The following is a 57,169-nucleotide window of genomic DNA, read 5'->3' on the forward strand; positions in this document are numbered from 1 at the left end:
TCGCCCCGGGACCATCGGCACTCCCGCCATCAGACGGAGCCTTGCGCTCCGGTGTCGACGAAGCCTGGCGCTTCCGGTATCCAGTGAAGTCTGACGCTCCTGTTGTTCGCATATCGGTACCACGGTTGAATTCGATTTATTACGGACGCCGCCGGAGCAGGGGCCATGTCCGACCCCTTCGACCGGGCGGTTCGGGACCACCACCGCGGCGAGCGCGAGGCGCCGCTGCTCCAGCGCGACGGCGACCGCGTTCTGGAACACCCCATCGAGGAGTTCTACTTCACAGCACCCGCCGGCGAGGGGCTAGAGTGGCTGGAGGCACACCTCGACGGCCCGCTACTCGACCTCGGAGCGGGCGCCGGGCGACACGCCCTGGTCTTCCAGGAGCGCGCCGAGACGGTCGCCGTCGAGGTGAGCGACCACCTCGTCGCGACCATGCGGGACCGCGGGGTCGAGGACGCGCGCCGCGGCGACATGTTCGACCTCCGGAGCACCTTCGAGCGGGACCGATTCCGGTCCGTGCTCGCCATCGGAACCCAGACCGGGCTGGCAGGCTCGATGCGGGGGCTGCGCGAGCTGCTGGGCGACCTGGCGTTCGTCACGACACCCGACGGGACGGCCGTGCTCGACTGTTACGACCCGACAGTCGAGGCCACCGCCGACCTGCTCGGCTACCGGGCCGACCCGACACCCGGACTCGCCCACCGGGTGATGTACTTCGAGTACGAGGGAGAGACCGGCGACGTCCTCAACTTCCGGCTGTTCAGTCCCGACAGGCTGCGGGAAGCGGCTGCCGGAACCGGCTGGACGGTCACAGCGGTCCGGCGGTCGGACGACGAGAACGGCCGGTACTACCGGGCCGCGCTGGAGAAGTGGTGACCGGGGTCCCGTGGACAGGTCGGCCCGAATCGCTCAGTGACCGTCGACGTCTTCCTTCCAGACCAGCCCCTCGATGGTCGCGGTCAGCACCGTCTTGTCGTCCCTGTTCTTGCAGACCACCTCCGAGGTGACGTCGTAGCGGTCCTCGCGTTCGACGACGGCCTCGGTCCGGGACTCGCAGGTGACCGGCTCGCCGGTGTAGACCGGACGGTGGAACTCGAAGTCCATCCGCCGGGCCAGCACCTCGTTGTCACCGCCGAGTTTCGTCGGCATCGTCGCCGTCAGGAGCCCCTGGACCATCACCCGGCCATTCTCGTCGGGTTCGGTGTGCCGGGGCTGGTCGTCGCCGGTCAGCTCCCCGAACTGCCGGACCTCATCGACGGTGAAGGTTCGCTCGTAGCTGCTTGTCTCGCCTTCGACGGGTCTGTCCATGCGCGAGTGGACGGCCGAACTGGACAAAAACTGCGCGGCTGCGGTGCTCGGGCGGTAGTGGACCAGAGACAAGTACCGGACGCGAGCGCAGCGAGCGTCCGGCTTTATGTTTTTTGCGCCGAGCGAGTTGCGGGCCGCAGGCCCGCAACTACGTGCCGTGACGGCGAAGCCGCCACGCGGTGGCCGAAGGCCATCCGAGGCGGAAAAAAGTAGCTACGCGAACGTGCGGGAGACGTCCTCGTCGGTCTCCTCGTTCTGGATCTTCTCGTAGGCGTCCTCGAAGTCCTGCATCCGGACTGTGGTGCGCTCGTCGCGGATGGCGAACATCCCTGCCTCGGTGCAGATGGCCTTGATGTCCGCGCCGGAGGCGTCGTCGGCCACGTCGGCCAGGCTGGCGTAGTCTAGGTCGTCGTCGATGTTCATGTCGCGGGTGTGGATCCGGAAGATCTGCTCGCGGCCGCGCTCGTCGGGTTTGGGCACTTCGATGAGGCGGTCGAAGCGGCCGGGGCGGAGGATCGCGCGGTCGAGCATGTCGAACCGGTTCGTGGCGGCGATGATGCGGATCTCCCCGCGCTCCTCGAAGCCGTCCATCTCCGAGAGGAGTTGCATCATGGTGCGCTGGACCTCGGCGTCGCCGGAGGTCTTGGACTCGGTGCGCTTGGCGGCGATGGCGTCGATCTCGTCGATGAAGATCACGGCGGGCTCGCGCTCGCGGGCCAGGTCGAACAGGTCCCGGACGAGCTTGGCACCCTCGCCGATGAACTTGTGGACGAGCTCGGAGCCGGCCATCTTGATGAAGGTGGCGTCGGTCTGGTTGGCGACGGCCTTGGCGAGCATCGTCTTCCCGGTGCCCGGCGGGCCGTGCAGGAGCACACCCGACGGCGGCTCGATCCCGACGTCCTCGAACATGCCGGGGTTTTTGAGGGGCATCTCGACGGTCTCGCGGACCTCCTCGACCTGCTCCTCGATGCCACCGATGTCCTGGTAGGTGACTTGCGGGGACTCGTTGACCTCCATCACCCGAGCCCGGACGTCGGTTTCGTCGTCCAGCGTCTTGACCACAGAGAGGGAGTTGTTGACTGCGACCCGCGAGTCCGGCTCGAGGTCGTCGCGCATCTCCTCGGTCACCTCGGTCAGCGCCTCCTGGTTGTTGCCGTGCTGCTTGATGATGACGCCGTCGTCGTTGACCTCCTGGACGGTCGCCACGAACAGCGGGGACTGCTTGAGCTTCTTGTTCTCGTGGGTCAGCCGCTCCAGCTTCTGCTGGTACTTGTTGTTCTCTGCGTTGGCGTCGAGCAGCTTGTCCCGCATCTCCTCGTTTTGGGACTCGAGCACCTCGAGGCGCTCCTCCAGGGACTCGATTTTCTCCTGCTTTGAGGCCCCTTCGTCGTAGGGCCACTCGACGTCGTCCACGGTGTCGGTCATTCGGCGCTAGTTACGCCCCGGCGCATTAAGAGGGTTCGGGTCACCTGCCTCCCCGCGGATTCTCTCCACCCGCAAATTTTCAGTGGTAATCAACAGAATCGAAGATATTATTCGTTTGCATTGGATAGGGGGGTCACGATGAGCACGTCCGACGCTCGACACGAGGCCGAAGAGGACCGGTGGGAGGCGGTGCGGGACCTCCCGCCGAGCGCGAAGCTGGTGGCGAAGGAACTGGAGTACGGGGGGCCGTCGACACAGCAGGCGCTCGCCGGGGAGACGCTCCTTCCCGCGCGAACGGTCCGGTACGCGCTGACCCGGCTGGAAGAGGTCGGCGCCGTCGATTCGCGGTTCTCCTTCACCGACGCCCGCAAACGAGTCTACGAACTGACCGTCTGAACCCGGGGCTGTCGGCTGACCGGTCGATTCGGGGCTGGACCCGGCCCCGGCCTCCAGTTTCACCTCGGTCCGGGAACCCATTTATCCGGGGGTGTCCTAGAGCTTCCAATGACGCGGGTGATACACACCGGGGACACCCATCTCGGCTACCAGCAGTACCACCTCCCCCAGCGGCGGGAGGACTTTCTCGACGCCTTCCGGCGGGTGGCTGCCGACGCCGTCGAGGAGGAGGTCGATGCGGTCGTCCACGCCGGCGACCTCTTCCACGACCGGCGCCCGACCCTGCCCGACATCATGGGCGCGCTGTCGGTGCTCCGGGAACTGGACGGCGCCGACATTCCATTTCTCGCCGTCGTGGGCAACCACGAATCCAAGCGGGACGCCCAGTGGCTCGACCTCTTCGAGTCGCTGGGGCTGGCGACCCGGCTCGGCGACGAGCCCGTGACGGTCGGGGACGTCGCCGTCTACGGGCTGGACTTCGTGGCCCGCGCCGAGCGCGAGGACCTCGACTACGACTTTTCGTCCCACGGCTGCGACTACGCCGCCCTGGTCTCCCACGGCCTCTTCCAGCCCTTCGAGCACGGCGACTGGGACATCCGGGAGGTGCTCGCCGGCTCGCCGGTCAGGTTCGACGCCGCACTGCTCGGTGACGACCACACGCCCCAGACCAGACGCATCGAGGACCCACACGACGCGTGGCTGACCTACTGTGGGTCGACCGAGCGCGCGAGCGCGGACGAGCGGGAGAACCGCGGCTACAACCTCGTCGTCTTCGAGGACGACCCCCCGGACTCCCCTGCCGACGGGGTCGACATCCGCCGGCGGGCACTCGACACCCGCGACTTCGTCTTCGTCGACGTCGAACTCGGGCCCGGCGAGGGGGTCGAGCGGGTCCGCGAGCGGGTCACCCAGGAGGAGCTGACCGACGCGGTGGTCGTGGTCTCGATAGCGGGGGAGGGAGAGCCGGTCACGCCCGCGACTGTCGAGGAGGCCGCAGCCGAGGCCGGCGCGCTCACGACACGGGTGACCGACCACCGGGAGCTCGCCGACGAGCGCGACGTCGAGGTGAGTTTCGCCGACCCCGACGAGGCGGTCCGCGAGCGCGTCCGGGAACTCGGGCTGAGCCCGGCCGCCCGCGAGGTCGACGAGACCGTCCGGGCGAGCAAGGTCGCCGACTCCAACGTCGCAAGCGAGGTCGAGCGCCGCGTTCGCGAGCTGGTCGAGGACGACGAGACCGGCGCCTTCCGGCCCGCCGAGGGCGGGGAAGCGGAGGATGCCGAAGACGCGCAAGGGGAGAACTCGGCGGGGAGTGAGGGAGCCGAGGCCGACGCCGAGGTCGTGGATCCGGGACGCGCGGAGGCGGAGCCCGGAGAGGAAGGGACTGACAGCCAGGTCACCATGGAGGACTACCTGTGAGGTTCGACCGGGTCCGCCTGGAGGGGTTCAAGTGCTTCGAGGAGGCCGACCTCCGGCTCGAGGCGGGGGTGACGGTCATCCACGGTCTGAATGGCAGCGGCAAGTCCTCGCTGCTTGAGGCCTGTTTCTTCGCGCTCTACGGCGCGAAGGCGCTGGAGCGGACCCTCGACGAGGTCGTCACTATCGGCGCCGAGGAGACGACCGTCGAGCTGTGGTTCACCCACGCCGGCGGGAGCTACCACGTCAAGCGGCGGGTCCGGGTGCGTGACGAGCGGGCCACGACCGTCGAGTGCGTCCTGGAGGGGCCCGACGCCACCTACGAGGGTGCCCGGGACGTCCGCGCCCGGGTGACCGAACTACTCCGGATGGACCAGGACGCGTTCGTCAACTGCGCGTACGTCCGGCAGGGCGAGGTGAACAAGCTGATCAACGCCTCGCCGGGCGAGCGCCAGGACATGCTCGACGACCTGCTCCAGCTCGGCAAGCTCGAGGAGTACCGCGAGCGCGCCAGCGAGGCCCGCCTGGGGGTCAAACACGTCCGCGACGACAAGCAGGGCGCGCTCTCGCAGGTCGAGTCCCAGCTCGAGGCCAAAGACGAGGAGAAGCTCCACGCCCGCCTGAACGGGCTCAGGGAGGAGCGTTCGGAAGTCGACGAGGAGGTCGACCGCTTCGAGACCAACCGCGAGCAGGCCAAGGAGACTCTCGCCGACGCAGAGAGCGTGCTCGAGGAGTACCGCGAGCGCCAGGCGGAACTGGCCGAGGTCGAGGAGGACGTCGAGGCCCTCCAGGAGCGCATCGAGGCCACCGAGCGGGAGCGCGAAGAGCTGGCCGAGGCGATAGAGAGCACTCGCGAGCGGCTGGCCGAGGCCCGGGAGACCCGCGACGAGCTCCTCGCCGACAGCGACCTCGAGGCGGTCGAGCCCGAGCAAATCCGCGAGCGGGTCGCGGAGCTTGAGGACGAGGCCGAGGCCATTACCGAACGTATCACGGAGCTGAGCGCGGAGAAGCGCCAGCACGACACCGAGGCCGAGAGCCTCGAGGAACGGGCCGAGGAGCTGGAAGACGAGGCCGAACAGCGCCGGGAGGAGGCCGGCGACCTGGAGGCGGAGGTCGAAGAGGGCGAGGACCTCCTCGCGGAGAAGCGGTCGGAACTCGAGGATCTGGAGGCGGAGGCACAGTCCCACCGCGAGGCCTTCGAGGACGCGCCGGTCGACCCCGGCGGTGCTGCGGAGTTCCGCGAGTCCGTCGCAGAGGAGCTCTCGGACGTCCGCGAGGAGCGTGCGGCGGCAGAGGAGACGCTCGCGAACGCCGAGGAGCGGCTCGCGGAGGCCGAGCGGCTCCGCGAGGCCGGGAAGTGTCCGGAGTGTGGTCAGCCGGTCGAGGGCTCGCCCCACGTCGAGGCCATCGACGAGCGCCGCGAGCGGGTGGCGGAGCTCGAGGGGAAGGTAGAGAGCCTCCGCGAGCGGGAGTCGGAGCTGGCCGAGAAACGCGACCGCGCCGAGCGGCTCGAGGAGCGCGCGAGCGAGCTCCAGCGGCTCGAGACCGAACGCGAGAACGCCGAACAGCTCGTCAACCAGAAGGAAACACAGCTGGAGGAGAAGGCCGCCGAGGCCGAGCGCAAGCGCGAGGAGGCCGACGACCTGGAGGGGGACGCCGCGGAGAAGCGTGAGGCGGCCGCGGAGGCTCGGGAGCAGGCCACGGCGTGCCAGGAGGCGATCGCCGAGTGCAACGGGGAGAAAGCCGAGCTGACCGAGCGGGTCGACCGGCTGGACCGGCTCGCGGAGGCCGCCGAGAGGGTCGCCGACCTCGAGGAAGACGTCGAGGACTACCGCGAGCAGCGGGCGGGGAAGGCCGACCTGAACGAGGAGCGGCGGGAACGACTCGCCGAGAAGCGCGAGCGACGGGACGAACTGCGCGAGGAGTTCGACGAGGAGCGGGTCGCCGAGGCCCGCGAGGAGAAGGAACGGGCAGAGGACTACCTCGAGAAGGTCGAGCCCAAGCTGGAGGAGCTTCGCGAGCGACGGGACGAGCTGAACGAGGCGGTCGGTGGCGTCGAGGCCGAACTCGACGAGCTGGACTCGTTGCGCGACCGGCGCGAGGAGCTGGCCGCGACCGTCGAGCGGCTGGACTCGCTGTACGAGGAGGCCGAACAGCTAGAGGAGATGTACGCCGGGCTGCGCGCGCAGTTGCGGCGGCGCAACGTCGAGACCCTGGAGCGGATGCTCAACGAGACCTTCGAGCTGGTCTACGAGAACGACACCTACTCGCGGATCGAACTCGACGCCGACTACGAGCTGACGGTCTACCAGAAGGACGGCGAGACGCTCGACCCCGACCAGCTCTCCGGCGGCGAGCGCGCGCTGTTCAACCTCAGCCTCCGGTGTGCCATCTACCGGCTGCTCGCCGAGGGGATCGAGGGGGCCGCGCCGATGCCGCCGCTGGTGCTCGACGAGCCGACGGTTTTCCTGGATTCGGGGCACGTCTCACAGCTCGTCGAACTCGTGGGGGCGATGCGCGAGCACGGGGTCGAGCAGATCCTGGTCGTCAGCCACGACGAGGAGCTCGTGGCGGCTGCCGACGACCTCGTCCGCGTGCGGACGGACCCGCGGACCAACCGCTCGACGGTCGAGCGCACCTCATCGGTCGACGCCGACCTGCTCGCCGAGGCCGGCGACTGACCGGCCGCCCGCACAACAGTTCGCCTGCCCGGCCGACACACCCGGGGCGTGCCGGGTCAGCGCAGGCGGGCCAGCCCCTCGCTGGCCCGTTCGGTCGTCTCGTACCCCCGCTCGCCGGCGACCTCCGTCTCGGTCACGAGCCCGGCCGCCCGGAACTCCGCCAGCAGGCCGTGGAGGTCACTCTCGCAGAGGTCGTACTCCAGCAGCGCGCGAACGCCGAGGGGGCCACGCTCCTCGAGTTCCAGCAGGAGGCCCAGCGCCCGCTCGTCGGGGACGGCCGTCAGAAGCGTCCGGACGGACGCCGGGACCGCACCGGCGGCGGTCGACAGCGGCGACTCCCCCGCCACCGGCTCCAGGGCCTCGTTGGCGATGTGGCGACGCTCGCCCGACTCGGGGTCCCGGACGAGACTCGACTCGCCCGACTCCTTCAGAAGGATGTACCGGTCGCCGGCGTCGTCCTCGACGGTCCGCATACCCGCGGTAGCGGCCAGCCGCTGTTAGCCGTTCCGGTCGCTCCCCTCGCTCTCGCCTTGCTCCTCTTCACCCTTTTCGGCGAGGACGGCCTTGGTCTGCCGGTAGCGGTAGTAGCCGAACCCGAAGAGCGCGAGGCCGGCGAGTGTCAGCTGTCCGCCGAGCTCCCATTCGCCCTGGAAGGCGACGAACATCACGCCCACGCTCGCCGCCAGGAGGGCGACGTTGAACACCATCACGAGCGCCCAGAAGCGGTACCGGACCTCGGAGCTGGCTTCGACCTCCGTCAGGTCCGGCGCCTCGGGGATCTCCGGGCCGAGGTTGCCGGGCTCGAACTCCTCGGGGTCGGGTTCGGCGTCGTACCGCTGCTCGACCGCCTGCCAGTCGCCGGGCGAGCCCTCTTCCTCGCCGTCGGTTCCCTCGTCGTCCGGCACGGGCGCGGGTTTGCCGCGGGCGGGTATAGACCGTTCGGTCCTCGCGGAGCTGCCGAGCCCCGCGGGCTACAGGCGGCCGCCGGGAGGGGTACCGCGGGGATTTTAGTCGGGGCACGCAAAGAGGGTGTATCGATGGACCAGTCCGACCTCACCTCGTGGGAGGACGGCGAGCGGCCGGCCGCCGAGGCCGAGGCTGTCGCCGGTAACGGGGGGACCGACGCCGACCTGGTCGACACCGCCGAGCACCGCTATCCCGACGCCGACGGCACTGTGGAGTTCGCGGTCGCACAGGTCGACTACACCGTCGAGGGCCGCGGCGACGACGAGTACCCCGTGATGCACGTCTTCGGGCGGACCGCCGACCTGGACCCGGTCCACGTCCAGGTCGAGGAGTTCCGCCCCTACTTCTACGCGCCGGTCGACTCCGTCACGGAAGGCGAGCTCCGCCAGTACGACCGCATCACCGGGTGGGAGTACGAGGACGACGACGGCGACCCCTACGAATCCATTCGGGGGGAGAAACTCGTGAAGGTCTTCGGCCAGACGCCGCGGGACGTCGGCCAGATGCGCGACGACTTCGAGCACTACGAGGCGGACATCCTCTTTCCCAACCGGTTTCTGATAGACAAGGACATCACCAGCGGCGTCCGGGTCCCCCGCCGCGAGGACGGCGACCGGCTCCGGGTCCACCACGAGGAGGTCGAGCCCGTGGAGGTCGACGCCGAACCCCGGGTCAACACCTTCGACATCGAGGTCGACGACCGCTCGGGGTTCCCGGAGGACGGCGAGGAGCCGATCATCTGTCTCACCTCGCACGACTCCTACGACGACGAGTACATCGTCTGGCTCTACCAGTCGCCGGAGGGCGTCGACGGGCCGGAGGCACTCGAGGGGTACGACCCCATCGAGGGCGACTTCGAGGCCGACGTCCGCACCTTCGGGACGGAGGAGGCGATGCTCGGCTCCTTCCTGAACTACATCGAGGGGACGGACCCGGACATCCTGACGGGGTGGAACTTCACCGACTTCGACGCCCCCTACCTCATCGACCGGCTGGACGTCCTGGCCGACCGGAACGACACGGACCACGACCTCTCCTACGACCGCCTCTCCCGGGTCGACGAGGTGTGGCGGAGCGACTGGCAGGGCCCCGATGTCAAGGGTCGGGTCGTCTTCGACCTCCTCTATGCCTACCAGCGCACGAAGTTCACGGAACTGGACTCCTACCGGCTGGACGACGTCGGTGAGCGCGAACTCGGCGTCGGCAAGGAGCGGTACGCCGGCGACATCGGCGACCTCTGGGAGCAGGAGCCCGAGCGGCTGCTGGAGTACAACCTCCGCGACGTGGAGCTGTGTGTCGAACTGGACCGCGACCAGGACATCGTCGCCTTCTGGAACGAGGTCCGCCAGTTCGTCGGCTGCAAGCTCGAGGACGCCACCACCCCAGGCGACGCTGTCGACATGTACGTGCTGCACAAACTGCACGACGAGTACGCCCTCCCCTCGAAAGGGCAACAGGACAGCGAGGACTACGAGGGCGGCGCGGTCTTCGACCCGATCACCGGCGTGCGCGAGAACGTCACCGTGCTCGACCTGAAATGTTTCAGTAGCGACACTGAGGTGCTGACTCCGGAGGGTCCACGCGACATTACTGACATCCAGGTCGGAGACCCGGTCTACACGCTCAACCCGGACACCTTCGAGTGCGAGGTGAAACCCGTCGCCGAGACGCACGAGTACGAGAACGAATTCGGTGAGCTTCACCACCTCTCGGGCAACACACACGACTTGAAGATCACCGAGAATCATCGGTTCCTCGTTTCCAGCCAGCGCGGGTGGGACGAGCAGTCACCCGGCGACTTCGAGTTCGCGGAGTACCGGAACATTCCGGAGTACGAGCGCTTCGCGTTCCCACAGCACGAGCCGATGGATGGCCGTCGTCCGGAGACATTTGATTTCGTCAGCCGGGTTGAGGAGGGACAGGTCGTCGCCTATTCCGACGACGACTTGCGCCGGTTCAGAAACCGGATGCCCGAGTCAGTTACCGAGTCGCTGGACCTCGCACACGGTACGTCGGAAGCGGCCGGACTGCAGCAGAAAGTCGGAAAGTATCTCATTCCCCTGTCAGTCTACCGTTCCAACCGCGAGGTCATCGACGAACACGCCGACGACGTGTTTCTCAAATACGACAGACAGCACCGCGAGACTCCACTTGCGTTCGAGATGGAGAACTGGCTTGCGTTTCTCGGCTGGTTCGTTACGGAGGGCAGTACCGATGCCGACAACGGGCGACTGACGCTGCATCAGAGGGACCCCGATGGCCGGGAGGTGATCCGGTCGTTGCTCGACCGGATGGGCATCAACTACAGCACCGACGACCGAGGGATCAACGTCTCGAACCAGCTCCTGGTCGACTGGCTCGAAAATAACTGCGGCGACGGATACGCGGAGAAACGCCTCCCGGACTGGCTGTTCGACCTCGACGGCGAACTGCTGTCGGTCCTGCTCGAAACGGTGGTTGACGGAGACGGCAGTCGGACGGACTCCGGGCTCCGGAAATTCTGGACCAAAAGCGACGTGCTCAAGGACGATATCGTCGATATTTCCGTGCGTTGTGGGCACAAACCGACCGTCACGAAGGAGTCCGACGGCACGTGGTACGTCTCCATCGGCAAGCGCGGTTCGTTCAAAAAAGAGACGAACGCGACGGTCGAAGAACACGACGGGACGGTTCACTGCATCACCGCTGAGGACAACCACGTCGTCATGGCCGGTCGGAATGGCCACTTCCAGTGGGTCGGCCAGTCGCTGTACCCCATGTGCATGGTGACGACCAACGCCAGCCCGGAGACGAAAGTCGACCCCGACTCCTACGACGGCGAGACATACCGCGCACCCAACGGGACACACTTCCGGAAGGAACCGGACGGCGCCATCCGGGAGATGGTCGACGAACTGCTGGCCGAGCGCGACGAGAAAAAGTCCCTGCGGGACGACCACGACCCCGAGGACCCTGCCTACGAGCAGTACGACCGGCAGCAGGCGGCGGTGAAGGTCATCATGAACTGCTTCACGCCGGATACGGAAGTCCTGACGCCAGAGGGTGTCCGGAACATCCGGGCTCTCGACGTCGGGGACGAGGTGTACTCGCTTGATCCGGAGACGATGGAGATGGAGGTGAAGCCGGTCGTCGAGACCCACGCCTACCCCGACTACGACGGGGAACTGGTCGATATCGAGACCAGCAAGATCGACTTCAGCGTGACCCCGAACCACCGGATGCTCGTCCGTAAAAACGAGACGAACGGCGTCACCGAGGACAGGTACCGGTTCGTCGAAGCGGGGGAGTTGGACGACACGACGAACTACGAACTCCCACACGACTGGGACGGGCCGGACGGCGAACGCCTAGAAGCGGTCGACTTTACTGACTACGCCAGCGAGTACGAGGTCTGGGTCCGGCCGTCTGTACATGGCCATACCTTCGCTGCGGAGCTGGGGTACTACCCGGACAAAGTTCTGAAAAACGATATCGGCGAGGAGGGGTACGTGTTTGGACCCGAGGAGTTCGAGGAGCACAGACCGTACATCGAGGAGATAGCCGAGCGGACGTACGTTCACGCGGAATCGGGCCGCAAGTGGGTTCCGCGGACGTTCGATGCCGACGATTTCCTCGACCTGCTCGCGTGGTACATCACCGAAGGGAACGTCTACACGTCCGAGACGAGGGAGTTCGGCGAGAAGACGCGCGGCTCGGCGACGACGGTCAAGATTGCACAGAACACCCCCGAAACGAACATCGCTGCCGACGGAGGCAGCCACGCAGAGATCGGTGCGCTGCTCGACCGCATGGGGTTCGACTACTACGTCGACGACCGGAGCTACCAGTTCACCTCGAAACTCGTGGGTGACCTGCTCCGTGACCTGTGTGGTGACGGAAGTCACGAGAAGCGTGTTCCGGAGTTCGTGTTCGACTTGTGCCGGTCCCAGAAGCGCCGGTTTCTGGAGACGCTCATCGACGGTGACGGGGACCGCCAGCCGAACTCCTGGCGGTACACGACGGCGAGCGACCAGTTGCGCGACGACGTCCTCCGGCTCTGTGCACACCTCGGTCTGACCGCGAACTACAACCGGGACAGCGGGACGTGGCGGATCTACGTCACGGAAGACAGCAAGAACACGCTCCGGATGCACCGGAGTGCCGACCGGAGCAAGGCGGCAGACGGTGTTTACTGTGTGACCGTCGAGGACAACCACACGCTTCTGGCCGGCCGAAACGGCAAATTCCAGTTCGTCGGCCAGTCGCTCTACGGCGTTCTCGGGTGGGACCGGTTCCGGCTCTACGACAAGGAGATGGGTGCTGCTGTCACTGCTACGGGTCGTGAGGTGATCGAGTACACCGACGAAGTCGTCGCAAACGAGGGGTACGAAGTCGTCTACGGTGACACCGACAGCGTTATGTTACAGTTGGGCGACATTTCTGTCGAGGACGTTGACGGCCCGGTCGAAGTTACCGATGAGATGCGGGAGAAACATCCTGAGATGGCCGAGGAGGAACTCGAAACCATTGCCGCAACCATCCGAAAGGGGTTCGAACTCGAGGATGTGATCAACAGTTCCTACGACGAGTTCGCCCTCGAGCGGCTGAACGCCGAGAGCCACCGCTTCGAGATCGAGTTCGAGAAGCTCTACCGGCGGTTCTTCCAGGCGGGGAAGAAGAAGCGGTACGCCGGCCACATCGTCTGGAAGGAGGGCAAAGACGTCGACGACATCGACATCACGGGCTTCGAATATCAACGGTCGGACATCGCGCCCATCACCAAGGAAGTCCAGAAGGGGGTCATCGACATGATCGTGATGGGCGAGGACCCGGAGGCGGTCAAATCGTACCTCCACGACGTGATCCAGGACTTCCGGGCGGGGAACGTCGACCTCGACGACGTGGGCATCCCGGGCGGGATCGGCAAGCGGCTGGACAACTACGACACCGACACCGCGCAGGTCCGGGGCGCGAAGTACGCCAACGCCGTGCTGGGGACGAACTTCCAGCGCGGCTCCAAGCCCAAACGCCTCTACCTCGACCGTGTCCACTCCGATTTCTGGGAGCGCATCGAGCGCGAGGAGGGGCTGGACCCCTCGACGGACCCGGTGTACGGTGCCTTCCGGCGGGACCCCGACGTCATCTGTTTCGAGTACCCGGACCAGATCCCCGAGGAGTTCGAGGTCGACTGGGACAAGATGCTCGACAAGACGCTCAAGGGGCCGATCGAGCGGATCATCGAGGCTCTGGGCATCTCCTGGGAGGAGGTCAAGACCGGCCAGGAACAGACCGGGCTCGGCTCGTTCATGTAACCCTGACGGGACGGCCGGGGTGCTCGCGATTTTGGGAACCGAAAACAAAGTTTGACATCCGGAAATTTCGTCCCGGAAGTCCGAAAGCATTATGGGTGAGTCTCCCCACTTTTCGGTTGACCTAAGAAGCCATGGCAACACTCGAAATCGACAATCTGCACGCGGAAGTCGCCGAGGAGGGTGGCGAGACGATCCTCCGTGGTGTCGAGCTGGAAGTCGGGAGCAACGAGATCCACGCCCTGATGGGCCCCAACGGCAGCGGGAAGTCGACGCTGGCGAAAGTGATCGCCGGCCACCCCGCCTACGAGGTGACCGAGGGGGCGGTCCGCCTGCACCTCGACGGCGACGAGTTCGAGGAGCTGGCCGAGGCCGACGAAGACGAGCTCTCGTGGAACCTGCTCGACCTCGAACCGAACGAGCGTGCGGCGCTGGGCATCTTCCTCGGATTCCAGTACCCCGCAGAGATCGAGGGCGTGACGATGGTGAACTTCCTCCGGACGGCGCTCAACGCCAAACTCGAGGAGCGCGAGGAGCTGTTCGAGGACGAGGAGGATGAGGAGGAGGAAACCGACGCCACCAACGAGGACGCCGCCGGCTACGACACCTCCCCGATGGAGGGCCCCGCCGACGAGGGCGACGTCGGCGTCGCCGAGTTCCAGCAGATCCTCCAGGAGAAGATGGAGCAACTCGACATGGACGAGTCCTTCGCGAGCCGGTATCTGAACGCCGGCTTCTCCGGCGGCGAGAAGAAACAGAACGAGGTGCTCCAGGCTGCGGTGCTGGAGCCCGAGATCGCGGTGCTGGACGAGATCGACTCGGGGCTGGACATCGACCGGCTCCAGGACGTCTCCAACGGGATCAACGCCCTGCGCGACGAGCAGGGCGCCGGCATCCTCCAGATCACCCACTACCAGCGGATCCTCGACTACGTCGAGCCCGACCACGTCCACGTGATGCTCGACGGGCAGGTCGCAACGAGCGGCGGTCCGGAGCTGGCCGAGAAGCTCGAGGACGAGGGGTACGACTGGGTCCGCGAGGAGGCCGTCGAGGCCGCATGAGCCGGACGGACTGCGCGACAGACACATACGCACACGACCCCCACACAGACACATGAGTTCAGAGGACCTACAGGACACCAACACCGAGAAGCGGTTCGAGTTTAAGAAGGAGGAGAAGTCCGCCTTCGAAGCCGAGAAGGGGCTGACCGAGGAGACGATCCGGGTCATCTCCGAGGACAAGGACGAGCCGGAGTGGATGCTCGAGCGTCGCCTTCGCGCGCTCGAGCAGTTCAAGGAGATGCCGATGCCCGACGACTGGCCGGCCGCGCCCGACCTCTCGGAAGTCGACGTCGACCAGATCGTCCCCTACATCCGCCCGGACATCGAGACCCGCGGCGGCGTAGACGACTGGAACGACCTCCCCGAGGAGATCCAGGACACCTTCGACAAGCTGGGCATCCCCGAGGCCGAGAAGAACGCCCTCTCCGGTGTGGGTGCACAGTACGAGTCGGAGATCGTCTACCAGAACATGCAGGAGCGCTGGGAGGAGAAGGGCGTCATCTTCTGTGACATGGACAAGGCCGTCCAGGAGCACCCGGAGATCGTTCGGGAGTACTTCATGACGAAGGCCGTGCCCCCGAGCGACAACAAGTTCGCGGCGCTGCACGGCGCCATCTGGTCGGGCGGCTCCTTCGTCTACGTCCCCGAGGACACCACCGTCGACATGCCCGTCCAGGCGTACTTCCGGATGAACTCAGACGGGATGGGCCAGTTCGAGCACACGCTGATCGTCGCCGAGGAAGGCTCCGAGGTCCACTACATCGAGGGCTGTTCGGCCCCGAAGTACTCGGAGTTCAACCTCCACTCCGGCGGCGTCGAGGTGTTCGTCAAGGAGGGTGCTCACGTCCAGTACTCCACCGTGCAGAACTGGTCGAAGAACACCTACAACCTCAACACGAAGCGGGCCATCGCCGAGGCCGACGCGACGATGGAGTGGGTCTCGGGCTCGATGGGCTCGAAGGCCACGATGCTGTACCCCTCCACCGTCCTCAAGGGCCCGGGCGCGACGGACAACCACATCACCATCGCCTTCGCCGGCGAGGGCCAGGACATCGACACCGGCGCGAAGGTCTACCACAACGCGCCCGACACGAAGTCGACCATCGAGTCCAAGTCCATCTCCAAGGACGGCGGCCGGACCAACTACCGCGGGCTGGTCCACATGGCCGACGGCGCGACGGACTCCTCGACGAGTGTGGAGTGTGACGCGCTGATGTTCGACAACGACTCGACGTCGGACACGATGCCGTACATGGAGATCCAGGAGCAGAACGTCGACGTCGCTCACGAGGCAACCGTCGGCAAGATCGGCGACGAGGACGTCTTCTACCTCCAGTCACGCGGGCTGGACGACGACGACGCAAAGCAGATGATCGTCGCCGGCTTCATCGAGCCGATCACGGAGGAACTGCCCATCGAGTACGCGGTCGAACTCAACCGCCTCATCGAACTCGAGATGGAGGGCTCGCTCGGATAACTCCCCCCGGAGTGTCCACACAACCATGAGTACGCAGGTACACGCAAACCTCACAGAGGAGCAGGTAACGGAGATAAGCGACCAGCTCGGCGAGCCCGAGTGGCTGCTGGAGACGCGTCTCGAGGCCCTCGACGCTCTCGGGGACCTGGACATGCCCGAGGTCATCCGGACGCCCGGGCGCGACTGGACGAACCTCGACGCCCTGGACTACGAGTCCTTCGTCGACCCGCTGGAGTTCGCCCAGGAGAAAGACCGCGTCGACGCGGAGGGCGTCGACGTGCTGGCCTGGACGGAGGCACTGGAGGCACACGGCGACCTCATCGAGGAGCAGTTCGGCGCGGTCGTCGACCCCCAGCGGGACTACCTGACGGCGCTGTCGACGGCGCTCTTTTCGGCGGGGACCGTCGTCTACGTTCCCGAAGGCGTCGTCGCCGACGAGGTCACCATCCGCACGCGGATGAACTCCCGGGCGCTCTTTAATTACACGCTGGTCGTCGCCGAGGACAACGCCTCGGTGACGATCCTGGAGCGGCAGTCGACCGGCGACGACGTGGCGGGCGAGCGCTACTACAGCGGGGTCGTCGAGGCGACCGCCGGCGAGAACGCCAGCGTCCAGTACGGCACGCTGCAGGACCTCTCGGAGGAGACCTACAACTACCAGGTCAAGCGCGGTCACGCCGGCCGATACGGGACGGTCAACTGGATCGAGGGGAACCTCGGCTCCCGGCTGACCAAGACGGCCGTGGAGACGCGGCTGGTCGGCGAGTCCTCCGAGTCGAAGATCGTCGGCGCCTTCTTCGGGCACGGCGACCAGCACTTCGACCTGGCGAGCCGGGTCTGGCACGAGAACGAACACACGACCGCGGACCTCGTTACCCGGGGCGTGCTCGACGACAGCGCCCGCTCGGTCTACGAGGGCGTTCAGAACGTCGGCCGGGAGGCCTGGGACACCAACTCCTACCAGCGCGAGAACACCCTCATGCTGTCCGACGACAGCGAGGCAGACGCCTCCCCGAAGCTGATCATCAACAACCACGACACGGAGGCCAGCCACTCCGCCACCGTGGGCCAGGTCGACAAGGAGGACCTGTTCTACATGACCTCCCGGTCGGTCCCGCCACAGCAGGCGACGAACATGCTCGTCGAGGGCTTTTTCGTCCCCGTCCTCGAGGAGATCGAGGTCGAGGAGTTCCGCGAGGACCTGGAGGGCCGGGTCGCAGAGCGGCTCCGGCAGTAGAGCCCGTTTCTGCTCGATTCGATTTCTCCGAGCCTGCCGCACAGGGAACCGCTTAAGTTCGCGTACCACCGACGCTTGCGCATGAGACTGCTGGAACCGGCCACACACGGGAGCGGGGGGTGTCCATGAGCGTCCAGGCGGTGGACTCCGACCACCAGCTCGCCCGGTTGCTCCAGATCGGCGTCGTGCTGGAGGAGGTCGTGGAGGCCCGCGCCGCGAAGCACGCCGACACGGCCGACCTGGACGACGAGGTCCGGGCCTTCCTCCGGGAGGCGGCCGCGGAGTCGGCGACCCACCGCGACCGGCTCGACGAGCTGGTCGCCGAACTCGAGGCCGACACCGTCGCCTTCGACGAGGTCAAACAGCTTGTGGAGGCCCGCTACGAGTCGGGCGAGGACTTCGACGGCGTGCTCTACGACCAGCTCTGTAACGAGGAGACCGCCTACAAGTTCTACGCGGACCTGATCGAGGCCATCGAACAGTCCGAGGCGACCTTCACCATCGACCGCGAGCGGTTGCTCTCGGAGCTGCGGGCCATCCAGCGCGAGGAGGAGGACGGCGTCGAGGAAGTGACCCGGCTCATGGAGGGCCGATCCCCATGAACAGCGCCGACCAGTATCTCAAGGCGATCTACCTGGTCCAGGAGATGGAGGACGGGCCGGCTTCGACCGGCGCCGTCGCGGACATGCTGGACGTGAGCCCGGCCAGCGCCAACGAGATGATCGGCAAACTCGAGGAACAGGAGCTCTGTGCCCACGAGAAGTACAAGGGGGTTGACCTGACCGAGGCGGGGATCAGGCGAGCCCGCGACGCCCTCCAGAACTACTGCATCATCGAGCGGTTCCTGCTCGAGGTGCTGGAGGTCGAGGACTTCCGGGCGGAGGCCCGCCAGCTCGAGCCAGTGATCGACGAGACCGTCGCCGAGCGCCTCGACACCATCATCGACCGACAGCCCCAGTGTCCGGACTGCTTCGACGCCGAGGCCGACGTCTGTAGCCTGCTGGCCCACGCGGAAGGCGTCGACATCGAGGAGGTCGACGCGGCCGACTGATGGGGGACCGGGACGACTGATGGTCGCCGGTCAGGTCGTCGAGACGTTCGGCCCGTTTCTGATCCCGGTCGTCGTGTTCGTGCTCGGCGTCGCCGGCTACGGGCTGCTCTGGCTACTCTCGCGGTGGGGCGTCCTCCGCGGAGACACGGACTGACGGCGACGTATCGTCCGTCGCCGTTCCGGCCCGCCTGTCCGGGGGTTTTTATCCCGGGTCCGTCTACGTGCGGGTATGCTGAGCCCCGAGATGGAGGACTACCTGAAGGTCATCTACGACCTCCAGCGCGGCGGGGCTGAGCCGGTCTCGACCTCGGAGATCGCCGACACCCTCGAGGTCACGCCGCCGACCGCCACCAGCATGATGGAGAAGCTGGCCGAGCGGGGCCTGGTCGAGCGCGAGAAGTACAAGGGCGTGACACTTACCACCGAAGGGGAGACGGTCGCGCTCGAGGTCGTCCGCCACCACCGCCTCATCGAGACCTACCTCGCAGAGCGGCTGGGCTACGACTGGACGGAGGTCCACGACGAGGCCGACCGGCTGGAACACCACATCAGCGAGGAGTTCGAGCGCCGGGTGGCCGAGGTCCTCGACGACCCCGAGGTCGACCCCCACGGCGACCCGATCCCGAACGACGCCCTGGACCCGATGGACGACACCACGGGAGCCACCCTCGCGGAGTTCGAGGAGGGCGACCGGGTCGTCGTCAAACGGGTCCGGGACCGCGACCCCGAGGGCCTCGCCTACCTCCAGAACGAGGGGGTCACCCCCGGGACGACCCTGTCCGTCGAGGAGGTCGCACCCATCGGGATGGTGACCGTCAGCTTCCCGGACGGCGAGACCACCTCGTTGCCGGAGGACGTCGCCGAGACCATCCGGGTCGAGGCCGCCGACGCGACCGAGGACGCCGCTGCACCGTAATCGAACGGGAGCCCCGAACCCGTTTTCACTCCCCCGGCCCTGAGACCCGGCATGCGCGGGCTCGACGACACTGACCGCGAGATCCTCCGGCTGCTGCTCGCGGACGCACGCCGGCCCTACAGCGAGATCGCCGGGAAGGTGGACCTGTCTGCGCCGGCGGTCTCCGACCGGGTCGACCGGCTCCGGGAGACCGGGCTGGTCCGACAGTTCACGCTCGATATCGACCGGGAGCTGCTGGAGGGTGGGACCCGGGTGCTCGTCACCATCGAGGCAGCCCCGGGTCAGGGACCGGCGCTCCAGCGGACACTCGCGGGCGTGGAGGCGGTCGAACACGTCTTCCGGACGGCCGACGACCGGCTGGTCTGTACCGCCACCGTGACCGACAGCGACGGCGCCGTGGCGGGGTGGGTCGACCTCGCGGACGTGCGCGAGTACGACCTGCGCCCGCTGGCCGACGAGTCCTGGACTCCGCAGCTGGGCGGGTCCGAGCTCGCGCCGGCCTGCGAGGAGTGTGGCAACACCGTCACCCGTGAGGGCGAGTCGGTCACTCTCGACGACGAAGTCCATCACTTCTGCTGTGAGAACTGCCGGGATACCTTCGTCGACCGGTACGAGCGGCTGCGGGAAGGAGCGTGAAACCAAACCTGAATCCGGATACAGTTTCGAATCGAAAGTGAAGGCAGCCCCAAACTCCGGTTTTTGAGTGACAAACCGGATGAACGAGGGGGGCGTAGGATAGGGTGATGACTACGAGGACGGCACATCTGGAACTCCGGGGGATGAGCTGTGCCAACTGTGCGTCGACCATCGAGGAGACGGTCGGCGGGCTGGCGGGCGTCGAGGCGGTGACAGCCAACTACGCCACCGACGAGGGGACTGTCGAGTACGACCCCGGCGAGGTCTCGCTGGCCGCGATTTACGACGCGGTCGAGGAGTCGGGCTACGAGGCCGCCGCAGAGACCGTTACCGTCGGCGTCACCGACATGTCGTGCGCGAACTGCGCGGAGACGATCGACGACCGTCTGCGTGAGACGCCCGGCGTCGTCTGGGTCGACGTCAACTTCGCCACCGACGAGGCCCGCGTCCGGTACAACCCCGCGGACGCCAGCCTCGCGGACGTCTACTCGGCCATCGAGGCCGCCGGCTACTCGCCCGTCCGCGAGGACGGGAGCGATGGCGGCGACGGCGCCGACGGCGAGACGAGCGGCGAAGACCGCCGGCAGGCGGCCCGCGAGGCGGAGACCGGCCGCCAGCGCCGGCTCACCCTCTTCGGCGCGGCCCTCTCGACGCCGCTTCTGGCGATGCTGGCGGCTCACCTGTTCGCGCCGGGCCTCCTGCCGGAGACTATCCCGGGGCTCGGGGTCGACTTCGGCTGGGTCGCCTTCCTGCTCGCGACGCCGGTCCAGGTCGTCCTCGGCCGGGAGTTCTACGAGAACTCCTGGAAAGCGGTGGTCCGCAACCGGACCGCGAACATGGACGTGCTCATCGCGCTGGGTGCCACGACGGCCTACCTCTACAGCGTCGCCCGCCTGCTCGGGCTCCCCGGTGAGGGGCTGTACTTCGACACCGCTGCGCTCATCCTCACGTTCATCACCCTCGGAAACTATCTGGAGGCGCGCTCGAAGGGCCAGGCCGCAGACGCGGTCCGGGAACTCTTGCAACTGGAGGCCGACACCGCCACCCGGGTCCGCGAGGACGGCACCGAGGAGGAGGTCCCGCTCTCGGAGGTGGAGGTCGGCGACCGGCTGAAGGTCCGGCCCGGCGAGAAGGTGCCCACCGACGGCGTGGTCGTCGAGGGCTCCTCGGCGGTCGACGAGTCGATGGTCACCGGCGAGTCCGTCCCCGTCGAGAAGGGGGAGGGCGACGAGGTGATCGGCTCGACGGTCAACGAGAACGGCGTCCTCGAACTCGAGGCGACGAAGGTCGGCGAGGAGACGGCCATCCAGCAGATCGTCGCCCGCGTGCGGGAGGCCCAGTCCCGCCAGCCCGAGATCCAGACCGTCGCCGACCGGATCTCCGCGTACTTCGTCCCCGCAGTGATCCTCAACGCGGCGGTCTGGGGGCTGGTCTGGTATCTGTTCCCCGAGGCGCTCGCGGGCGTTGTCGGCGCGCTCCCGCTGTGGGGGCTGGCGGCCGGCGGGCCCGCGGCGGTCGGCGTCTTCGAGTTCGCGGTCGTCGTCTTCGCCAGCGCCGTCCTGATCGCCTGTCCCTGCGCGCTGGGGCTTGCGACGCCGGCGGCGACGATGGTCGGGACCGCCATCGGCGCGCGCAACGGCGTGCTCTTCCGGGGTGGTGACATCCTGGAACGGGTCCGGGACGTCGACACCGTCGTCTTCGACAAGACCGGGACGCTCACCGAGGGGGAGATGGAGCTGACCGACGTGGTCGCTATCCAGAGCCCCGCGGCCGACGGCGGCCGTGAGGTCCGCGACGACGCGGACGCGGCTGCGAGCGCGACCGCCGGCGCGGCCGACGACCCGGCGCCCGACGGCGGCCTCCTGGAACGGGAGATAACCGAGGACTTCGTCCTCGAGCTGGCCGCGAGCGCGGAGCTGAACAGCGAGCACCCTCTCGCCGAGGCGGTCGTTGAGGGCGCCCGCGAGCGCGGCGTCGAACCGGAGGCGCCCACCGAGTTCGAGAACGTCCCCGGCCACGGCGTCCGGGCAGAGACGAGCCACGGCGAGGTGCTCGTGGGCAACCGCAAGCTCCTCGCTGACGAGGGGGTCGACACCGCGCCCGCCGAGGAGGCGATGGACCGCCTCGAGCGCGAGGGCAAGACCGCGATGCTGGTCGCGCTGGAGGGGCGGGTCGTGGGCGTGGTCGCCGACGCCGACACTGTCAAGGAGAGCGCCGCGGACGCGGTCGCGAGCCTCCGGGAGCGGGGCCGGGAGGTGTGGATGATCACCGGCGACAACGAGCGCACCGCCCGCGCTGTCGCCGAGCGGGTCGGGATCGACCCCGAGAAGGTCAAGGCGGAAGTGCTGCCCGAGGAGAAGGCAGACGCCGTCGAGGAGATCGAGGCCGACGGCAGCGAGGCGATGATGGTCGGCGACGGCGTCAACGACGCGCCGGCGCTCGCGGCCGCCTACGTCGGTGCGGCCATCGGCAGCGGTACCGACGTCGCCATCGAGGCCGCCGACGTGACACTGATGCGCGACGACCCCGCGGACGTGTTGAAGGCCATCCGCGTCTCCGAGGGGACGCTCTCGAAGATCAAGCAGAACCTCTTCTGGGCGCTTGGCTACAACACGGCGATGATCCCGCTGGCCTCGCTTGGCCTGCTCCAGCCGGTGCTCGCGGCGGTGGCGATGGCCGCCTCCAGCGTCTCCGTGCTGGCCAACAGCCTCTCCTTCAGGCGGTACACGCCCGACCACGACTACCGGCTGTTCGGGTTGTTCCGGTAGTCGGGTCGGAGGGGTCCGGAACCGTCAGTCCGCAGTTCCGCAGTACTCAGGGATCACCCGGGCGTAGGTCCGCGCGGTCTCGACCAGGGAGGTGACCGTCGTGTGCTCGTCGGCGCCGTGGATGCTGCGCGGTTCGGGCCCGATCGACACGGACGGAACGTCGTAGTACCGCTTGTAGAAGCGCTCGTCCATGCCGCCGCTGCCGCCGACGAAGGCGCCGGTCTCGCCGGTGACGTCCTCGGCAGCCGCCTTCGCCAGTTGAGCGACCTCCGAGTCGCTGTCCGTCCGGTGGGGGGCGGCCTGCCAGCCGAACCACTCGACGGTCGGATCGGCGTCGACCGTCCACTCCTCGCGGCCGGTGACCCCCGCGACGGCTGCCTCGATCTGCTCGCGGACCTCCTCGCGGCTCTCCCCGGGCGGCCAGCCGACCCGGCCGTACATCGTCGCCCGGCTCGGCAGCGTCGAGGGCCAGTCCCCGGCCTCGATCTGGCCGATGTTGATGTTGGTCTCGTGTCCCTCCAGCCCGGGGTCGGCGCGGTAGGCCGGCTCGAAGTCGGTCCGGTCTTTCCGCTCGCGGTCCAGTTCCTCCAGGGCGTCGTAGACCAGCGTGGCGTTGCCGATGGCGTTGACCCCCTCGTGACCCCGCGCGGCGTGGGCGCTCACTCCCGGTACCTCCACCTCGAAGTACATCACGCCGGCGCTGGCGACGGTGATGTTGGGGATGTCGGAGGGCTCGGCGATGACCGCCGCGTCCGGGAGATACCCCCGCTCGATGGCCGCGAGCGCACCGCCGGTCCCGCCGGCCTCCTCCTCGATGGTGCTCTGGACGATGAGGTCGCCCGCGAGGTCGGCCTCTGACTCGAGGATGGTCTTCACGGTAAAGAGCACGGCGGCCAGCCCGCCTTTCATGTCCGCGACGCCGCGGCCGTACAGCGTCTCGCCCTCCCGCGTCAGCGTCCAGGGGTCCCGGGTCCACTCGTCCTCTGTCACGTCGACGACGTCGATGTGGCCGCCGACGGTCAGCGTCGGTCCGTCGCCGCTGCCAGGGATCCGCACGGCGACGTTGGGGCGGCCCTCGAACCCGACCTCCTCGGTGACCGATGTCGGCGCGTAGCCCTCGTGGCCCTCGAGGTCTGCCTCGTCGGGAACCCAGACGTCGGGCTCGAGGCCCATCGACTCGAGGTACTCGACGACGACCTCCTGGCCGGGCTTCTCGTCGCCGCTGACGGTCGGCGTCCCGACCAGGCGCTCGACGAGCGCCAGCAGGTCGTCGGTGTTCGATTCGATCTCGGCGGTGAGGTCGACTGTCATGTCGTTCCCGACGCGGGGCGGGGTGGTAAGTGTTGGTCGTTCACGTGGGCCGTCCGTGCGGCGAGTGTTACCCCGTGACCGGAGTCGGCGATAGTAACACCTTACTTCACTGCTTAATATATCCAGGACAGCATGGGCGACCCGATCCGCGTGCTCCACGTGGACGACGACCCGGAGTTCGCGGACCTCGTCTCCACCGTCCTCGAACGCGACGAAGGACAGTTCGACGTCGAGGCGGCCACGGGCGCAGCCGAGGCTCTCGACCGCCTCGCCGAGGCGGACTTTGACGCCGTCGTCTCGGACTACGAGATGCCCGGCCGGAACGGTCTCGAACTCCTCGAGGCCGTCCGCGAGGACCACCCGGCACTCCCCTTTATTCTCTACACCGGCCGCGGCAGCGAGGCCCTCGCCAGCGAGGCGGTCTCGGCGGGCGTGACCGACTACCTCCAGAAGGGCCGCGGGACGAGCCAGTTCGACGTGCTCGCCAACCGGGTCAGGAACGCGGTCGAACAGTACCACTCGCGGCGGGACCTCGAACGCACCGAGGCACTCCTCGAGGCGGCCGGCGACGCCGTCTACGCGCTGGACCTCGATGGGGTTCTGACGACGGTCAACGAGACGCTGGTCGAGTGGACCGGCTACAGCCGCGAGGACCTGGTCGGAAGTCACGCCTCGCTCGTTCTCGGGGAGGCGGACATCGACCGGGGCCGGGAGGCGGTCCGGGAGCTGCTCGAAACCGACCGCGAAGTGGTCCAGTTCGAGGGGACGCTCCACACTGCCGACGGGGGAACGATCCCGACGGAGGCCCGGGTCACTCTCCTCGAAGAGGACGGCACCGTACAGGGGTCGACGGGCGTCCTCCGCGACATCGCCCAGCGCAAGGAACGCGAGCGGGAACTCGAACGCTACGAGAGCATCTTCGAGGAGCTCGAGGACGCCGTCTACGTCCTTGACGAGGACGAGACCATCGTCTACGTCAACAGCAGCTACGCGTCGATGAAGGGCGTCGACCGCTCGGAGCTCGTCGGCGACCCGATCACGGAGTGGGCCGACGACGAGACAGTCTCCCTCGCACGGGAGGTCCGCGAGGAACTGCGCGACGGCGAGCGCAACGTGGGAGTCGTCGAGAACGTCTTCAACGTCACCGACGGCGGAACGATCCCCGCCGAACTCCGCCTGATCAACATCACCCGGGATGGCGGCGTCGAGCGGGTCGGCGTGATCCGCGATATCACCAACCGCAAGAAGTACGAGCGCCGCCTCGAGGCGCTCAGCGAGACGGCCCAGGAGCTGATGGCGGCCACTTCCCGGGAGGAGGTTGCGAGGCTCGGGGCCGAAACCGCTCGCGATGTCCTCGGGCTCGACGCGAACGGGGTCCACCTCTATGACGAGGAGGAGGACGCACTGGTGCCCGTCGCCGCGACCGACGAGGGCGAGGACCTGGTCGCCGAACTGCCCGCCTTTTCCGGCGAGGACAGCATCGCGTGGCGGGTCTACCAGCGCGGCGAACCGCTCGCCGTCGACGACGTCCACGCGGACCCCGACATCTACAACCCCGACTCCCCGGTCCGCGGGGAACTGTACCTCCCCGTCGGGGAGTACGGTATCCTCATCGCCTGCTCGCCGACGCCGGAGAGCTTCGACCAGCGCGACGTGGTTCTCGGGGAGATCCTGGCCGGGAGCATCGCCACTGCACTCGAACAGGTCGAGCGGACCGAACAGCTCCGCGAGCGCGAGCAGGAGCTGACCCGCCAGAACGAGCGCCTCGAGGAGTTCGCCGGCGTCGTCTCCCACGACCTGCGGAACCCACTGAACGTCGCACAGGGTCGGGTCGAACTGGCCCGGGAAGAGACGGGGAACGACCACCTCGAGGACGCGGCCGAGGCGCTGGACCGGAGCCAGACGCTCATCGACGACCTCCTCGCGCTCGCCCGCGAGGGGGCCTCGACCGGCGAGCGGGAACCGGTCGCACTCCCCGACCTGCTCGAGGCCTGCTGGGCCACCGTCGAGACCGGCGATGGCACCCTCCGGGTCGAGACCGACCTGACGGTCAGTGCCGACGAGAGCCGCCTGCGACAGCTGTTCGAGAACCTGGTTCGTAACGCCGTCGAGCACGGCTCGACGAGCCCTGGCTCGCAGGCTCGCCAGGATACCGTGGAGCACGGCGGCGAGGCGGTGACGGTGACCGTCGGGGACCTCGAGGGCGGCTTCTACGTCGAGGACGACGGCTCGGGTATCCCTCCCGAGGAACGGGACAGCGTCTTCGACCCGGGACACTCCACCTCCGAAGAAGGGACGGGCTTCGGCCTCGCCATCGTCCGGGAGATCGCGAACGCCCACGGCTGGTCGGTCCGGGTGACCGAGGGCGCGGCCGGCGGCGCACGGTTCGAGTTCACCGGGCTCGGCGACCCGTGAACACCCCCGGGAGCCGGCCGGGGGGAAACGTCTTCACCGAGGCCCGAGGGTCTCCCACTACTGTGGTGAACCACCTGCGCGAGCGGCTCGAGAGCGGCGAGGTGAGCATCGGCACGCGGATGCAGACCCAGTGGCCGGGGCTGCTCGAAATCATCGGCCAGACCGAACAGTTCGACTACGTCGAGTTCCTCGCGGAGTACGCCCCCTACGACCTGCGCGACCTGGAGAACATGGCGCGTGCGGCGGAGCTGTCGGACCTGTCGATGATGATAAAGATCGACGCCGAATCCCGGGGATTCGTCGCCCAGCGCGCGATGGCTGCCGGCATTCAGAACCTGCTGTTCGCCGACATTCGTTCAGTCGAGGACGCCAGACAGGCCGTCGCGGCCGTCCGCCCCGAGCCGGAGGGGGACAACGGCATCCGGTCGGACCGGCGGAACGGCTACGTCGGCGGCTACGCGTCGCCCGAAGAGGTCGTCGAGTGGTGCGAGGAGGCCGTCGTCGCCGTCATGGTCGAGAAGGAGGAGACCGTCGCGAACCTCGAGGGGATCCTCGCAGTCGAGGGGATCGATATGGTCCAGTTCGGGCCCGCGGACTACTCGCTGAGCATCGGCGAGCCCGGCGCCTTCGACGCTCCTGAGGTCGAGGAAGCGGAACGGGAGACCGTCGAAACCGCGCTGGAGATGGGCGTCGCCCCCCGCGCCGAGATACTCCACCCCGGCGCGGCCGAGGCGTACCTCGACCTCGGCGTCCGTGACTTCAACCTCAACACGGACACCCGGATCCTCCACCACTGGTACACGGACCAGGGCGGCGCGCTCGCGGAGGAGGTCGACGGCTTCTCGCGGTGAGCGGTCGCCGCAGGGCTTCATTCGTCCCCGTCCCGATTCCCATCACCGCCGGAAGGTCCCGGTCAGCCACGGAACGACGGGGTCTCCTTGTCCTTCGGGAGCCGCTCGCCCGTCTGCTGTTCGTAGGCGTCCGGGTTGAGGACGTTGCGCGGCGGGTCGCCGTTCTTGTGGACGTGTATCGATTCCGCCATGATCCGGTGGATGCGGCGCAGCGAGTCCGTGGTCACGCCGGCGACGTGTGGCGTCACCATGATATCCTCGATGGCGAGCAGCGGGTTCCCCTCGACACCGGGTTCGTCCTCGAAGACGTCGACGGCGGCGCCGGCGAGCTCCCCCTCGCGGAGCGCCCGCGCAAGTTCCTCGTCCGGGTAGACCCCGCCGCGGGACGTGTTGACCAGATAGGCCGAGTCCTGCATCCGCTCGAACTCGGCCGTGCCGAGCATACCCCGGGTTTCCTCCGTCAGCGGCACGTGGAGTGTGACGATGTCGGATGTCTCCAGCAGCGTGTCGAGGTCGACCTGCTCGAGGCCGAGTTCGTCGACCTCCTCCGGCGAGAGGTAAGGGTCGTAGACCGTCGCCTCGAGGCCGTCCTCCCGGAACGGCGCCAGGTCCGAGAGCACCTTCCGGCCGATGAGTCCCATGCCGACGAATCCGACAGTTGCGCTCTGGAGTTCGAACCCCTGGTCGCGGGCCGTCTCCCACCCCTGTGTTCTGAGGCGGTGCTCCTGGCGCGGGATGTTGTGGGCACAGGCGAGAACCATCGCGACGGTGGCCTGGGCGGCCGAGGCCGTCGGCCCCTGCGGGGCGTGAGCGGCGACGACGCCGCGGTCGGTCAGCGCGCCGAGGTCGAGGTTCTCGTAGCCGGCGCCGGCCCGCGTGACGAGTTCCAGCGAGTCGACGCCAGCGAGCGAGTCCGCGGTGAGGTCGTAGCTGTAGGAGACGTACGCGTCGGCACCGCGTAGGTCCTCGGGGGCGAGTTCCGGGCCGCGGTCGGGGCCGAGGAACGACAGTTCGACCTCGGGGTCCTCGAAGAGGCGGTCGAGCCCGGGGACGACGCCGGTCTCCGGGTGGCGAACGTCGCGTTCGACGGTGACGTGGTAGGGCATCCCTCCCACAGACTCCCCGTGGCCACTTACAGATTCGGTGGGCCGGAGGTGCGCGAGCGGAGTGGTCGTCGCTGGTCGGCCGGGCTACTCGCCCGTGCTCTCGCCGCTCTCGCCGTCCTCAGCGCTTTCGTCGTCCTCGCCGTACTCCTCGCCGGCGAAGGCCGCGCGGACTTCCGCCGCGCTGGTCGCGTCCGCGACCCGCTCCTGGAGCGCCTCCTCGCGTTCCTCCAGCGCCCGCACGTTCTCCAGGACGTCGTCGAGGCGGTCGGCCGGGAACTTCACCGCGCCGTTCCCGTCCATGTGGACGATCTCCCCCGGCGCGACGTCCATCCCGGAGACCGATACCGGGACGTTCACCGCGTGGACCGCCATCTCGCCGTGGCCCGGGGCGGTCCCCGTCGCCAGGTACTGGAACTCCATCGGCCGCACCTCCTCGATGTCCCGCACCGGCCCGTCGGTCACACAGCCCACGCAGCCGAGCGACTGCATCGCGGTCGTCATGTTGCCGCCGGTGAGCCCGACTTCCTCCGCCACCTCGTCGGGGAAGTCCTGTTCGAGGGCCAGCACGGTCGGGTCCGGCGACGCCTCGAGCGCGTCGGCCACGTCGATGAAGGTCAGTTCCCCGAAACCCGGGTCGGGCATGCCGTAGACGCAGGTCACGGCGTAGCCGGCCCGCGGTCCCAGGTCGGGGTACATGCACTCGACCCGCCGGTCGGTGTACCAGTCCTGGCTCCAGGGGTTGTACAGCCCCAGACAGAGCGGGTCGTCGGGGTACGTCGCCACGACGTTCGAGACCGAGGGTGTGTCGAACTCCTCCAGTTCGGCGAGTTTCTCCCGGGTATCCATGGGCCTTCCACGGAGACCGCCGCGAACAACGTTTCGGTCGGGTCGGGGGATCCTGTCTGAGCGGGGATCCCGCCGGCGCGGCTGCCGGCCACGAGTCGGTCAGACGTGCGGGCGCGCGAACCCGCCGACGCCACCGCGCCCGGCGACGTACAGCCGATTTCCCGCTGCGGCGAGGTGCTGGGGGACGAGGTCGGTACTCCTCCGCCACCGTCGCTCGCCGCTCGTCACGTCGTACCCGGCCAGGACTCCGTCGGTCCGGGGCTCGTCGTACCCGGGGCTGACCCCGTACCCGACCAGGACCGTGTCGCCGGCCACGATGGGGTCACACAGCGCCGTGTGCTCGAAGAACTCGAAGTCGGCGAAGGGGGCCTCGACCGGCTCACGGGCCGTCCACTCGACGGCGCCGGTCGTGGTGTGCAGTGCGATCAGGCCGAACTCGAGGCCGTCGCCGGTCCGGAACAGCTGCGGGAGGACGTACCGCCTCCCGTCGGTCGCGACCGGGCCGGCGCGGGTCGCCCGCCCGCGGGTCGCAAAGCCCGCCGACGCCCAGTCCGGGAACCGCCCGTTGCCCGAGACCGACACCAGCGGGCCGCCGTAGCCGGTCGAGCCGTCCCACCCGACCGACAGCGCGACCGAGTAGACCGGCCCGTCCCCGGTGACGACCGGCCGCCGGACGTGGCTCTCTGGCGTCTCTACGGTATCGACGAACGCCTCACCGTCGTCGACGAACACCTCGAACAGCGCCGGTTCGGGCTCGCCGTAGCTGGCCCACACGCGCTCGGACGCGACGGCGAGCCCGCCGGCCAGCCCGAGCGGGCCGGCGTCCTCGTCCTCGGAATCGGGGCTCAGCGAGACCCGCCACTGTTCGCTCCCGTCGGTGGAGTCGAGACCGTGGAGCCCGTAGCTGCTCTGGACGTAGACCTCCTCCGGGGTCATCCAGGGCGTCGCGCCGAACTCGGCCGGAGTCGACGACGCGGCCCCGAGCGACTCCGCAGAGACGTCCGAACTGACCTCCTCGTACAGCGACCGTTGCCACAGGACAGACCCGTCCGCGACGTCGAGCGCCCCGACGTCGGTTCCGGAGGCGCCGAAGACGAGGCTCCCGTCGGCGAGCCCGCCGACCGACGAAACCGGACCCTCGACGTCCCGGCGCCACCGAACGGTCCCGTCGGTCGGCTCGTGTCCGCGGAGGCGGGTCACTCCGTCGCGACTCTCCGCCGACACCACGACGTCCGGCGTCGCGACCGGGACGGACACCTCCCCGGTAACCTCAGTCGAGTGCTCCCACGCGGCTGACGGTGCTGTCCGGAACGGTGTCTGGAACTGTGCCCTGTTTCGGAGGTCGGAGCGCGGGAACTGCCACGCGTCCGCCCGCGGCGTCCACGCCGTCCCGACCGACTCGGGGACCCGTTCGTTCGGACCACCGGAGAGGTCGAGCGCGCTGCAACCTGCGACGCTCGCTGCTCCGGCAGCCCCGAGAACGCGGAGGGCTGTGCGGCGTGTAGAGGGGACCATTCGGCGAGCACTCACGCCCCCGACCGGCAAAAAATGACCGGCCGGGGTGGTGTCGCCGGCGACGGCACCCGGTGGCTCCAGACAACGACGACCGATGGAATTATGAGTGTTTAGGCTAGCCTAAAACACACATGGAACAGAGCAGGCACACTCCACTGACGACCGCCACCGCGACGCTCGCAGCCGGTCTGGCCGGGCGCAGACCTGCGGGCGGACGTGGCGACCGCCGGGACGCGGCCCGGACGCATTCGGGCCACGGCCCCGAACTCCACCGTGACCGGCTTCCGTCCAGCCTCGCCAGCGTCCCCCTCTGTCAGGAGGTATAGCGTGCCGGTCGAGACACACGTCGCCCGGGCACGCTCGCGCGCCGACGCGGAGCGGGAGGCGGTCGACGCGAAACACAGTGCACTCGGTGCGTTCGTCGACCGGGTGGAGGCGCTCTCGCCGGAGCCGACCTCCCCGGCCCCGGAGGTCACGGCGACCGCGGGCGTCCGTCCCGCGAGCGGGTCGCCGCCGGACGACCGCTGCCGGAGCGTCCGGGAGGCCTTTGCCGGGACCGTACGGCCCCACAGCGTCGACGACGCCGACGACGCCGAGCCCCTGCTCGAGACCATCGGGAGCGAACTCTCGGACTCCATCGCCGTCGCGCTCGCACCGACGACCGACGCCTCCTTCTCGCCGGAACTCAAGCGGATGGTCGTCTCCGCCGCCGTCTCCCGGCGGGCCGAGACGGCGGTCATGCGGCGGGCGCTGACGCGGGAGATGGAGGTGCTCGAGGCCGCCGAGGAAACCGTCGACACTGTCACAGCCTGGGTCGCTGACAGGGACGAGACCCCGCTGACGGAACTCGGATTCGAGGCGCTCCGGCGCCGCCACGAGGACCTGGCCGAGCACCGGGAGCGGTGCGACGCCCTCGCACGGGACCGGCAGTCGTTCCTCCAGGGGACCACCAGCCAGAGCGCGGAGGTCGGGATCGACCACCGGAGCCTGGTCACGTATCTCTACGCCGACTTCCCGGTCGACCACCCCGTGCTGGCGACGGCCGCCCGCCTCGGCGAGGTCTGTGCGGACTGTCAGCGGGCCGTGCGCGACCACCTGGTCAGGCGGGTCTGAGGACAAAAACCGTTCACTGCCGGAGGTGGCGTGGTGGGACCCGGATGAAGGCGGCCGGTATCACTGCGCTCAGCTTCTCCCTGCACGGGCGCGGGGGAGTGAGCAAACACGAAGCGTTTGCGAACTACGCCACGCCAGCGAGCGTATTCCGAGCGGATGCGGGGAACCGCGAAGCGGGCGTGGCGGGATTCGAACTACGAGCATACGGCGGCCGCAGGCCGCCGTTTCACTCCGCGCGAACGAAGTGAGCGCGGAGGTGTTTTTCCCCACGTTTTTGCGAGGAGTGGTGCGCGAGCAGAGCGAGCGCACCCGACGAAGTAAAAAGTGGACGGGCGTGGCGGGATTCGAACCCGCGATCGAGGGGTTAGGAACCCCTCGCCCTGTCCGCTAGGCCACACGCCCCACCGGGTTCTACGACCGGCCGACCAAAACGGTTGGTGACTCGCCGGAGGTGAGCACTCTTAAGACCCGCCGTCCGCTTTCCCCGTGCATGGAACCGCGGGACCTCTCCGCTCACGTCGCCTACAGCGCCGGCAGGGGGATCGAGGAGGTGGCCAGGGACCTGGGCATGGAGCCCGAAGATCTGGTCAAACTCTCCTCCAACGAGAACCCCTTCGGCCCCAGCCCCGCCGCCGTCGAGGCCGTCCGCGAGGCCGCCCCCGACCTCCACGTCTACCCCAAGGCCGTCCACACCGACCTGACCGACGCGCTGGCCGAAGAGTTCGACCTCGGCCCGGCGCAGGTCTGGCTCTCCCCCGGCGCCGACGGCGCGCTCGACCTGCTTGCCCGCGCGTTCATCGACCCCGGCGACCGCGTGCTCGTCCCCGAGCCCGGCTTCGCATACTACCCGATGAGCGCCCGCTACACCCACGCCGAGGTCGACAGCTACGAGCTCTCGAAGGCCGACGACTTCGCCCAGTCACCCGACTCCATCCTGGAGGCCTACGACGGCCACCGCGTGGTCTACCTCACGACCCCGCACAACCCCACCGGCAGCGAGGTCTCCCTGCCGGACGTCGAGGCGGTCGCCGACCGGACCGACGAGGAGACGCTCGTCGTCGTCGACGAGGCCTACGGGGAGTTCAGCGAGGCACCCAGCGCCCGCCGGCTGCTCGAGGACCGCGAGGACGTCGCCGTCCTGCGGACCTTCTCGAAGGCCTACGGCCTGGCGGGGCTGCGGGTGGGCTACGCGCTCGTCCCCGAGGAGTGGGCCGACGCCTACGAACTCGTCAACACCCCCTTCGCGGTCAACTCGGTGGCCTGCCGGGCCGGGCTGGCCGCGCTGGAGGACGACGACCACGTCGAGCGGACCGTCGAGACCACGCGGTGGGCCCGCGAGTACATGCACGAACACCTCGACGCCCACACCTGGGAGAGCGGGGGCAACTTCGTGCTCGTGGAGGTCGGCGACGCGGCCGCCGTCGCCGAGGCCAGCCAGCGCCAGGGGGTCATCATCCGGGACTGCACCAGCTTCGGCCTGCCGGACTGCGTCCGGGTTTCCTGTGGCACCCGCGAGGAAACCCGCGAGGCCGTCGCCGTGCTGAACGACGTGCTCGCGGAGGTGCTTGCCGGGTGAGAGTCGCCGTCACCGGTACGCCGGGTACGGGCAAGACCACAGCAACCGAGCGTCTCGCGGCGGACGGCGACGTCGACCTCGAGGTGATCCACCTCAACGACGTCATCCGGGAGGAGGGGTTCACCACCGGGCGCGACGACCAGCGGGACACGCTCGTGACGAATATCGACGCGGTCGCCGACTGGCTCGCGGACCGCGAGGAGGTGCTCTTCGAGTCCCACCTCGCCCACCACTTCGCGGCCGACCGCGTGGTCGTCCTGCGGTGCCACCCAGGGGAGATCGAGGCCCGGCTCCGCGAGCGGGGCGAGCCTGACTCGACCGTCGCGGAGAACGCCGAGAGCGAGGCGCTGGACGTCGTGCTCGCGGAGGCAGTCGAGCGCCACGGCGAGGACCGGGTCTACGAGGTCGACACCACCGACCTGTCGCCCGCGGACGTGGCGGCCGCCATCGGCTCGGTGGTCGCGGGCGAGCGCGAGCCGAGTGCGGGCACGGTCTCCTTCGTCGACTACCTATGACGCTGGACCGCTTTCGCTCCGTCGCCGACCGGGTGGTCGCCCCCTTCGTGGCCGCCGCCGAGCGGGTCGGTCTCACCCCAGACGGCGTCAGCGTCGTCGCGTTCGCGGCCGCCGCGGCCGCCGGGGTCTGCTTCGGGCTCGCTGGCGGGAACGCCACCCTCTATCCGGTGGGCGCGCTGCTGGTGATGATAAACGGGTGGCTGGACGTGCTCGACGGGGCGCTGGCCCGCGAGCTCGGGACGGACTCGCGGGCGGGTGACCTGCTCGACCACGTGCTGGACCGCTACGCCGACATCGTCGTCATCGCCGGGCTCGCCGCGGGCATCGACCGCTACGGGGTCGGCGTCGCGGCTGTGACGGGCGTGCTGATGACCTCCTACCTCGGGACGCAGGCGCAGGCGGTCGACCTCGACCGCGTCTACGGCGGGCTCCTGGGGCGGGCTGACCGGCTCGTGCTCGTCACCGTCGTCACGGCGGTGACGCCGTTCGTGGACCTGACGGCCGCCGGGCTGGGGCCGGTCGGCTGGCTACTCGTCCTCTTTGCCGTCGTCGGTCACCTCACCGCACTCCAGCGCTTCTATCTCTCGATGCGGGCGCTGCGGTAGTCGGAAGCCCCCCGCATGCGAGTGACCCGCTGCCGGCACGCTCCCCGGCAGCGGCCTGGCGTACGATTTATCCGGTGGGGTAGCCAAGCGGGAGTATGGTCCAGTGTGAGATGTGCGGGGCCGAGACGTCCGACCCGAACCGCGTCAAGATCGAGGGAGCGGAGCTTGACGTGTGTGACAACTGCACGGAGTTCGGGACGGAGGTCCGCACCGAGGAGCCCTCCTCGACGTCGACGAAGTATTCGACGTCCAGTTCCGGCTCCAGTTCGTCGAGTGGGTCCTCCGGGGGCTCGACGGGCTCCTCGTCGGGCGGGGGCCGCCGGGACGACGTCTACGACGACCTCGAGGAACTCGCGCCGGACTACGGCGACCGGATCCGCGAGGCCCGCGAGGGGGCCGGGATGAGCCAGGAGGACCTCGCGAAACAGCTCAACGAGAAGGCCAGCCTGATCCGCAAGCTCGAACACGGCGACACCCTCCCCAGCGACGACGTCCAGGGGAAGATCGAGCGGGCCCTGGAGGTCGACCTGACGGTCAGCGGCGGCGACGAGGACGCCGAGTGGAGCGGCGGCTCCTCGACGGGCGAGTACACGCTCGGTGACGTGGTCGAACGCAAGGACTAGGAAACCTATTTGCCCGGCCCGGCCGCCCACCCCGTATGTTCGTTCTCGTCAACCTGAAGGCCTATCCGTGTGACCCGGTCGCAGTCGCCGAGGCGGCGGCCGCGGTCGACGCCGGGGCCGACGCGACTGTTGCGGTCGCCCCGCAGGCCGCTCACCTCGAGCGCGTCGCCGCGACGGGCGCCGACGCCTGGGCCCAGCACGTCAGTCCCGTCGCCGGCGGCAGCCACACCGGCAGCACGCTCGCGGAGGCGGCCGCCGACGCCGGCGCCACTGGGACACTACTCAATCACTCCGAGCGCCGCCTGACACTCGCCGACATCGACGCTGCCCTCGACGCAGCGGGTCGTGCCGGTCTCGGGACCGTGGTCTGTGCGAACAATCCCGACCAGGTCGCGGCCGCCGCGGCACTCGGCCCCGACGCGGTCGCCGTCGAGCCGCCGGAGCTCATCGGTACGGGCACGCCGGTCAGCGGCGCGGACCCCGACATCGTCGAGGACGCGGTCGCCGCCGCGGAGCGCGTCGACCCCGACGTCGACGTCTACTGCGGCGCCGGGATCTCGACCGGCGAGGACGTGGTTGCGGCCCGCGAGCTGGGGGCCGACGGCGTGCTCCTCGCGAGCGGCGTCGCGAAGGCCGAGGACCCACGGGCGGCGCTCGAGGCCCTGGTCGACCCGCTGTAAGGCCACCCGCCACGACGGCTCAGTCCAGAACCGTCTCCTCGATGGCTTCGACGTAGGCGTCGAGTTCGTCCCCGGTCGCCCCGTCCAGTTCCTCGCGCAGGAGGTCCCGCAGCCGGTAGTCGTAGTAGCTGCGGCCGACGTGTTCGACGAGCCCGCGGGTCCGCAGCCGGCGGTTGTGGGCGTAGGCGTGGGTCCGGTCGCCGTCGCCGCCGGCCGCCAGGTGAGCGTCCAGCGGCGTCCCCGGTCCGGACTCGGCGTAGTGGGCGAGCATCTCCCGCGAGCGGGTGTCGAGCCCGCCGATCTCGGCCTTTAGTTCCCGGACGAGGAGGGGTTCCTCCCCGTCGCCGATCCCACCCGCCCGGCCGTCGCTCTCACCCGGCGACTCCTCTCCGGCCGTCACGCTCCAGTTGTCGGAGCCGCCCCCGCTCGCCATCTCGCCGACCGGGTCGCTCAGCGCTCCGAGCGTCGCCTCGGCGCTGAACGTCCCCGCGGCGTCCCCGCCAACCGCGTCGGCGACCGCACCCTCGTTCACCGCTCCGTTCGTCGACGGGCCCGCCGCCCCGTTCGCTCCGTTCGCGGCCGGCCCCTCGACGCTCGCGTCGCCGTTCGCGGCTCCCGGGTCCGCACTCTCGGTCACGGTCTCCATCGCCGCCGCGAAGGCGTCGCCCGTCTCGTCGTCTCCGAACGGGTCCTCGCCGTTCTCCCCTGCAGTGGCCAGCGGCGTATCGTCGGCTTCTCCGGCCGCCGTGTCGCTCTCGGTTCCCGACGTGTCGGCGGGTTCGGCGACCTCGCCGCGGCGCGCCCGGCGCTCGCGCATGCGCTCCTGCTCGGTGCGGCCGGGCGCGGCCCCGTCGGCCTGGTCGAGCAGGGCGTCGACGAACTGGTCGGCCATCCGGCTCAGGTCGCGGGCGTCCTGGAGTTCGGCCTCCAGTTCGGCGATCCGGGAGTTCTTCCGGTCCAGTTCCTCGCGGAGCTCCTCGATCCGTGTCTCGCGGGCCTGCTCCTCCTCGCTTATCTGTTCGAGCTCGGCCACGAGGTCCCCGCTCACGGACTTCAGGTCGGGGCGCTCGACGTCCTCCAGGCCGGGCGTCGCGCCGGCGTCGAAGGTCTGTTTGCGGTAGAACTGGACCCGGCGGACCGACTCGGACCAGTCCGTCATCAGAAAGCCCTCGCCGTCGTCGAGGTTCTCGACGGCGGTGGCGTACTCCCCGTCCAGCACGCGGCGGACGACGCTGGTGTCGTTGTCCCAGGTGAGCCGGTGCCAGAGCAGCCAGTCACACTGGGTGATGAAGTCCTTCTTGACGTCTGCCGGCCGCTGGCTGATGCCCACGACTCCGAGCCCGTGTTTCCGGCCGCGCTTGCCGATCTTGATCAGCATCTTCCCGCACTCCCCGACCGACCCGCCCTCGGGGATGTACTCGTGGACCTCCTCGACCAGAAGCAGGAAGGGCTGTTTCTGTTTTTTGGCTTTCGCGAAGAGGTGGCGTGCGACCGACGTCAGGACCGCCTCGGCCTCGCTCTCGTCGAGAAACGAGGAGACGTCCAGGATGATGGGGACGTTCTGCTCCAGCGCCAGCGAGGCGAGTTTCTCGGCGTGGTCCTCGCCGACCTGGATGTCACACTCCTCGTCGGCCCCGACGTGGAGGATCTCGTACTCCTCTTTCAGCCCGTAGTACTCGCCGTCGATGTCGACGATGAACAGCCCGAAGCCGTTGTCGAGCAGCTTCTCGGCGACGACGCTCGCGGAGTTCGACTTCCCGCTGCCGCTCTTGCCGGTGATGAAGCCCCGACCGGTCAGCAGCTCCACGACCGGCAGGGACACTGGCGCCCCCGGCGTCCCGTCGTTGCCAGGCCCGTCACTGACATCGGCGACGGTGATCTCTTCGGTCTCTGCCATTTGTGTGACCTGGCGGAGCCGGCCACATAACTCTCCGTCAGACGCCCGGCAGACGGCCCGAGCGGTACGGTCCCGGGCAGGTCTCTCCGGGTCCGGACCGGAGAACGGCCGGCGCCGCTATCCGAACAGCCGCTGCCAGAGCGACCGGGCCCGGGAGCGTTCGGCCAGCACCACCGAGCAGTCGACCTCGTCGACCACGTCGAGCACCAGCGACCCCGAGACGAGCCGGGAGAGCAGCCCGCGCTCGGTCGCGCCGATCACCACGAGCGTGGCGTCCTCGGCCGCCCGCGCGATGGCGGTTTCGACGTCCCCGGTCTCGACGCGGAACTCGGCGTCCTCAAGGCTGTGTTCCTCGGCCCAGTTGGCGAGGAACTCCTTGCCGGCAGACTCCTCGCCTTCGTCGGTGACGTGCAGGAGGGTCAGATCCGCGTCGAACTCCTCGCGCAGCGTCGCGGCGGTCTCCGCGGAGAGGTCGGAGTCGGGCCCGCCCGCGGTCGGCAGGAGGATCCGGTCGGGGTCGAACCCGCGGTCTTGGAAGACCAAGAAGTCACACGGCGGGTCCCCCGTGACCTCGTCGTAGGCGCTCTCCGCGCGGCCGGGCGAGCCGTGGGAGTCGCCGCCCCACCCCATCACCACCAGGTCGGCGTCGTAGGTCTCGGCGGCGTCGAACACCTCCTCGAAGGAGCGGTGGGAGATGACGGTGTGGGTTTCGACGGGGACGTCGAAGGGGGCGGCGTGCTCCTCTGCGTTTTTCAGGAGTTCCTTCGAGGTCTCGTCGATCCGGTCCATGTGCTCGGCCGCCCCCGCAAGCGCCATCTGGTCGGGGACGGTGACGATGTGGGTCGCGACGACGGTCCCCCCGCGCTGTTTGGCGATCGCGGACGCGAGCGTGACGAGCGCCTTCTCGTGTCTGGGGTTGGCCAGCGGCACCATCACGCGGTACTCCCCGCCGTCGGGCTGGACCGCGCTGGCCGCCGAGACTGCGGGCTCGGGCATCTCGTCGGACCGGGAGAGGATGTACTCGCCGAGGATCCCCTGCTTGTCGGTCCGGGTCCGGGCGTAGACGAGATACCAGACGACCGCTGCGGCGGTGATCGCGAAGGTGAGCACCAGCGCGTCGCGCTCGACGAACACGAGCAGGGCGAAGGAGAACACCACTCCAAGTAGCGGCACCAGCGGGTACAGCGGCACCGTGAAGTCGGGGGCGTACTCCTCGGGATTCACGTAGCGCATGGCGACGAGCGCGACGTTCAACAGGCCGTAGATGACCAGGTGGAGTCCCGACGCGGCTCCCGACAGCAGCGTGAGTTCGCCCACGAGAATGAACAGGAGGATCAGGCCCCCGGTGATCGCGATGGCGCGGTAGGGCGTCCCGAACCGGGGGTGGATCTCGTTGAGGTCCGGCGTGACGATCCGGTCCCGGCCCATCGCGAAGTTGATCCGCGAGGACGCGAGGATGGAGGCGTTGGCGCTCGAGGCGGTCGCGAGCAGCCCCCCGAAGAGCAGCGCCCCGCCCATCACGGCCCCCTGGAGGTACTCCGCGACTTCCACGACGGCGATGGGGTTCTCGCCGGTCTGGACGACGCTGGCGATGAAGCCGTCCGGGACGGCCGCGCTCATCACGACCAGCACGAGCGCGTAGATGACGGTGACGAGGACGACGCTGCCGATGACGGCCCGCGGGAGGTTCCGGCCGGGGTCTTTGATCTCCTCGGCGACGCTGGTGATCTGGACGAAGCCAAGGTAGGAGACGAAGATGAGGCCGGTGGTCTCGAGCGTCGCCGTGACGCTGCGGGCGTCGGGGAGGTTCGCGGGGTCGGCCCGCAGCGTGCCCAGCAGCGTGAACACCGCGAGGATGGCCACCAGCAGGATGACGATGACGTTCTGGAGGCGGCCGGTCTCTTTCGCGCCGACGTAGTTGACCGCGACGAAGAAGGCCGCGGCCCCGAGCGCGATGACGGTCACGAACGGGAGCGTCACCACGCCGAGGTCGAACCCACCCGAGAGCCCGAAGATCCGGGCGATGTAGCGGCCGAAGCCGACCATATAGAAGGCGCTGGCGAAGGCGAGCCCGAGCCAGTTGGCCCAGCCGGCGACCGACCCGAACAGCGGGCCGAGCGCGTGGTTGACGTAGTAGTAGGCCCCGCCGGACCGGGGCATCGCCGTCCCGAGTTCGCTGGCCGAGAGCGCGGTGAACATGGCGATCACGCCGCCGAGCAGGAAGGCAACGGCCGCCAGCGACCCCGAGCGGAGCACGGCCTCCCCCGGCAACACGAAGATGCCGGCGCCGATCATCGTCCCGACGCCGATGGTCAGCGCGGCCAGCGGCCCCAGGTCTTTCGCGAGGTCCTCCTCGCCCGTGCTCACGGGGCGACCACTCCCGCTCTCGCGTCGTTTCCAGCTCCGCTGGCGACTTCGCGAGTGCGGCTCTCGCCGTCGGACGCTTCCGGGTTCACGCTATCGAGGAAGTCCGACGGCAGGATCCGGCCCGAGCGCCCGCTCATCGACCCGTCACTGTTTGCCCCATGTCAGCTACGACTGTACGTCGGGTGGCGGTCGGAGTCATACCGGGGGAGTCGGCCCGACGACGCTTAAGGTTTCACGTCCGCCGCCGTCAGCGCGACCGTGCTCGGGCCTGTCCGCACGCCCGCGGACCCGACGGCGGGGACGCGCGGAATGGAAATCCACTTACACGCCCCGGCGGAAGCCCCGCCAATGACGGTGACCGGGTCGTGCGCGTGATCGTCGTCGGCGCGGGACAGGTGGGCTCCTCCATCGCCGGGAGCCTCGCCGAGGAACACGAGGTCGTCGTGGTCGACATCGACGAGGAGCGCGTCGACGCGCTGACCTACGACCTGGACGTGCTCGCCATCCAGGGTGACGGGGCCTCGCTGTCGACGCTGCGCGAGGCGGGGATCGAGGAAGCCGACATGGTGATCGCGAGCACTGACGCCGACGAGACCAACATCGTCACCTGCGGAACGGCCAAGACCGTCGGCGACCCCTTCACCATCGCCCGCGTCAAGCGAACCAACTACCTGGAGACCTGGGAGCAGGCGGAGGGCGCCCTCGGCGTCGACTTCATGGTCGGGACGAACCTCCTGACGGCGAAGGCGGCGACCCAGGTCATCGGCCTGCCTGCGGCCCGGGACGTCGACACCTTCGCCGGCGGGCGCGTCCAGATGGCCGAGTTCGAGGTCCCCGAGGGGAGCCCGCTCTGCGGGCAGACCGTCCAGGAGGCCGACCGGTTCGACTCGCTGACCTTCGCGGCGGTCATCCGCCCCTGCGAGGGTGAGGAGGACGGAGAGGAACCCAAAGACGACGTCATCATCCCGACGGGTGCGACGGTCATCGAGGCGGGTGACGAGGTCGTCGTCATCGGCTCGAACGGGAGCGTCCAGGCGATGGCAGCGGAGGTCGCGCCCCACGCGGGCGGGGCCTCGGACGTGCTCGTCGTGGGCGGCAGCGACATCGGCTACCAGGTCGCCCGCCTGCTCGAGCGGCGGGGGCTCCACCCGAGGCTCATCGAGCGCGACGCCGAGCGGGCCCGCGAACTCGCCGAGCAGCTCCCGGACACGACCGTCCTCGAGAGCGACGCGACCGACCGGGAGTTCCTCGAACGCGAGCACATCAGCGAGGTGGACGCGGTGGTCGCGGCACTGGACAGCGACGAGAAGAACCTGCTCGCCTCGCTGCTCGCAAAGCGGCTCGGCGCCGGCCGGGCGGTCGCCATCGTCGACGACGGCGCCTACGTCCGCCTGTTCGAGGAAGTCGGGGTCGACGTGGGGATCAACCCCCGGGAGGTGACCGCCGAGGAGATCACGCGGTTCACCCGCGAACGGTACGCCGAGAACGTCGCGCTGATCGAGTCCGACCGCGCGGAGGTGATCGAGTTCACGGTCGACGAGGAGAGCGTCCTGACCGGACAGACGATCGCCGAGGCCGCCGCCGACCTGCCCGACGGCGTCGTCGTCGGCGCGATCGTTCGTGGCGACGCCTTCGTCATCCCGCGCGGGGGGACGACCGTCGAGGTCGGCGACTCCGTCGTCGTCTTCGTCGACACCGACGTCCTGGAAGAGGCGACGGCCGCTCTCTAACTATGGTCTCGGTTCGCGTCGACTGGCGGGCCAGTTGCAGCCTCGTCGGTAGCGTCCTCAAGTACCTCTCGCTTCCGCTCCTGTTTCCCCTCGGGGTGGCGGTCTACTTCGGCGAGGACGTCCTGACGTTCGCCGCCGTCGCCGCGGTCACGCTGACGGTCGGCTTCGGGCTCGAACGGCTCGACACCGACCCCGATATCGGCGCCCGCGAGGGCTTCCTGATGGTCGCGGCCACCTGGCTCGCGGTCGCGCTGGTCGGCACGCTCCCCTACGTCCTCGCGGGGATGGGGACCGCCTCGACGCTCGCCGACCCGGTCAACGCCCTCTTCGAGAGCATGAGCGGGTTCACCACCACCGGTGCGACGGTGATGGGGTCGATCGGGCTCGAACAGCACTCCCACGCACTCCTGCTGTGGCGCCAGCTCACCCAGTGGCTCGGCGGGATGGGGATCGTCGTCCTCGCGGTGGCGATCCTCCCCGAGCTCTCCGTCGGTGGCGCCCAGCTGATGGACGCCGAGGCGCCGGGCCCGGGCATCGAGAAGCTCACCCCGCGGATCGCCAAGACCGCGCGGGTGCTCTGGCTGGTCTATCTCGGGTTCACAGTTCTGGAGTTCCTGCTGCTCTACGGCGCCCACCTGGCCGGCCTGGCGCCGAACATGGGGCTGTACAACGCCGTGCTCCACCCGCTGACGACCATGCCGACCGGCGGGTTCTCCCCGGAGGCCCGCTCCATCGAGGCCTTCTCCGCCACTGTCCAGTGGATAGTCATCCCCTTCATGGTCGCGGCGGGGACGAACTTCGCGCTGTTCTGGGGGGCGCTCACCGACGGCCCCTCGCGGCTGCTGGAGGACGCGGAGTTCCGGTACTACGCCGGCCTGCTCGGCGTCGGGACGGCGCTTGCGGCCGGTCTGCTCTACGGGGGCGTGGGGATCGGTCTGGCCGAACTCCCGGTGGAGGTCGCACCGATCCCCGGCGAACTGGAGGACTCACTGCGCCACGGCGCCTTCCAGGCGGTGTCGATCATCACCACCACCGGGTACGCGAGCATGGACTTCAACACCTGGAGCGGGGCCAGCCAGTCGGTACTGCTCGTCGCCCTCTTCCTGGGCGGGTCCGCGGGGTCGACTGGTGGCGCGATCAAGATGGTCCGGACGCTGGTCATCCTGAAAGCGGTCAAGCGGGAGCTGTTCACGACGGTCCACCCCGAGGCGGTCTCGCCGGTCCGGCTGGGGGGCCGGGCGCTGGACGAGACCGCCGTCCGGGGCATCTTCTCGTTTACCCTGCTGTACCTGGTCATCTTTCTCGCCGGCGTCGCGGTGCTGGCGGTCGACGCTTCCCGGGCCGCCGAGACGATCCCGCTGTTCGATATCATCTCTGCCACCGCGGCGACGCTGGGCAACGTCGGGCCGGGCTTCGGCGTCGTCGGTCCGATGAACAACTACCTCCCCTTCACGGACTTCTCGAAGCTGGTGATGGTCTTCCTGATGTGGGTCGGCCGGCTGGAGATCCTGCCGGTCTTTGTCCTGCTGACGCGGGCGTACTGGCGGTCCTGACTCTCCACCCGCCGGCCGGGTCTGCCGCTGGACGGCCGGACAACGACAGCTTTTCCTCGCTCTCGCCCAACACATGAATATGACCACAGGGGTCGTCCTGCTGAACTTCGGCGAGCCGTCGGAACCGGACCGCGAGGCCGTCCTCGACTACCTCGAGCGCATCTTCATGGCCAACGCGGACCTGGAGGAGTACGACTCCGAGGAGGCCGCCCGCGAGCGCTCCCGGAAACTCGCACAGCGCCGGGCGCCCGGCCTGATGGAGGAGTACGAGGAGATCGGCGGCTCGCCGCTGAACGAACAGGCCCGCGGCCAGACGGAGGCGCTGGAGGCGGAACTCCGCGACCGCGGGTTCGACGTGGCCACCTACCTGGGGATGCAGTACACCGAGCCGCTGATCCCCGACGCCGCCGCCGCGGCCCACGGGGACGGCGTCGACCGGGTGATCGGCCTCCCGATCTACCCGCTGTGTGGCCCGTCGACGAACGTCGTCTCGCTGGACGAACTCGAGGAGTCCATCGACGACCTCGGGTGGGAGGTCCCGTTTCAGGCGATCACCGGCTGGCACAAACACCCCGGGTACAACCACGTCCGCGCCGGGAACATCGCCGACTACGCCGGGGAGTGGGGCGTCGACCTGGCCGACGAGGACACCGCACTGGTCTTCTCCGCACACGGCACCCCACAGCACTACCTGGAGGAGGGGAGCCGCTACGACATCTACGTCGACGAGTACACCTCGGTCGTGGCCTCCCTTCTGGGCGTCGAGGAGTACCACGTCGGCTTCCAGAACCACGAGAACCGCGACATCCCCTGGACCGAACCCGAGGTCGAGGACCTCGTGGCGGGCCTGGACGCCGAGCGGGTCGTCGTCGAGCCGGTCAGCTTCCTGCACGAACAGAGCGAGACCCTCTCCGAACTCGACATCGACCTCCGCGAGGAGGCCGAGGAGGCCGGGCTGGACTTCTACCGCGTGCCGATCCCCCACGACGACGAGCGCCTGCCGGAGGTGTTCGCGGACCTGCTGGAACCCTTCCTGGCGGACTTCGCGCCGGAGTACTACCAGTACCGCCAGTGCAAGTGCCGGGACGTGCCGGGGACGATGTGTCTGAACGCCCCTCAGGAGACGCCCCACGCCGAGGACGTCGCGGTCGACGCCGCCGACGCCGACCTCGAGGCCGACGACTGACATGCGCGTCGTCACCGTCGGGGCGGGGATCACCGGGCTCGCGCTGACTCACGAGCTCGCCGAGCGGGGCGTCGACAGCGTCGCGCTCGAGGCGAGAGAGGCGGCCGGCGGGGTGATCCAGTCCCGCCCGGTCGACGGGACTGTCGCCGAGGTCGGTCCCCAGCGGATGCGCGCGACGCCGGGCGTGCGCGAGCTCGTCGGGGCCGCGGGCCTGGAGGACGAGCTGGTCACTGCCGGGGACGGGACGCTCTTCGTCTACGCGGACGGTCAGTTGCGGGAGGCACCGACCTCCAGGGACGCCTTCCTCCGGACGGACCTGCTGTCCTGGCCGGCGAAACTCCGGCTGCTCGCGGAGCCGCTGACCCGCCCGGGGATCGACCAGGAGACCGTCGCCGACACCTTCACCCGGAAGTTCGGCCGGCAGGCATACGAGCGCTTCATCGGCCCGCTGTACGGCGGGCTCTACGGCTCCGACCCTGCGGAGATGCCCGCCGCCTTCGCCCTCTCGGGGCTGATGGAGCGGGAGGAAGAGGCCGGCAGCATGCTCCGTGCGTTCCTCGAGCGGGTCGGGCAGGGCGAGAAGGCCCCGCCCGCGACCATCGAGGGCGGCCTCCAGCGACTCCCCGAGGCGCTTGCCGGCCGGTACGACGACCGCGTCCGCCTCGGCGAACCGGTCACGGCGATCCGTCCCGCCGGCGAGGCGACGCCCCCGGACTCCGTCGCGGCCGCGGCGGACGGCGGGGCGGCGACCGGAAGCGCTTCCGGACAGGGGCCGCGCTACACGGTCGAGACGGCCGGGGACAGCTACGCGGCCGACCACGTCGTGGTGACCGCACCGGCGGGCGTCGCCGGCGAGCTTCTGGAGGGGGTCGCGCCGGGCGCCGACCGGCTCCGGGAGCTGACCTACAATCCCCTGGCGCTGGTCTACCTGCAGAGCGAGGGCCAGCCCGCCGACGGCCTCGGCTACCAGGTCAGCTACCAGGAGGAGTTGCACACGCTCGGCGTCTCGTTCAACGGCGTCCTGTTCGGGCGCGACAACCTCTGTACGGCCTTTCTGGGTGGGATGCACGAACCGGAGCTGCTGGAGGAGTCCGACGACCGGCTGGGCGAGACCGCCCGCCGGGAGTTCGAGCGGGCGACGGGGACCGGAGCGACGGTGCTCGACGTTGAACGCCGCGAGCGGTGGTTCCCCGCCTACGACCACACCTGGTGGGGGACCGAGGAGGTCGAGACCCCGCCGGGGGTCCACCTGGCGACCAACTACACGGCGCGGATGGGGATCCCGAGCCGCGTGCGCGAGGCGACGCAGGTGGCCGAGGAACTCGCAGGTGGGTAGTCCCGTCGTCCGCCGTGGGGGTCGCCGGCGGCGCCGGTGGGTTTTTGCCTCGGGCGGCGAACCGTCCGTGCGTTCGGCATGACCCCGATGCCAGGGCGGCTCGAGGACATCGACCTCTCCCGGCGGAACCGCCTGGTCGTCTACTACGTGCTCGCCATCGTGGGTGTGGTCCTGCTGTACACGCTGCTGTACAACGCCGGGATGCGGGTCTTCGAGGGGCGCCCGCAGTCGGTCTTCCGGTCGTTTCAAACGGTGACCGAGACGATGACGACCACGGGCTACGGCGCGGACTCGCCGTGGGCCACCCCGGTGATGAACGGCTTCGTCGTGTTCATGCAACTCAGTGGGATCGCGATCGGCTTCTTCACCCTCCGGCTCATCATCATCCCGCTGTTCTCCGAGGCGGAGGTCAACCTGGACAGCCGCCTGACGCCGAAAAGCGACCACGTCGTGATCTGCGAGTACCGCCGGGACTCGGCGGTGTTGCTCGACGAACTCGGCGAACTGGGGGTCGACTACGTGCTGATCTCCTCCGACAAGGAGGAGGCCAGGTCGCTGTCGGACGCCGGCTACTCGGTCATCCACGGCTCCCCACAGGAGGCGGAGTCGTTCCGGCGCGCCGGCATCGACACCGCCCGGGCGGTCATCACGGACGCCGGCGACGCCAACGTCAACACGATCCTGACGGTCCGGTCGGTCCGCGGGGACGTCGAAGTGGTGGCGCTGACCGACGACAGCGACCTCGAGGACGTGCTCCTCGACGCGGGCGCGGACAGCGTCCTCTCGCCGCGGGCGGTGCTCGGGCGGCGGCTGGCCGAGAAAGCCGTGGCCTCCTTCGGGGGCGGGCTTCGCGACACCATCGAGCTCGGCGCCGACATCGAGGTGACGGAGATCCCGGTCCACTACGACAGCCAGCTCGTCGGCACCCGGGTCCGGGACTCCGGGATCAGGGAGCGCACCGGGGCGAACATCATCGGCGCCTGGGTCGACGGCGAGCTCCAGCTCCCGCCCGACCCCGACGCGGTCATCCGGCCGAACACGGTCCTGCTCGTCTCGGGGGGACACAGCTCCCTGGAGGAGTTGAGCGAGTTCACCCGCCCGGCGCGCTCGCTTCGCGGGCACGAACGCGTCGTCGTCGCCGGGCACGGCGAGGTCGGCCGGCCCGCACTGGCGGTTCTGGAAGCGGCCGGCATCGAAACCGTGACTATCGACACCAGGGACGGCGAGGGCGTGGACGTCGTCGGCGACGCCCGCACGAAACGGACCCTCCGGGAGGCCGGCATCGAGGACGCCGGCGCGGTCATCGTCGGGCTGCCCGACGACTCCGCGGCGCTGTTGACGACGGTGACCGTGCGGTCGCTGCGTTCGGACATCGAGACCCTCGTGCGGGTCAGCGACACCGACGCCACGGCCAAGGCGCTCAGCGCCGGGGCGGACTACGTGCTGTCGGTCCCCCAGGTCTCCGCCCGGATGGTCGCGGGCGAACTCCGCGGCGAGGACGTGCTCGCCCCGGCGAGCCAGATCCGCCTGATCCGGGTTCCCGCGACCCCCTTCGCCGGCTCGACTATCGCCTCTTCGGGGATCTACGAGACCACCGGCTGCCGGGTCGTCGCTGTCGACGACGGGGACTCCCTGTCGGCGACCGTCGACCCCCAGCGCGAGCTCACCGGCGACGAGCAGCTGGTGCTGGTGGGGACCGACGAGGCGGTCCAGCAGTTCGAAAAGCGGTTCGAGGTCTCGAGGGAAGAGTCGGCCTGAGCTACCGCCGGACGGACTTGGCCGTCTCGACGAAGGCCTCGACGGACTCGACGGGGGTGTCCTTGTTGACGCCGTGGCCGAGATTCAGGATGTGCCCGGCCGGGCCGGCCTTCTCGATGACCTCGCGGGTGCGCTCGCGGACCGTCGCCGGCTCCGCGAACAGGTCCGAGGGGTCGAGGTTGCCCTGGACGGGCGTCTCGCCCAGCCGGTCGCGGGCCTCGGCCATGTCGACGGTCCAGTCCAGCCCGACGACGTCGGCCCCGCTGTCGGCGAGCTGGCCGAGCCGACCGCCCATCTGTCGCACGAAGATTATCGAGGGGGCATCGAGGCCCGCGAGGATCTCCCGGTGTAACGGGAGGACGAACTCGCGGTAGTCGGCGGGCGAGAGGCTCCCGGCGTAGGTGTCGAACAGCTGGACGACGTCGGCGCCGTTGCCGACCTGGAAGGCCAGGTACTCGCGCACGATGTCCGCGAAGGAGGAAAGCAGCGTCCGGAAGGCCTCGGGGTGGCGGGCCCGGAGCCGCCGCAGTGGCATGTTCGTCCTGCTGGGCCCGCCCGCGACGGCGTAGGAGGCGAGGGTGAACGGTCCGCCGGCGAAGCCGATGATGGCGGTCTCGTCCCCGACACGGCGGTTCAGCCGCACCAGCAGCTCCCCGACGTAGTCCAGTTCCTCGGCCACGTCGCCGTGGCTCCGGTCCACGTCGTCGGGCCCCTCGACGGGCTCTTCGACGACCGGGCCGACGCCGGATTCGATGTGATACGGGAAGCCAAGCGGCTCGAGGACGGTGAGGATGTCCGAGAACATCACCAGCCCGTCCGGGCGGTAGTACTCCCAGGGGAGCAGGGTGATCTCGGTTGCGACCTCCGGGTTCTTGATCGCCTCGAGGAAGGAGTACTCCTCGCGAAGCTCGCGGTACTCGGGGATGTGGCGGCCGGCCTGGCGCATCAGCCAGACCGGCGGGCGCTCCGTGCGCTCCCCGCGGGCCGCGCGGACGAGCAGGTGGTCGGCTCCCATTGTCCGGCACTTGGCGGGTCGCCTGATAAGGGCTTTCCATCCGGGGGCGCCGACTGCGGACCGCCCTGTGCCCCCGCATGCGCCTCGGCCCGCCGGCGGCGTTTGGACAACCATTTATCCCCGCGACCGGAAGCGGAAGCTATGAGCCAGCCACACATCCTGATCCTGGGGCCGCCGGGGGCCGGCAAGGGGACCCAGTCCGGGAACATCGCCGAGGAATACGGCGTCGAGCACGTCACCACCGGGGACGCGCTCCGGTCGAACAAGGACATGGACATCTCCGACATGGACACGGAGTACGACACGCCCCGCGCGTACATGGAGGCCGGTGACCTCGTCCCGGACGCCGTGGTCAACGCCATCGTCGAGGAGGCCCTGTCCTCGGCCGACGGGTTCGTCCTCGACGGCTATCCCCGGAACCTCGAGCAGGCCGAGGAGCTCGAGGGGATGACCGACCTCGACGTGGTCCTCTCGCTCGAGGTTTCCCGCGAGGAGCTCGTCGACCGGCTGACCGGCCGCCGGGTCTGTGACGAGTGTGGCGCCAACTACCACGTCGAGTTCGACCAGCCCGAGGAGGAAGGCGTCTGTGACGAGTGTGGCGGCGAGCTCGTCCAGCGCGAGGACGACCGCCCGGAGGCCGTCGAGAACCGGCTGGACGTCTTCGACGAGAACACCGCGCCGGTGGTCGAGCACTACCGCGACCACGACGCCTTCGTGGCGGTCGACGGCGAACAGCCCCCCGCCGACGTCTGGGCGGACATCGACGCCGCAGTCCGCGAGCGGGTCGGGGACGCGGAGTAAAAGGTTCATAACCGACGCCGACAACACAACACAACGATGGCAAAGACCGAGCGAAGGGTCGAGGACCTCGTCGGCGACGGCGAGGAGATGGCCGACGCGCTGTCGGCAGTCCTCGCCGTCGCCGACGAGAAAGGTACCGTCTCGTGGGGGGACGTCAGCGACGACCTCTCCAGCGGCGAGTGGGGCCGGCTCATCGAGTCGGGCCTGCTCGTCGACGCCGACGGTGACGGGTTCGTCCTCGACGACCCGGAGGGCGTCCGCGAGGCGCTCTCCGAGGCCGAGCCCGCCGAAAGCGAGGAGAAAGACCTCAGCTGGTCGCGACGGGACAAGCTCGCCGGCCTCGGCGTCCTCCTGCTCTTTCTGGCCTACTCCCAGCAGGGGCTCCGGGACGTCATCGCCGGCGACGGGATCAACCTGGTGCTGGGGCCGCTGAACGCAACGCTGCCCTTCCACGTCGTGGTGTTGATCCTCGCGCTGGCGACGGGGCTGTGGACCGCTGTCCTCCAGGACAACATGATGGACACCTCCATCATGTCCGACTACCAGGAGACCCAACAGGAGTTCAAAGAGAAGATCGAGGAGGCCAAGGAGCGCGGCGACGACGAGCGCGTCAAGGAGCTGCGCCAGGAGCAGATGGAGGAGATGGACCTGGGCGTGTTCAAGGCCCAGTTCCGCCCGATGGTGTGGATCATGTTGCTCACCATCCCCGTCTTCCTGTGGATCTACTGGATGGTGCTCGACGGCCACGTCATCGAGACCGGGACCGCGATGGTGTTGCCGCTGGTCGGCGAGGTGTCGACCTGGCAGACGGCCGTGGTCGGACCGATCCAGCTGTGGCTGGTCTGGTATTTCGTCTGCTCGCTCAGCTTCTCGCAGATCATGCGGAAGGCGCTGAACGTGCAGGTCTCGCCGACCGGGACCTGACCCGCTCCGCCACACGCTCTTCGCTGCCCCCGCCCGCCTCGGACCGCCAGGAGACCCCGTGACACGGCCGCGCCGGAGCCGACTCGCAACCTCTTTGCCCCTGCCGATGCCAGCGTAGATATGCTGATCACCGTCTCCGGTCCCGGGGGCAGCGGCAAGAGCACGCTCGCTGCCGACCTGGCCGACCGGCTGGGGTACGACCACGTCTCCGGCGGCGACATCTTCCGCTCGATCGCCGACGAGCGCGGACTGACACCGCTCCAGCTCAACCGTCGCGCCGAGGAGGACGACGCGATCGACCGCGACCTCGACCGGCGGCTCCGAACGACGGCCCGGGAACGCGACGACCTCGTCCTCGAGTCGCGGCTCTCGGGGTGGATGGCCGGCGAGTACGCCGACCTGCGGGTGTGGCTGGACGCGCCCCCGCGTGTGCGAGCCGAGCGTATCGCCGAGCGCGAGGGGAAACCCGTCGACCAGGCCCGCGAGGAGACCCGGGCCCGCGCCGAGAGCGAGGCCGGCCGCTATCTCGACTACTACGGGATCGACATCGAGGACCGCTCGATATACGACCTGGTGGTCAACACGGCCCGCTGGGACCCCGACGGCGTGCTGGGGATCGTTCTCGGAGCGGCCGAGCGGTACGACCCCGACGGGGACGAGGGGGCGTTCCCGGTCCCCGGCGTCGAGTACGACTTCGAGGGCTGACCCCCGTCGATGCTCCCCGACCCGCCCGACGAACGCTCGCCCGCAGACCTGCTCGCCTTCGGCCTGGTCAACCTCGACAAGCCGCCCGGTCCCTCCGCTCACCAGGTCGCCGGGTGGGTCCGCGACATGACCGGCCAGCAGCGGGCGGCCCACGCCGGCACTCTCGACCCGAAGGTGACCGGCTCGCTCCCGCTGTTGCTCGGCCGGGCGACCCGCGCCGCCCGCGTCTTCGACGGCCTCGGCAAGGAGTACGTCGCCGTGCTGGAACTGCAGGGGCCGCCGCCCGCGGACTTCGAGGCGGTGCTCGGGGAGTTCGAGGGCGATATCTACCAGACGCCCCCGCGAAAGAGCGCGGTCGTCCGCGAGCGCCGCGTCCGCCGGGTCCACGAACTGCAGGTCCTCGACCGCGACGGCCGGCAGGTCCTGCTCCGTATCGAGTGCGAGGCCGGCACCTACGTCCGGAAGCTGTGTCACGACCTCGGGCTCGCGCTCGGGACGGGCGCGCACATGGGCGACCTCCGCCGGACCGCGACCGGCCGCTTCGACGACACCTCGCTGGTGACGCTGCACGACCTCGCCGACGCGCTCGCCTTCTGGCGGGAGGACGGCGAGGCGGGCCCGCTCCGGGAGGCCGTCGCGCCGGCCGAGGAGGCGCTCGCGGGGCTCCCGCGGGTGGTCATCGCCGGGAGCGCCGCCCGCGAGGTGGCCGAGGGTGCGCCCGTCTACGCGCCGGGCGTCCTGGAGACCCGACCCGCCCCACACGGCGGCGGCCGGCCCGAGGAGGGTGACCTTGTCGTCTGCACCATCCCGAACGGGTCGGCGGTGGCGCTGGGCTCGCTGGTCGGTGACCCCGGCGCCGACCGCGGGACCGTCGTCGACACCGACCGCGTCCTCGTCTGATAGTGACCGCTGTAGCTGTTTTCCCGGTGTGAGCGCCCGCAGTCGGGCGGTCGATACCGGAACGACGACGCCAGTCACGATGAGGGGATCGAAGGGCTTAATCCCGGCACCGTCCCACCACCGAGTGCGGGACCGTGGGGTAGCGGTATCCTCGGCGCATGGGGTGCGTCGGACCTGAGTTCGAATCTCGGCGGTCCCACTACCACCTTTTTCCCGCTCGGGTGCGCTCGCTTCGCTCGCGCACCTCTCGCGGCAAAAACGTGGGCGAAAAAGACCGGCCGCTCACTTCGTTCGCGTCCGGCTGCTCACGCGGTGTCCGGGTGAACGGCGTCACTAGTGAGCCATTCACCTCGGCGGATCCACCCCAAAACGAGTGATAGCAGCTTTCCGTCCCGATTTTTCGACGCTGTTGGAGGTGTCGGATCGTCGCTCCCTCGAGCCAGACCAGCCACAGGACCGAGACCGCAGTTTGGGGACGGCGGCTCGAATCTAACCGCTCCCCTCCTCCCGTTCCTGGCAGATACCTGAGTGGGTGCGGTGGGGCCACTACAGGCAGGATTGCCCGGGACTACTGCAGATAGGTCGCGTATTCTTATTCGCGGCTTCGGGGAAAGGAGAGTATGACACTCGTCGATAGCGTCGTCGTGTTCGTCGTCAGCCTCCTGATCGGGGCACTGGGGATCTACGTCGGTGCCCGTGTGATCGCCGGTCGCGACGACTACCGGTACGCCATCGTGACGGCGCTGATCGGCGCCATCGTCTGGTCCGTGGTGGCCTTCTTTCTTGGCTGGATCCCGTTGCTCGGCCCGCTTGCAGCGCTGTTCGCCTACGTGACGGTGATCAACCTCCGCTACCCCGGTGGCTACCTCAAAGCTGTCGCGATCGCGTTCGTCGCCTGGGCCGCCTCTCTCGCTGTCCTGTACGTCCTGGCGCTGTTGGACATCGCGGCGTTCGAAGCCCTCGGCGTCCCCGGCGTATAGCGGCCCTTCTCCGGGAGTTCGCTGACCCGGGGTCGGCTGCGGAGCCCCCAGCTATTCCCGACCCCGCTACCGCCGGCGCGCTCGTGGTGTCGTTCAATCTACATTTTTGGATCGTGTTACGTCTGTCGAAAATCCGGAGAAAAATTCGAATAGTAACGTATTTCAGGGATTGCCATCTCGGGGCAAAATATGGGAAAGAAACGGCTGTCACGGCGGGACACACTGAAGAGCGTCGGCGGGCTCACGGCGGTCGCGGCGGCCGGCGCGCTGGCCGGCTGTTCGGGGGGAGGGGACTCGACGCCGACGGCGGACGTCGAGACGCCACAGGGCGGCAGCGAACTCGACTTCGCCGTCGAGTACAACAGCGACGCCGGCCAGGTCGAGATCACCTACGCGTCGAGCGTCGAGCTCTCCCCCGAGGACGTCTACGTCAGGGGTGACGGGGTCGACAGCACCGGGAGCTGGTCGGAGCTGGGCGGCAACGTTTCCGGCGGCGAAAACGGGGACATGATCGCCCCCTTCGACTCGCTCGCGCTCGGGGGAAGTTCGGACTACGATATCCAGGTCGTCTGGGAGCGCGAGGGGACGACGATCACCTTCACCGAGTCCAGCGGCGGGAGCTGACACGGGCGCCGGCCCGCGTCGAACGTTTATACAGACTGAACTCCAAAGAGCAGGTATGGTTGTCGGACTCCTGTTGCTCGGTTCGCTCGCGGTGAACGCGCTGCTGGCCGTCGTCGCCTTCGCTCGCTTTGTCTACCACGACGGCCCGTCGGGCGAGCGCCCGGACTCTACACTCCTTGCCGGGAGCATTCTCGCGGTGGCGATGGCCGAGTTCGTCGTCTTCGGCTACGCCATCCTGGAGTCGCTCCGGACCGGCACGCCCGGCGTCTCGAACATCGGCGTGTTGATCCTCAACAGCCTGTTGATACTGCTGTTTGTCGTCTACATCGAGCGCAGCAGCCTCCGGTCGGCGACCGTCCGGCTGCGGCCGACCCGCTCCGGCTCGTGATGCGACGCCCCGGGACCGCCCTGCTCGCGTTCGTCGGGCTCCTCCTCCTCGCTGGCTGTGCCGGCCTCTCCGTCGCCCCGGACCCCGGCGACACGACCCCGGCCGTCGACCGCGAAGTGGCGGTCGCCGAGGTGGTCGACGGCGACACGCTGGAGGTCCGGATGCCCGACGGCGGGGTGGAGACGGTCCGGCTGCTCGGGGTCGACACGCCGGAGACCTACGCCGACAACGACCCCGCGGAGTTCGAGGGCGTCCCGGACTCCCGGGCGGGTCGGGCGTGTCTCCGGGCGGCCGGCGAGAACGCGACCGGCTTCGTCGAGGAGACACTCGAGGGCGGGACGGTCAGCGTCCGGACTGACCCGACGGCGGACCGCCGGGGGTCCTACGGCCGGCTACTCGTCTACGTGAGTGTCGACGGCGAGTCGCTGAACCGCGCGCTGCTCGCTCGCGGGCACGCCCGTCTGTACGACACTGACTTCCAGCACCGGGACGAGTTCGCGACCGTCGAAGACCGGGCGCAGGCCGAGGGCCGTGGGCTCTGGGGGTGCCGGTAGCTACTCCAGCAACAGCAGTGCCGCGACGACGACCCCGCCGAAGACGGCGAGGGCGCCGGCGGTCACCATGAGGCTGCCGCTGACTGCGACGCTCGCACCCGCGATTGCGAGCGCGAGCAGGCCGAAGGCGCCGACGAGGACCTCGGGGCGGTCTCTGAGCCCCGTTCGCTCGGGCTCGGGCTCGGGACTGGGCTTGCCGAGCGATTCGTCGACCTGGACCTGTCCCCCGCCTTCCTCGGGCGCCAGGACTTCGACGTCGACCCACCGGGTCTGCGCGCCGTAGGCGGAGACGACCTTGAGCTTCCCGAACGCGTCCTCCTCGCGGTTCCCGGCCACCTCGACGCGGACGACGCGCTCGGAGTCGCCCTCGACGTAGTGGTTGGTGGCGTCCATCCGGGCCACCCGCGAGAGCCTGTCGTCGAGGTGGAGGTGGACGTGTAGCGAGTTGCCGTGGTTGACCAGCCGCACGTCGAAGGAGCCGTCGGTCTCGAAGCCGGCCGGCGCCTCGACCGCGTGGAGTTCCTCGCGGCTGATGTGGATGGGCAACTCGTCTGGCACGGCCGGATCTCGGCGTGGCGCGGGCAAAAAGGTTCAGGCTGCGGCCTCGTCGCGCATGTCCGGCGGCAGGAGGTTCGGGATGCCGTCCTCGATGGGGTAGCGTTCCCCACACTCCGTGCAGACCAGTTCCCCCTCGAGGATCTCGTCGCCGTCGGTCTCGGTCGCCTCGAGTTCGAGCGCTTCCTTGTCGAGCGGACAGCAGAGGATGTCGAGCAGGTCTTCCTTCATATCGGTGGCGAGGGGGGGAACGGTAAAAAGCGGTGGGGGTTCGTCCGCCGGGTCGGTCCCGCCGGAGGGTTCGAGGTCACTCCCAGGGGGATTCCCGGACGACGGTCGCGGACCGGTCGGGGCCGACGCCGACGGCATAGACCGGCGTGTCGAGTTCCGCCTCGATGTACTCCAGGTAGGCGCGGGCGTTCTCGGGGACCGCGTCGTAGCCCTCCTCGGCGACGGTCTCCCAGTCGACGTCCGGCCACCCCTCGAAGGTCCGGAAGTTGGCCTCGCAGTCGGCCCACCGTTCGGTGGTCGGCGGCATCGTCAGCAGCTTCTCCCCATCGAGCGTGTAGGAGTGGCCGACCTTGACCTCGTCGAGCCCGGCCAGCACGTCGACGTGGTTGACCGCGAGCCCGGTGAACCCGCTCGTGCGGGCGGCGTGGCGGAGCATGGGGATGTCGAGCCAGCCCACGCGGCGGGGGCGGCCGGTGACTGTGCCGTACTCGCCGCCCTCGTCGCGGATGTACTCCGCGAGGTCGGCCCCGCCGGGTCGACCGCCGTCCTCGGGGGTCTGCCCGTCGACAGCGCCGAGTTCGGTCGGGAGCGGCCCCGTCCCCACCCGCGAGAGGTAGGCTTTGACGATCCCGATGACTTCGCCGTCGCCGACGACGGAGGGGCCGAGCCCGGTCCCGACGGCCGCGCCGCCAGCGGTGGGGTTCGAGGAGGTGACGTAGGGGTAGACGCCGTGGTCGATGTCGATGGCGGTGCCCTGTGCACCCTCGAACATGAGTCTCTCGTCCGCCTCGAGGCGGTCGGCGAGAAACGCCCCGCAGTTGACCGTCATGTCCTCGGCCTCGAGGCGCCGGCCGAACTCGCGGTACTGGTCGTAGAGGACCTCGATATCGAAGGCGTCGGGGTCGACCTCGTCGTGGTCTTCGATCGGGATGTCGTAAACCTCCTCGAGCAGCGCCCGCTTCTGGGGGACCACGTACTCCAGACGGTCGCGCAGCGTCTCGGCGTCCAGCAGGTCGCCGACCCGGACGCCGCGGCGGCCGGCCTTGTCCTCGTAGGTCGGGCCGATCCCGCGGCCGGTGGTCCCGGCAGCGAGGTCGTCGTCGGATTTGACGTCCTCCTCGAGCTGGTCGAGCACGCGGTGGTAGGGGAGGATGACGTGCGCGCGCTCGGCGACGCGCACGTCGGGGTCCAGCCCACGTTCGCGGAGGGTGTCCAGCTCCTCGAACAGGGTCCGCGGGTTGACCACGCAGCCGTTGCCCAGCACTCCAACCTTGCCACGGACGGCCCCGCTCGGTACGAGCGAGAGTTTGTACTCCTCGCCACCCTGGACGACGGTGTGTCCGGCGTTGTCCCCGCCCTGGTACCGGGCGACGACGTCCGCGGCGTCGCCGAACAGGTCGACGACCCCGCCTTTCCCCTCGTCGCCGAGCTGCGACCCGACGATTGTCACGGTCATCATCCCCGCCTTTCCGCGTGGCTGGTAAACAGATTACGGTCCGCCCGTTTTGTCTCTATACGAGCGTTTATATACCCGTGCGCGAAAGGTTCACTATCGCCCCGCGGTAGGGAAGTCATTCCGGTGTAGCCGGGGACTACCGGCAATTCACGTCCCCTGACGGCAAGGTTTAAATCCGGCCAACACAAGTTAACACTTGCCATGATAGACCGCCTTGAGAAGGAAGTTGACATGCTGGAACGCCATCTGCAGGTCTTGCGGATGGTCATCGAGAACGAGCCGATCGGGATCGTCAAGATGTCTAACGAGACTGGCTACCCCCACCACAAGGTTCGCTACTCGCTGCGCGTTCTGGAGGAGGAGAACCTCATCGAGCCCTCGAGCCAGGGTGCGATCACGACCGAGGAGACCGAGGAGTTCGTCGACG

General features: G+C 69.0%; 50 protein-coding genes and 2 tRNA genes (1 of these 52 running past the window's edge). 37 read left to right on the top strand and 15 right to left on the bottom strand.

Features of this window, described 5'->3' with window-relative positions; all coding sequences use genetic code 11:
* The first annotated feature begins 165 nt into the window (after positions 1-165).
* Positions 166-879 carry a class I SAM-dependent methyltransferase gene (locus GN153_RS03825; protein WP_159900005.1) on the top strand — a complete coding sequence of 238 codons (714 nt, stop codon included), beginning with the start codon at positions 166-168 and terminating at the stop codon, positions 877-879.
* 33 nt (positions 880-912) lie between these two features.
* Here the strand turns inward: GN153_RS03825 and GN153_RS03830 are convergent, their stop codons facing one another.
* Together GN153_RS03830 and pan1 are read right to left on the bottom strand one after the other, a co-directional pair.
* Positions 913-1,311, bottom strand: coding sequence for an FAS1-like dehydratase domain-containing protein (locus tag GN153_RS03830; protein ID WP_159900007.1), 399 nt, complete (start codon positions 1,309-1,311; stop codon positions 913-915).
* Positions 1,312-1,524: 213 nt separating this feature from the next.
* On the bottom strand, positions 1,525-2,736 hold the full coding sequence (gene pan1, locus GN153_RS03835) for a proteasome-activating nucleotidase Pan1 (RefSeq protein ID WP_159900009.1): 1,212 nt from the start codon (positions 2,734-2,736) through the stop codon (positions 1,525-1,527).
* A 138-nt stretch (positions 2,737-2,874) separates the two neighbouring features.
* On the opposite strand from pan1, the gene GN153_RS03840 reads away from it, so the two are divergent.
* The 3 genes from GN153_RS03840 (at position 2,875) to rad50 (ending at position 7,226) form a co-directional block, all read left to right on the top strand.
* A complete protein-coding gene (locus GN153_RS03840) occupies positions 2,875-3,132 on the top strand; it encodes a MarR family transcriptional regulator (RefSeq protein ID WP_159900011.1) in 258 nt (85 codons plus the stop codon).
* Positions 3,133-3,240: 108 nt separating this feature from the next.
* Positions 3,241-4,548, top strand: a complete 1,308-nt coding sequence (mre11, locus tag GN153_RS03845) for a DNA double-strand break repair protein Mre11 (RefSeq protein ID WP_159900013.1) — start codon at positions 3,241-3,243, stop codon at positions 4,546-4,548.
* A complete protein-coding gene (rad50, locus tag GN153_RS03850) occupies positions 4,545-7,226 on the top strand; it encodes a DNA double-strand break repair ATPase Rad50 (RefSeq protein WP_159900015.1) in 2,682 nt (893 codons plus the stop codon). The genes mre11 and rad50 overlap by 4 nt, the downstream gene beginning before the upstream one ends.
* Positions 7,227-7,282: 56 nt before the next feature.
* Here the strand turns inward: rad50 and GN153_RS03855 are convergent, their stop codons facing one another.
* Both GN153_RS03855 and GN153_RS03860 read right to left on the bottom strand, forming a co-directional pair.
* Positions 7,283-7,699 carry a DUF7346 family protein gene (locus GN153_RS03855; RefSeq protein WP_159900017.1) on the bottom strand — a complete coding sequence of 139 codons (417 nt, stop codon included), beginning with the start codon at positions 7,697-7,699 and terminating at the stop codon, positions 7,283-7,285.
* Between the two features lie 24 nt (positions 7,700-7,723).
* Entirely contained in the window at positions 7,724-8,131 is a 408-nt protein-coding gene (locus GN153_RS03860) for a DUF7322 domain-containing protein (protein ID WP_159900019.1), read from the bottom strand.
* A gap of 132 nt (positions 8,132-8,263) precedes the next feature.
* Between GN153_RS03860 and GN153_RS03865 the strand changes: the two genes are divergently transcribed.
* The 10 genes from GN153_RS03865 (at position 8,264) to GN153_RS03905 (ending at position 22,626) form a co-directional block, all read left to right on the top strand.
* Positions 8,264-13,483 (top strand): DNA polymerase domain-containing protein, encoded by a 5,220-nt coding sequence (locus GN153_RS03865; protein ID WP_159900021.1) that lies wholly within the window; start codon positions 8,264-8,266, stop codon positions 13,481-13,483.
* A gap of 131 nt (positions 13,484-13,614) precedes the next feature.
* Complete coding sequence (locus GN153_RS03870) at positions 13,615-14,541, top strand: ABC transporter ATP-binding protein (protein WP_159900023.1); 927 nt, start codon at positions 13,615-13,617, stop codon at positions 14,539-14,541.
* 52 nt (positions 14,542-14,593) lie between these two features.
* Positions 14,594-16,018: a Fe-S cluster assembly protein SufB gene (gene sufB, locus GN153_RS03875; RefSeq protein WP_159900025.1), complete on the top strand. Its 1,425-nt coding sequence runs from the start codon at positions 14,594-14,596 to the stop codon at positions 16,016-16,018.
* Between the two features lie 25 nt (positions 16,019-16,043).
* Positions 16,044-17,255, top strand: coding sequence for a Fe-S cluster assembly protein SufD (gene sufD / locus GN153_RS03880; protein WP_159900027.1), 1,212 nt, complete (start codon positions 16,044-16,046; stop codon positions 17,253-17,255).
* A gap of 125 nt (positions 17,256-17,380) precedes the next feature.
* A complete protein-coding gene (locus tag GN153_RS03885) occupies positions 17,381-17,857 on the top strand; it encodes a ferritin-like domain-containing protein (RefSeq protein WP_159900029.1) in 477 nt (158 codons plus the stop codon).
* On the top strand, positions 17,854-18,306 hold the full coding sequence (locus GN153_RS03890) for a metal-dependent transcriptional regulator (RefSeq protein ID WP_159900031.1): 453 nt from the start codon (positions 17,854-17,856) through the stop codon (positions 18,304-18,306). Before GN153_RS03885 ends, GN153_RS03890 begins: the two co-directional genes overlap by 4 nt.
* 19 nt (positions 18,307-18,325) lie before the next feature.
* Positions 18,326-18,460, top strand: a complete 135-nt coding sequence (locus GN153_RS17750; RefSeq protein WP_268893112.1) for a hypothetical protein — start codon at positions 18,326-18,328, stop codon at positions 18,458-18,460.
* Between the two features lie 75 nt (positions 18,461-18,535).
* Positions 18,536-19,222 carry a metal-dependent transcriptional regulator gene (locus tag GN153_RS03895; RefSeq protein WP_159900033.1) on the top strand — a complete coding sequence of 229 codons (687 nt, stop codon included), beginning with the start codon at positions 18,536-18,538 and terminating at the stop codon, positions 19,220-19,222.
* Positions 19,223-19,273: 51 nt separating this feature from the next.
* Positions 19,274-19,858 carry an AsnC family transcriptional regulator gene (locus GN153_RS03900; RefSeq protein ID WP_159900035.1) on the top strand — a complete coding sequence of 195 codons (585 nt, stop codon included), beginning with the start codon at positions 19,274-19,276 and terminating at the stop codon, positions 19,856-19,858.
* A gap of 107 nt (positions 19,859-19,965) precedes the next feature.
* Positions 19,966-22,626 (top strand): heavy metal translocating P-type ATPase, encoded by a 2,661-nt coding sequence (locus GN153_RS03905; protein WP_159900037.1) that lies wholly within the window; start codon positions 19,966-19,968, stop codon positions 22,624-22,626.
* Between the two features lie 24 nt (positions 22,627-22,650).
* Here GN153_RS03905 and GN153_RS03910 read toward each other — a convergent pair whose 3' ends face one another.
* Positions 22,651-23,937, bottom strand: a complete 1,287-nt coding sequence (locus tag GN153_RS03910) for an ArgE/DapE family deacylase (RefSeq protein WP_159900039.1) — start codon at positions 23,935-23,937, stop codon at positions 22,651-22,653.
* Positions 23,938-24,069: 132 nt separating this feature from the next.
* Between GN153_RS03910 and GN153_RS03915 the strand changes: the two genes are divergently transcribed.
* Both GN153_RS03915 and GN153_RS03920 read left to right on the top strand, forming a co-directional pair.
* The gene (locus GN153_RS03915; RefSeq protein WP_159900041.1) at positions 24,070-26,352 is read left to right on the top strand and encodes a PAS domain S-box protein; all 2,283 of its coding nucleotides are present in this window, start codon (positions 24,070-24,072) and stop codon (positions 26,350-26,352) included.
* Between the two features lie 65 nt (positions 26,353-26,417).
* A complete protein-coding gene (locus GN153_RS03920) occupies positions 26,418-27,203 on the top strand; it encodes an HpcH/HpaI aldolase family protein (RefSeq protein ID WP_159900043.1) in 786 nt (261 codons plus the stop codon).
* Positions 27,204-27,265: 62 nt separating this feature from the next.
* Here the strand turns inward: GN153_RS03920 and GN153_RS03925 are convergent, their stop codons facing one another.
* The 3 genes from GN153_RS03925 to GN153_RS03935 all read right to left on the bottom strand — a co-directional run bounded on the left by GN153_RS03925 (position 27,266) and on the right by GN153_RS03935 (position 30,670).
* Entirely contained in the window at positions 27,266-28,309 is a 1,044-nt protein-coding gene (locus GN153_RS03925; protein WP_159900045.1) for an NAD(P)-dependent oxidoreductase, read from the bottom strand.
* Between the two features lie 84 nt (positions 28,310-28,393).
* Positions 28,394-29,155 (bottom strand): RraA family protein, encoded by a 762-nt coding sequence (locus GN153_RS03930; protein WP_159900047.1) that lies wholly within the window; start codon positions 29,153-29,155, stop codon positions 28,394-28,396.
* Positions 29,156-29,254: 99 nt separating this feature from the next.
* Complete coding sequence (locus tag GN153_RS03935; protein ID WP_159900049.1) at positions 29,255-30,670, bottom strand: outer membrane protein assembly factor BamB family protein; 1,416 nt, start codon at positions 30,668-30,670, stop codon at positions 29,255-29,257.
* Positions 30,671-30,997: 327 nt separating this feature from the next.
* Here GN153_RS03935 and GN153_RS03940 point away from each other — a divergent pair, with 327 nt between their 5' ends.
* A complete protein-coding gene (locus GN153_RS03940) occupies positions 30,998-31,783 on the top strand; it encodes a DUF7260 family protein (RefSeq protein WP_159900051.1) in 786 nt (261 codons plus the stop codon).
* A gap of 329 nt (positions 31,784-32,112) precedes the next feature.
* Here GN153_RS03940 and GN153_RS03945 read toward each other — a convergent pair.
* A tRNA-Arg gene (locus GN153_RS03945) sits at positions 32,113-32,185 on the bottom strand.
* Positions 32,186-32,273: 88 nt separating this feature from the next.
* Between GN153_RS03945 and hisC the strand changes: the two genes are divergently transcribed.
* From hisC to tpiA, 5 genes are all read left to right on the top strand, one after another.
* On the top strand, positions 32,274-33,359 hold the full coding sequence (hisC, locus tag GN153_RS03950; RefSeq protein WP_159900053.1) for a histidinol-phosphate transaminase: 1,086 nt from the start codon (positions 32,274-32,276) through the stop codon (positions 33,357-33,359).
* Positions 33,356-33,874, top strand: coding sequence for an adenylate kinase family protein (locus GN153_RS03955; RefSeq protein ID WP_159900055.1), 519 nt, complete (start codon positions 33,356-33,358; stop codon positions 33,872-33,874). The genes hisC and GN153_RS03955 overlap by 4 nt, the downstream gene beginning before the upstream one ends.
* The gene (locus GN153_RS03960; protein ID WP_159900057.1) at positions 33,871-34,479 is read left to right on the top strand and encodes a CDP-alcohol phosphatidyltransferase family protein; all 609 of its coding nucleotides are present in this window, start codon (positions 33,871-33,873) and stop codon (positions 34,477-34,479) included. The genes GN153_RS03955 and GN153_RS03960 overlap by 4 nt, the downstream gene beginning before the upstream one ends.
* Before the next feature lie 95 nt (positions 34,480-34,574).
* The gene (locus tag GN153_RS03965; protein WP_159900059.1) at positions 34,575-35,102 is read left to right on the top strand and encodes a multiprotein bridging factor aMBF1; all 528 of its coding nucleotides are present in this window, start codon (positions 34,575-34,577) and stop codon (positions 35,100-35,102) included.
* Between the two features lie 35 nt (positions 35,103-35,137).
* On the top strand, positions 35,138-35,782 hold the full coding sequence (gene tpiA / locus GN153_RS03970; protein ID WP_159900061.1) for a triose-phosphate isomerase: 645 nt from the start codon (positions 35,138-35,140) through the stop codon (positions 35,780-35,782).
* A gap of 19 nt (positions 35,783-35,801) precedes the next feature.
* Here tpiA and GN153_RS03975 read toward each other — a convergent pair whose 3' ends face one another.
* Together GN153_RS03975 and GN153_RS03980 are read right to left on the bottom strand one after the other, a co-directional pair.
* Positions 35,802-37,679, bottom strand: coding sequence for a helicase HerA domain-containing protein (locus tag GN153_RS03975; RefSeq protein WP_159900063.1), 1,878 nt, complete (start codon positions 37,677-37,679; stop codon positions 35,802-35,804).
* 117 nt (positions 37,680-37,796) lie between these two features.
* On the bottom strand, positions 37,797-40,046 hold the full coding sequence (locus tag GN153_RS03980) for an amino acid permease (protein WP_268893113.1): 2,250 nt from the start codon (positions 40,044-40,046) through the stop codon (positions 37,797-37,799).
* A gap of 365 nt (positions 40,047-40,411) precedes the next feature.
* Here GN153_RS03980 and trkA point away from each other — a divergent pair, with 365 nt between their 5' ends.
* The 5 genes from trkA (at position 40,412) to GN153_RS04005 (ending at position 47,609) form a co-directional block, all read left to right on the top strand.
* Positions 40,412-41,776: a Trk system potassium transporter TrkA gene (trkA, locus tag GN153_RS03985; RefSeq protein WP_159900065.1), complete on the top strand. Its 1,365-nt coding sequence runs from the start codon at positions 40,412-40,414 to the stop codon at positions 41,774-41,776.
* A gap of 2 nt (positions 41,777-41,778) precedes the next feature.
* Positions 41,779-43,329 (top strand): TrkH family potassium uptake protein, encoded by a 1,551-nt coding sequence (locus GN153_RS03990; RefSeq protein WP_159900067.1) that lies wholly within the window; start codon positions 41,779-41,781, stop codon positions 43,327-43,329.
* A gap of 79 nt (positions 43,330-43,408) precedes the next feature.
* The gene (gene hemH / locus GN153_RS03995) at positions 43,409-44,515 is read left to right on the top strand and encodes a ferrochelatase (protein WP_159900069.1); all 1,107 of its coding nucleotides are present in this window, start codon (positions 43,409-43,411) and stop codon (positions 44,513-44,515) included.
* A 1-nt stretch (position 44,516) separates the two neighbouring features.
* The gene (gene hemG / locus GN153_RS04000; protein ID WP_159900071.1) at positions 44,517-45,851 is read left to right on the top strand and encodes a protoporphyrinogen oxidase; all 1,335 of its coding nucleotides are present in this window, start codon (positions 44,517-44,519) and stop codon (positions 45,849-45,851) included.
* Between the two features lie 78 nt (positions 45,852-45,929).
* Positions 45,930-47,609 carry a potassium channel family protein gene (locus GN153_RS04005; protein ID WP_159900073.1) on the top strand — a complete coding sequence of 560 codons (1,680 nt, stop codon included), beginning with the start codon at positions 45,930-45,932 and terminating at the stop codon, positions 47,607-47,609.
* 1 nt (position 47,610) lies between these two features.
* Here GN153_RS04005 and hemE read toward each other — a convergent pair whose 3' ends face one another.
* On the bottom strand, positions 47,611-48,624 hold the full coding sequence (hemE, locus tag GN153_RS04010; RefSeq protein ID WP_159900075.1) for a uroporphyrinogen decarboxylase: 1,014 nt from the start codon (positions 48,622-48,624) through the stop codon (positions 47,611-47,613).
* A 141-nt stretch (positions 48,625-48,765) separates the two neighbouring features.
* On the opposite strand from hemE, the gene GN153_RS04015 reads away from it, so the two are divergent.
* The 9 genes from GN153_RS04015 (at position 48,766) to GN153_RS04055 (ending at position 54,500) form a co-directional block, all read left to right on the top strand.
* Positions 48,766-49,425 (top strand): adenylate kinase, encoded by a 660-nt coding sequence (locus GN153_RS04015; protein ID WP_159900077.1) that lies wholly within the window; start codon positions 48,766-48,768, stop codon positions 49,423-49,425.
* Positions 49,426-49,461: 36 nt separating this feature from the next.
* Positions 49,462-50,349, top strand: coding sequence for a DUF106 domain-containing protein (locus GN153_RS04020; RefSeq protein ID WP_159900079.1), 888 nt, complete (start codon positions 49,462-49,464; stop codon positions 50,347-50,349).
* Between the two features lie 120 nt (positions 50,350-50,469).
* Positions 50,470-51,054 carry a (d)CMP kinase gene (gene cmk / locus GN153_RS04025; protein WP_159900081.1) on the top strand — a complete coding sequence of 195 codons (585 nt, stop codon included), beginning with the start codon at positions 50,470-50,472 and terminating at the stop codon, positions 51,052-51,054.
* A gap of 9 nt (positions 51,055-51,063) precedes the next feature.
* The gene (locus GN153_RS04030; RefSeq protein ID WP_159900083.1) at positions 51,064-51,954 is read left to right on the top strand and encodes an RNA-guided pseudouridylation complex pseudouridine synthase subunit Cbf5; all 891 of its coding nucleotides are present in this window, start codon (positions 51,064-51,066) and stop codon (positions 51,952-51,954) included.
* A 128-nt stretch (positions 51,955-52,082) separates the two neighbouring features.
* Positions 52,083-52,153 (top strand) — tRNA-Pro (locus GN153_RS04035).
* Between the two features lie 421 nt (positions 52,154-52,574).
* On the top strand, positions 52,575-52,934 hold the full coding sequence (locus tag GN153_RS04040; protein WP_159900085.1) for a hypothetical protein: 360 nt from the start codon (positions 52,575-52,577) through the stop codon (positions 52,932-52,934).
* A gap of 189 nt (positions 52,935-53,123) precedes the next feature.
* Positions 53,124-53,558 carry a hypothetical protein gene (locus GN153_RS04045; RefSeq protein WP_159900087.1) on the top strand — a complete coding sequence of 145 codons (435 nt, stop codon included), beginning with the start codon at positions 53,124-53,126 and terminating at the stop codon, positions 53,556-53,558.
* A gap of 55 nt (positions 53,559-53,613) precedes the next feature.
* The gene (locus GN153_RS04050) at positions 53,614-53,946 is read left to right on the top strand and encodes a hypothetical protein (RefSeq protein WP_159900089.1); all 333 of its coding nucleotides are present in this window, start codon (positions 53,614-53,616) and stop codon (positions 53,944-53,946) included.
* Positions 53,946-54,500: a thermonuclease family protein gene (locus tag GN153_RS04055; RefSeq protein ID WP_159900091.1), complete on the top strand. Its 555-nt coding sequence runs from the start codon at positions 53,946-53,948 to the stop codon at positions 54,498-54,500. Before GN153_RS04050 ends, GN153_RS04055 begins: the two co-directional genes overlap by 1 nt.
* Here GN153_RS04055 and GN153_RS04060 read toward each other — a convergent pair whose 3' ends face one another.
* The 3 genes from GN153_RS04060 to GN153_RS04070 all read right to left on the bottom strand — a co-directional run bounded on the left by GN153_RS04060 (position 54,501) and on the right by GN153_RS04070 (position 56,742).
* Positions 54,501-55,058 carry a DUF7524 family protein gene (locus GN153_RS04060; protein WP_159900093.1) on the bottom strand — a complete coding sequence of 186 codons (558 nt, stop codon included), beginning with the start codon at positions 55,056-55,058 and terminating at the stop codon, positions 54,501-54,503. It lies immediately after the preceding gene.
* 33 nt (positions 55,059-55,091) lie between these two features.
* Positions 55,092-55,286 carry a methytransferase partner Trm112 gene (locus GN153_RS04065; protein WP_159900095.1) on the bottom strand — a complete coding sequence of 65 codons (195 nt, stop codon included), beginning with the start codon at positions 55,284-55,286 and terminating at the stop codon, positions 55,092-55,094.
* A gap of 76 nt (positions 55,287-55,362) precedes the next feature.
* Entirely contained in the window at positions 55,363-56,742 is a 1,380-nt protein-coding gene (locus GN153_RS04070; protein WP_159900097.1) for an adenylosuccinate synthase, read from the bottom strand.
* 201 nt (positions 56,743-56,943) lie between these two features.
* Between GN153_RS04070 and GN153_RS04075 the strand changes: the two genes are divergently transcribed.
* A protein-coding gene (locus GN153_RS04075) for a hypothetical protein (protein ID WP_159900099.1) crosses the window boundary here: on the top strand, positions 56,944-57,169 show its 5' portion. The gene runs 80 nt beyond the window's last position; only the first 226 of its 306 coding nucleotides appear in the window; it begins with the start codon at positions 56,944-56,946; its stop codon lies off the right edge, out of view.

This window comes from Salinirussus salinus (assembly GCF_009831455.1).
GTDB lineage: Archaea > Halobacteriota > Halobacteria > Halobacteriales > Haloarculaceae > Salinirussus > Salinirussus salinus.

Excerpts from the sequence above, each read along its gene's own strand:
- GN153_RS03885 (WP_159900029.1), top strand. The coding sequence starts at position 17,381 with ATGAGCGTCCAGGCGGTGGACTCCGACCACCAGCTCGCCCGGTTGCTC.
- GN153_RS03895 (WP_159900033.1), top strand. The coding sequence starts at position 18,536 with ATGCTGAGCCCCGAGATGGAGGACTACCTGAAGGTCATCTACGACCTC.
- GN153_RS03930 (WP_159900047.1), bottom strand. The coding sequence starts at position 29,155 with ATGGATACCCGGGAGAAACTCGCCGAACTGGAGGAGTTCGACACACCC.
- GN153_RS03925 (WP_159900045.1), bottom strand. The coding sequence starts at position 28,309 with ATGCCCTACCACGTCACCGTCGAACGCGACGTTCGCCACCCGGAGACC.
- GN153_RS03990 (WP_159900067.1), top strand. The coding sequence starts at position 41,779 with ATGGTCTCGGTTCGCGTCGACTGGCGGGCCAGTTGCAGCCTCGTCGGT.
- GN153_RS17750 (WP_268893112.1), top strand. The coding sequence starts at position 18,326 with ATGGTCGCCGGTCAGGTCGTCGAGACGTTCGGCCCGTTTCTGATCCCG.
- GN153_RS04055 (WP_159900091.1), top strand. The coding sequence starts at position 53,946 with ATGCGACGCCCCGGGACCGCCCTGCTCGCGTTCGTCGGGCTCCTCCTC.
- hemG (WP_159900071.1), top strand. The coding sequence starts at position 44,517 with ATGCGCGTCGTCACCGTCGGGGCGGGGATCACCGGGCTCGCGCTGACT.
- GN153_RS03915 (WP_159900041.1), top strand. The coding sequence starts at position 24,070 with ATGGGCGACCCGATCCGCGTGCTCCACGTGGACGACGACCCGGAGTTC.
- GN153_RS04040 (WP_159900085.1), top strand. The coding sequence starts at position 52,575 with ATGACACTCGTCGATAGCGTCGTCGTGTTCGTCGTCAGCCTCCTGATC.
- GN153_RS04015 (WP_159900077.1), top strand. The coding sequence starts at position 48,766 with ATGAGCCAGCCACACATCCTGATCCTGGGGCCGCCGGGGGCCGGCAAG.
- GN153_RS03975 (WP_159900063.1), bottom strand. The coding sequence starts at position 37,679 with ATGGCAGAGACCGAAGAGATCACCGTCGCCGATGTCAGTGACGGGCCT.
- GN153_RS03910 (WP_159900039.1), bottom strand. The coding sequence starts at position 23,937 with ATGACAGTCGACCTCACCGCCGAGATCGAATCGAACACCGACGACCTG.
- hisC (WP_159900053.1), top strand. The coding sequence starts at position 32,274 with ATGGAACCGCGGGACCTCTCCGCTCACGTCGCCTACAGCGCCGGCAGG.
- hemH (WP_159900069.1), top strand. The coding sequence starts at position 43,409 with ATGACCACAGGGGTCGTCCTGCTGAACTTCGGCGAGCCGTCGGAACCG.
- GN153_RS03935 (WP_159900049.1), bottom strand. The coding sequence starts at position 30,670 with ATGGTCCCCTCTACACGCCGCACAGCCCTCCGCGTTCTCGGGGCTGCC.
- GN153_RS03960 (WP_159900057.1), top strand. The coding sequence starts at position 33,871 with ATGACGCTGGACCGCTTTCGCTCCGTCGCCGACCGGGTGGTCGCCCCC.
- GN153_RS04045 (WP_159900087.1), top strand. The coding sequence starts at position 53,124 with ATGGGAAAGAAACGGCTGTCACGGCGGGACACACTGAAGAGCGTCGGC.
- GN153_RS04030 (WP_159900083.1), top strand. The coding sequence starts at position 51,064 with ATGCTCCCCGACCCGCCCGACGAACGCTCGCCCGCAGACCTGCTCGCC.
- pan1 (WP_159900009.1), bottom strand. The coding sequence starts at position 2,736 with ATGACCGACACCGTGGACGACGTCGAGTGGCCCTACGACGAAGGGGCC.
- cmk (WP_159900081.1), top strand. The coding sequence starts at position 50,470 with ATGCTGATCACCGTCTCCGGTCCCGGGGGCAGCGGCAAGAGCACGCTC.
- mre11 (WP_159900013.1), top strand. The coding sequence starts at position 3,241 with ATGACGCGGGTGATACACACCGGGGACACCCATCTCGGCTACCAGCAG.
- GN153_RS04065 (WP_159900095.1), bottom strand. The coding sequence starts at position 55,286 with ATGAAGGAAGACCTGCTCGACATCCTCTGCTGTCCGCTCGACAAGGAA.
- GN153_RS03905 (WP_159900037.1), top strand. The coding sequence starts at position 19,966 with ATGACTACGAGGACGGCACATCTGGAACTCCGGGGGATGAGCTGTGCC.
- hemE (WP_159900075.1), bottom strand. The coding sequence starts at position 48,624 with ATGGGAGCCGACCACCTGCTCGTCCGCGCGGCCCGCGGGGAGCGCACG.
- GN153_RS03900 (WP_159900035.1), top strand. The coding sequence starts at position 19,274 with ATGCGCGGGCTCGACGACACTGACCGCGAGATCCTCCGGCTGCTGCTC.
- GN153_RS03830 (WP_159900007.1), bottom strand. The coding sequence starts at position 1,311 with ATGGACAGACCCGTCGAAGGCGAGACAAGCAGCTACGAGCGAACCTTC.
- GN153_RS03855 (WP_159900017.1), bottom strand. The coding sequence starts at position 7,699 with ATGCGGACCGTCGAGGACGACGCCGGCGACCGGTACATCCTTCTGAAG.
- GN153_RS04070 (WP_159900097.1), bottom strand. The coding sequence starts at position 56,742 with ATGACCGTGACAATCGTCGGGTCGCAGCTCGGCGACGAGGGGAAAGGC.
- GN153_RS04050 (WP_159900089.1), top strand. The coding sequence starts at position 53,614 with ATGGTTGTCGGACTCCTGTTGCTCGGTTCGCTCGCGGTGAACGCGCTG.
- sufB (WP_159900025.1), top strand. The coding sequence starts at position 14,594 with ATGAGTTCAGAGGACCTACAGGACACCAACACCGAGAAGCGGTTCGAG.
- GN153_RS03965 (WP_159900059.1), top strand. The coding sequence starts at position 34,575 with ATGGTCCAGTGTGAGATGTGCGGGGCCGAGACGTCCGACCCGAACCGC.
- GN153_RS03840 (WP_159900011.1), top strand. The coding sequence starts at position 2,875 with ATGAGCACGTCCGACGCTCGACACGAGGCCGAAGAGGACCGGTGGGAG.
- tpiA (WP_159900061.1), top strand. The coding sequence starts at position 35,138 with ATGTTCGTTCTCGTCAACCTGAAGGCCTATCCGTGTGACCCGGTCGCA.
- sufD (WP_159900027.1), top strand. The coding sequence starts at position 16,044 with ATGAGTACGCAGGTACACGCAAACCTCACAGAGGAGCAGGTAACGGAG.
- GN153_RS03890 (WP_159900031.1), top strand. The coding sequence starts at position 17,854 with ATGAACAGCGCCGACCAGTATCTCAAGGCGATCTACCTGGTCCAGGAG.
- GN153_RS03825 (WP_159900005.1), top strand. The coding sequence starts at position 166 with ATGTCCGACCCCTTCGACCGGGCGGTTCGGGACCACCACCGCGGCGAG.
- GN153_RS03870 (WP_159900023.1), top strand. The coding sequence starts at position 13,615 with ATGGCAACACTCGAAATCGACAATCTGCACGCGGAAGTCGCCGAGGAG.
- GN153_RS04020 (WP_159900079.1), top strand. The coding sequence starts at position 49,462 with ATGGCAAAGACCGAGCGAAGGGTCGAGGACCTCGTCGGCGACGGCGAG.
- GN153_RS03865 (WP_159900021.1), top strand. The coding sequence starts at position 8,264 with ATGGACCAGTCCGACCTCACCTCGTGGGAGGACGGCGAGCGGCCGGCC.
- GN153_RS04005 (WP_159900073.1), top strand. The coding sequence starts at position 45,930 with ATGACCCCGATGCCAGGGCGGCTCGAGGACATCGACCTCTCCCGGCGG.